Annotated in this window: 53 protein-coding genes, 2 tRNA genes and 2 pseudogenes (2 of these 57 running past the window's edge); 34 read left to right on the forward strand and 23 right to left on the reverse strand. The window is 70.0% G+C overall.

The window, feature by feature from the left end:
* The 3 genes from ACZ4NT_RS04655 to ACZ4NT_RS04665 all read right to left on the reverse strand — a co-directional run.
* On the reverse strand, nt 1-501 hold the 5' portion of the coding sequence (locus ACZ4NT_RS04655; RefSeq protein WP_121408808.1) for an ATP-binding cassette domain-containing protein. It extends 336 nt beyond the left edge of the window; the window shows 501 of its 837 coding nt (coding positions 1-501); the start codon lies at nt 499-501; its stop codon lies off the left edge, out of view.
* Nucleotides 498-1,511, reverse strand: coding sequence for an ABC transporter permease (locus tag ACZ4NT_RS04660; RefSeq protein WP_467723382.1), 1,014 nt, complete (start codon nt 1,509-1,511; stop codon nt 498-500). Before ACZ4NT_RS04660 ends, ACZ4NT_RS04655 begins: the two co-directional genes overlap by 4 nt.
* A gap of 143 nt (nt 1,512-1,654) precedes the next feature.
* The gene (locus tag ACZ4NT_RS04665; RefSeq protein WP_467723383.1) at nt 1,655-2,677 is read right to left on the reverse strand and encodes a substrate-binding domain-containing protein; all 1,023 of its coding nucleotides are present in this window, start codon (nt 2,675-2,677) and stop codon (nt 1,655-1,657) included.
* Between the two features lie 223 nt (nt 2,678-2,900).
* Here ACZ4NT_RS04665 and ACZ4NT_RS04670 point away from each other — a divergent pair, with 223 nt between their 5' ends.
* The 6 genes and pseudogenes from ACZ4NT_RS04670 (at nt 2,901) to ACZ4NT_RS04695 (ending at nt 8,705) form a co-directional block, all read left to right on the forward strand.
* Nucleotides 2,901-3,860: a carbohydrate kinase family protein gene (locus ACZ4NT_RS04670; protein ID WP_467723385.1), complete on the forward strand. Its 960-nt coding sequence runs from the start codon at nt 2,901-2,903 to the stop codon at nt 3,858-3,860.
* Between the two features lie 217 nt (nt 3,861-4,077).
* Nucleotides 4,078-6,639: a GH32 C-terminal domain-containing protein gene (locus ACZ4NT_RS04675; RefSeq protein ID WP_467723387.1), complete on the forward strand. Its 2,562-nt coding sequence runs from the start codon at nt 4,078-4,080 to the stop codon at nt 6,637-6,639.
* A gap of 38 nt (nt 6,640-6,677) precedes the next feature.
* The gene (locus tag ACZ4NT_RS04680) at nt 6,678-6,971 is read left to right on the forward strand and encodes a putative quinol monooxygenase (RefSeq protein WP_467723389.1); all 294 of its coding nucleotides are present in this window, start codon (nt 6,678-6,680) and stop codon (nt 6,969-6,971) included.
* A gap of 368 nt (nt 6,972-7,339) precedes the next feature.
* Complete coding sequence (locus ACZ4NT_RS04685; protein ID WP_467723391.1) at nt 7,340-7,789, forward strand: SRPBCC family protein; 450 nt, start codon at nt 7,340-7,342, stop codon at nt 7,787-7,789.
* Nucleotides 7,790-7,876: 87 nt separating this feature from the next.
* Nucleotides 7,877-8,018 (forward strand): annotated as a pseudogene (locus tag ACZ4NT_RS04690) (IS5/IS1182 family transposase); the annotation flags it as partial.
* A 354-nt stretch (nt 8,019-8,372) separates the two neighbouring features.
* Nucleotides 8,373-8,705, forward strand: coding sequence for a hypothetical protein (locus tag ACZ4NT_RS04695; protein WP_467723393.1), 333 nt, complete (start codon nt 8,373-8,375; stop codon nt 8,703-8,705).
* 156 nt (nt 8,706-8,861) lie between these two features.
* Here ACZ4NT_RS04695 and ACZ4NT_RS04700 read toward each other — a convergent pair whose 3' ends face one another.
* Nucleotides 8,862-10,544 (reverse strand): SulP family inorganic anion transporter, encoded by a 1,683-nt coding sequence (locus ACZ4NT_RS04700; protein ID WP_467723395.1) that lies wholly within the window; start codon nt 10,542-10,544, stop codon nt 8,862-8,864.
* Nucleotides 10,545-10,694: 150 nt separating this feature from the next.
* Between ACZ4NT_RS04700 and ACZ4NT_RS04705 the strand changes: the two genes are divergently transcribed.
* Genes ACZ4NT_RS04705 through ACZ4NT_RS04715 form a run of 3 tightly spaced genes read left to right on the forward strand, consistent with a single transcriptional unit; the run spans nt 10,695 to nt 14,085 of the window.
* The gene (locus ACZ4NT_RS04705; RefSeq protein WP_467723397.1) at nt 10,695-12,008 is read left to right on the forward strand and encodes a DUF1254 domain-containing protein; all 1,314 of its coding nucleotides are present in this window, start codon (nt 10,695-10,697) and stop codon (nt 12,006-12,008) included.
* Between the two features lie 12 nt (nt 12,009-12,020).
* Complete coding sequence (locus ACZ4NT_RS04710; RefSeq protein ID WP_467723399.1) at nt 12,021-13,397, forward strand: DUF1254 domain-containing protein; 1,377 nt, start codon at nt 12,021-12,023, stop codon at nt 13,395-13,397.
* A 7-nt stretch (nt 13,398-13,404) separates the two neighbouring features.
* Complete coding sequence (locus ACZ4NT_RS04715) at nt 13,405-14,085, forward strand: GAP family protein (RefSeq protein WP_121408798.1); 681 nt, start codon at nt 13,405-13,407, stop codon at nt 14,083-14,085.
* A gap of 154 nt (nt 14,086-14,239) precedes the next feature.
* Here the strand turns inward: ACZ4NT_RS04715 and ACZ4NT_RS04720 are convergent, their stop codons facing one another.
* Nucleotides 14,240-15,160, reverse strand: coding sequence for a LysR family transcriptional regulator (locus ACZ4NT_RS04720; protein WP_121408797.1), 921 nt, complete (start codon nt 15,158-15,160; stop codon nt 14,240-14,242).
* Nucleotides 15,161-15,249: 89 nt separating this feature from the next.
* Here ACZ4NT_RS04720 and ACZ4NT_RS04725 point away from each other — a divergent pair, with 89 nt between their 5' ends.
* Nucleotides 15,250-16,209 (forward strand): EamA family transporter, encoded by a 960-nt coding sequence (locus ACZ4NT_RS04725; RefSeq protein WP_467723402.1) that lies wholly within the window; start codon nt 15,250-15,252, stop codon nt 16,207-16,209.
* A 192-nt stretch (nt 16,210-16,401) separates the two neighbouring features.
* A pseudogene (locus ACZ4NT_RS04730) lies at nt 16,402-16,921 on the forward strand (GntR family transcriptional regulator); the annotation flags it as partial.
* 170 nt (nt 16,922-17,091) lie between these two features.
* Here the strand turns inward: ACZ4NT_RS04730 and ACZ4NT_RS04735 are convergent.
* Nucleotides 17,092-17,742, reverse strand: a complete 651-nt coding sequence (locus ACZ4NT_RS04735) for a hypothetical protein (protein ID WP_147464435.1) — start codon at nt 17,740-17,742, stop codon at nt 17,092-17,094.
* A 143-nt stretch (nt 17,743-17,885) separates the two neighbouring features.
* On the opposite strand from ACZ4NT_RS04735, the gene ACZ4NT_RS04740 reads away from it, so the two are divergent.
* On the forward strand, nt 17,886-18,710 hold the full coding sequence (locus ACZ4NT_RS04740) for a hypothetical protein (RefSeq protein ID WP_467723404.1): 825 nt from the start codon (nt 17,886-17,888) through the stop codon (nt 18,708-18,710).
* A gap of 304 nt (nt 18,711-19,014) precedes the next feature.
* On the opposite strand, the gene ACZ4NT_RS04745 is transcribed toward ACZ4NT_RS04740, so the two are convergent.
* Both ACZ4NT_RS04745 and ACZ4NT_RS04750 read right to left on the reverse strand, forming a co-directional pair.
* Complete coding sequence (locus tag ACZ4NT_RS04745) at nt 19,015-20,367, reverse strand: MFS transporter (RefSeq protein ID WP_467723406.1); 1,353 nt, start codon at nt 20,365-20,367, stop codon at nt 19,015-19,017.
* Nucleotides 20,368-20,369: 2 nt separating this feature from the next.
* On the reverse strand, nt 20,370-21,782 hold the full coding sequence (locus ACZ4NT_RS04750) for an alkyl sulfatase dimerization domain-containing protein (protein ID WP_467723408.1): 1,413 nt from the start codon (nt 21,780-21,782) through the stop codon (nt 20,370-20,372).
* A 165-nt stretch (nt 21,783-21,947) separates the two neighbouring features.
* Between ACZ4NT_RS04750 and ACZ4NT_RS04755 the strand changes: the two genes are divergently transcribed.
* Entirely contained in the window at nt 21,948-23,186 is a 1,239-nt protein-coding gene (locus tag ACZ4NT_RS04755) for a PucR family transcriptional regulator (RefSeq protein ID WP_467723410.1), read from the forward strand.
* Between the two features lie 294 nt (nt 23,187-23,480).
* On the opposite strand, the gene ACZ4NT_RS04760 is transcribed toward ACZ4NT_RS04755, so the two are convergent.
* On the reverse strand, nt 23,481-23,786 hold the full coding sequence (locus ACZ4NT_RS04760) for a cupin domain-containing protein (protein WP_121408791.1): 306 nt from the start codon (nt 23,784-23,786) through the stop codon (nt 23,481-23,483).
* Between the two features lie 359 nt (nt 23,787-24,145).
* Here ACZ4NT_RS04760 and ACZ4NT_RS04765 point away from each other — a divergent pair, with 359 nt between their 5' ends.
* Nucleotides 24,146-24,778, forward strand: coding sequence for a DUF2461 family protein (locus ACZ4NT_RS04765; protein ID WP_467723413.1), 633 nt, complete (start codon nt 24,146-24,148; stop codon nt 24,776-24,778).
* Nucleotides 24,779-24,922: 144 nt separating this feature from the next.
* Here ACZ4NT_RS04765 and ACZ4NT_RS04770 read toward each other — a convergent pair whose 3' ends face one another.
* Nucleotides 24,923-26,002, reverse strand: coding sequence for a hypothetical protein (locus tag ACZ4NT_RS04770; protein ID WP_467723415.1), 1,080 nt, complete (start codon nt 26,000-26,002; stop codon nt 24,923-24,925).
* A 172-nt stretch (nt 26,003-26,174) separates the two neighbouring features.
* Between ACZ4NT_RS04770 and ACZ4NT_RS04775 the strand changes: the two genes are divergently transcribed.
* Nucleotides 26,175-26,777 carry an SMI1/KNR4 family protein gene (locus ACZ4NT_RS04775; protein WP_467723417.1) on the forward strand — a complete coding sequence of 201 codons (603 nt, stop codon included), beginning with the start codon at nt 26,175-26,177 and terminating at the stop codon, nt 26,775-26,777.
* Nucleotides 26,778-26,900: 123 nt separating this feature from the next.
* Here the strand turns inward: ACZ4NT_RS04775 and sigJ are convergent, their stop codons facing one another.
* Nucleotides 26,901-27,860: an RNA polymerase sigma factor SigJ gene (gene sigJ / locus ACZ4NT_RS04780; RefSeq protein ID WP_467723419.1), complete on the reverse strand. Its 960-nt coding sequence runs from the start codon at nt 27,858-27,860 to the stop codon at nt 26,901-26,903.
* 96 nt (nt 27,861-27,956) lie between these two features.
* On the opposite strand from sigJ, the gene ACZ4NT_RS04785 reads away from it, so the two are divergent.
* Together ACZ4NT_RS04785 and ACZ4NT_RS04790 are read left to right on the forward strand one after the other, a co-directional pair.
* Entirely contained in the window at nt 27,957-28,337 is a 381-nt protein-coding gene (locus ACZ4NT_RS04785) for a hypothetical protein (protein ID WP_467723421.1), read from the forward strand.
* Nucleotides 28,338-28,971: 634 nt separating this feature from the next.
* Nucleotides 28,972-29,625, forward strand: coding sequence for a hypothetical protein (locus ACZ4NT_RS04790; RefSeq protein WP_467723423.1), 654 nt, complete (start codon nt 28,972-28,974; stop codon nt 29,623-29,625).
* A gap of 543 nt (nt 29,626-30,168) precedes the next feature.
* On the opposite strand, the gene ACZ4NT_RS04795 is transcribed toward ACZ4NT_RS04790, so the two are convergent.
* Nucleotides 30,169-30,762 (reverse strand): CGNR zinc finger domain-containing protein, encoded by a 594-nt coding sequence (locus ACZ4NT_RS04795; protein ID WP_467723425.1) that lies wholly within the window; start codon nt 30,760-30,762, stop codon nt 30,169-30,171.
* Between the two features lie 91 nt (nt 30,763-30,853).
* On the opposite strand from ACZ4NT_RS04795, the gene ACZ4NT_RS04800 reads away from it, so the two are divergent.
* The 3 genes from ACZ4NT_RS04800 to ACZ4NT_RS04810 all read left to right on the forward strand — a co-directional run bounded on the left by ACZ4NT_RS04800 (nt 30,854) and on the right by ACZ4NT_RS04810 (nt 32,818).
* The gene (locus ACZ4NT_RS04800) at nt 30,854-31,648 is read left to right on the forward strand and encodes an MBL fold metallo-hydrolase (RefSeq protein ID WP_467723427.1); all 795 of its coding nucleotides are present in this window, start codon (nt 30,854-30,856) and stop codon (nt 31,646-31,648) included.
* A gap of 136 nt (nt 31,649-31,784) precedes the next feature.
* A complete protein-coding gene (locus tag ACZ4NT_RS04805; RefSeq protein WP_467723429.1) occupies nt 31,785-32,315 on the forward strand; it encodes a DUF6584 family protein in 531 nt (176 codons plus the stop codon).
* Between the two features lie 182 nt (nt 32,316-32,497).
* Nucleotides 32,498-32,818, forward strand: a complete 321-nt coding sequence (locus tag ACZ4NT_RS04810; RefSeq protein ID WP_467723431.1) for a hypothetical protein — start codon at nt 32,498-32,500, stop codon at nt 32,816-32,818.
* 73 nt (nt 32,819-32,891) lie between these two features.
* Here the strand turns inward: ACZ4NT_RS04810 and ACZ4NT_RS04815 are convergent, their stop codons facing one another.
* Nucleotides 32,892-33,875, reverse strand: coding sequence for a tetratricopeptide repeat protein (locus tag ACZ4NT_RS04815; protein WP_467723433.1), 984 nt, complete (start codon nt 33,873-33,875; stop codon nt 32,892-32,894).
* 270 nt (nt 33,876-34,145) lie between these two features.
* The gene (locus tag ACZ4NT_RS04820) at nt 34,146-34,391 is read right to left on the reverse strand and encodes a hypothetical protein (protein WP_467723435.1); all 246 of its coding nucleotides are present in this window, start codon (nt 34,389-34,391) and stop codon (nt 34,146-34,148) included.
* Nucleotides 34,392-34,805: 414 nt separating this feature from the next.
* On the opposite strand from ACZ4NT_RS04820, the gene ACZ4NT_RS04825 reads away from it, so the two are divergent.
* The 5 genes from ACZ4NT_RS04825 (at nt 34,806) to ACZ4NT_RS04845 (ending at nt 39,237) form a co-directional block, all read left to right on the forward strand.
* The gene (locus ACZ4NT_RS04825) at nt 34,806-35,366 is read left to right on the forward strand and encodes a CchlQ (protein ID WP_467723437.1); all 561 of its coding nucleotides are present in this window, start codon (nt 34,806-34,808) and stop codon (nt 35,364-35,366) included.
* Nucleotides 35,367-35,493: 127 nt separating this feature from the next.
* The gene (locus ACZ4NT_RS04830) at nt 35,494-36,711 is read left to right on the forward strand and encodes a DUF6236 family protein (RefSeq protein ID WP_467723439.1); all 1,218 of its coding nucleotides are present in this window, start codon (nt 35,494-35,496) and stop codon (nt 36,709-36,711) included.
* Between the two features lie 192 nt (nt 36,712-36,903).
* Complete coding sequence (locus tag ACZ4NT_RS04835) at nt 36,904-37,257, forward strand: DUF7878 domain-containing protein (RefSeq protein ID WP_467723441.1); 354 nt, start codon at nt 36,904-36,906, stop codon at nt 37,255-37,257.
* 42 nt (nt 37,258-37,299) lie between these two features.
* Nucleotides 37,300-38,067 carry a transposase gene (locus ACZ4NT_RS04840; protein ID WP_467723443.1) on the forward strand — a complete coding sequence of 256 codons (768 nt, stop codon included), beginning with the start codon at nt 37,300-37,302 and terminating at the stop codon, nt 38,065-38,067.
* Between the two features lie 636 nt (nt 38,068-38,703).
* Nucleotides 38,704-39,237, forward strand: a complete 534-nt coding sequence (locus tag ACZ4NT_RS04845; protein WP_467723445.1) for a 2'-5' RNA ligase family protein — start codon at nt 38,704-38,706, stop codon at nt 39,235-39,237.
* Nucleotides 39,238-39,496: 259 nt separating this feature from the next.
* Here ACZ4NT_RS04845 and ACZ4NT_RS04850 read toward each other — a convergent pair whose 3' ends face one another.
* The 4 genes from ACZ4NT_RS04850 to ACZ4NT_RS04865 form a co-directional block, all read right to left on the reverse strand.
* Nucleotides 39,497-41,818: a hypothetical protein gene (locus ACZ4NT_RS04850; RefSeq protein WP_467723447.1), complete on the reverse strand. Its 2,322-nt coding sequence runs from the start codon at nt 41,816-41,818 to the stop codon at nt 39,497-39,499.
* Nucleotides 41,819-41,821: 3 nt separating this feature from the next.
* Nucleotides 41,822-41,893 (reverse strand) — tRNA-Pro (locus ACZ4NT_RS04855).
* 5 nt (nt 41,894-41,898) lie between these two features.
* Nucleotides 41,899-41,971: transfer RNA gene (locus ACZ4NT_RS04860), tRNA-Arg, on the reverse strand.
* A 216-nt stretch (nt 41,972-42,187) separates the two neighbouring features.
* Nucleotides 42,188-42,799 carry a hypothetical protein gene (locus ACZ4NT_RS04865; RefSeq protein ID WP_467723449.1) on the reverse strand — a complete coding sequence of 204 codons (612 nt, stop codon included), beginning with the start codon at nt 42,797-42,799 and terminating at the stop codon, nt 42,188-42,190.
* A 372-nt stretch (nt 42,800-43,171) separates the two neighbouring features.
* On the opposite strand from ACZ4NT_RS04865, the gene ACZ4NT_RS04870 reads away from it, so the two are divergent.
* The 9 genes from ACZ4NT_RS04870 to ACZ4NT_RS04910 all read left to right on the forward strand — a co-directional run bounded on the left by ACZ4NT_RS04870 (nt 43,172) and on the right by ACZ4NT_RS04910 (nt 50,750).
* Complete coding sequence (locus tag ACZ4NT_RS04870; RefSeq protein ID WP_467723451.1) at nt 43,172-43,897, forward strand: cupin domain-containing protein; 726 nt, start codon at nt 43,172-43,174, stop codon at nt 43,895-43,897.
* Complete coding sequence (locus tag ACZ4NT_RS04875) at nt 43,894-44,979, forward strand: hypothetical protein (RefSeq protein ID WP_467723453.1); 1,086 nt, start codon at nt 43,894-43,896, stop codon at nt 44,977-44,979. The genes ACZ4NT_RS04870 and ACZ4NT_RS04875 overlap by 4 nt, the downstream gene beginning before the upstream one ends.
* Nucleotides 44,976-46,064 carry a hypothetical protein gene (locus ACZ4NT_RS04880; protein ID WP_467723455.1) on the forward strand — a complete coding sequence of 363 codons (1,089 nt, stop codon included), beginning with the start codon at nt 44,976-44,978 and terminating at the stop codon, nt 46,062-46,064. Before ACZ4NT_RS04875 ends, ACZ4NT_RS04880 begins: the two co-directional genes overlap by 4 nt.
* A gap of 1 nt (nt 46,065) precedes the next feature.
* Nucleotides 46,066-46,218 carry a hypothetical protein gene (locus tag ACZ4NT_RS04885; protein ID WP_183117210.1) on the forward strand — a complete coding sequence of 51 codons (153 nt, stop codon included), beginning with the start codon at nt 46,066-46,068 and terminating at the stop codon, nt 46,216-46,218.
* Between the two features lies 1 nt (nt 46,219).
* Nucleotides 46,220-47,083: a hypothetical protein gene (locus ACZ4NT_RS04890; protein ID WP_467723456.1), complete on the forward strand. Its 864-nt coding sequence runs from the start codon at nt 46,220-46,222 to the stop codon at nt 47,081-47,083.
* A gap of 52 nt (nt 47,084-47,135) precedes the next feature.
* The gene (locus ACZ4NT_RS04895; RefSeq protein WP_467723458.1) at nt 47,136-47,645 is read left to right on the forward strand and encodes a hypothetical protein; all 510 of its coding nucleotides are present in this window, start codon (nt 47,136-47,138) and stop codon (nt 47,643-47,645) included.
* Nucleotides 47,646-47,774: 129 nt separating this feature from the next.
* Nucleotides 47,775-49,550: an asparagine synthetase B family protein gene (locus ACZ4NT_RS04900; protein ID WP_467723460.1), complete on the forward strand. Its 1,776-nt coding sequence runs from the start codon at nt 47,775-47,777 to the stop codon at nt 49,548-49,550.
* A 53-nt stretch (nt 49,551-49,603) separates the two neighbouring features.
* Complete coding sequence (locus tag ACZ4NT_RS04905; protein ID WP_467723462.1) at nt 49,604-50,074, forward strand: acyl-CoA dehydrogenase family protein; 471 nt, start codon at nt 49,604-49,606, stop codon at nt 50,072-50,074.
* A 22-nt stretch (nt 50,075-50,096) separates the two neighbouring features.
* Nucleotides 50,097-50,750 (forward strand): histidine phosphatase family protein, encoded by a 654-nt coding sequence (locus ACZ4NT_RS04910; protein ID WP_467723464.1) that lies wholly within the window; start codon nt 50,097-50,099, stop codon nt 50,748-50,750.
* A gap of 31 nt (nt 50,751-50,781) precedes the next feature.
* Here the strand turns inward: ACZ4NT_RS04910 and ACZ4NT_RS04915 are convergent, their stop codons facing one another.
* The 5 genes from ACZ4NT_RS04915 to ACZ4NT_RS04935 form a co-directional block, all read right to left on the reverse strand.
* On the reverse strand, nt 50,782-51,390 hold the full coding sequence (locus ACZ4NT_RS04915) for a TetR/AcrR family transcriptional regulator (RefSeq protein ID WP_121408770.1): 609 nt from the start codon (nt 51,388-51,390) through the stop codon (nt 50,782-50,784).
* 486 nt (nt 51,391-51,876) lie between these two features.
* Nucleotides 51,877-53,472, reverse strand: a complete 1,596-nt coding sequence (locus ACZ4NT_RS04920) for a succinic semialdehyde dehydrogenase (RefSeq protein WP_467723466.1) — start codon at nt 53,470-53,472, stop codon at nt 51,877-51,879.
* Between the two features lie 15 nt (nt 53,473-53,487).
* Nucleotides 53,488-54,408 (reverse strand): acetoacetate decarboxylase family protein, encoded by a 921-nt coding sequence (locus ACZ4NT_RS04925; protein WP_467723468.1) that lies wholly within the window; start codon nt 54,406-54,408, stop codon nt 53,488-53,490.
* Nucleotides 54,409-54,535: 127 nt separating this feature from the next.
* Nucleotides 54,536-54,754 carry a hypothetical protein gene (locus ACZ4NT_RS04930; RefSeq protein WP_467723470.1) on the reverse strand — a complete coding sequence of 73 codons (219 nt, stop codon included), beginning with the start codon at nt 54,752-54,754 and terminating at the stop codon, nt 54,536-54,538.
* A 44-nt stretch (nt 54,755-54,798) separates the two neighbouring features.
* Nucleotides 54,799-55,731: the 3' portion of an NADH:flavin oxidoreductase/NADH oxidase family protein gene (locus ACZ4NT_RS04935; protein WP_467723472.1), read on the reverse strand. It continues 312 nt past the right edge of the window; 933 of the gene's 1,245 nt are visible here — the last part of the coding sequence; its start codon lies off the right edge, out of view; the stop codon is at nt 54,799-54,801.

Genomic DNA, 55,731 nt, shown 5'->3' on the forward strand with positions numbered 1-55,731 from the left:
CCGGGCCACCGCGACGGCCTGCCGCTGCCCGCCGGAGAGGGTCTCGACGGACTGGGTCAGCGAGCGCAGGCCGATCTTCAGGTCGGCCATGTGCTCGGCGGCCTCCTGGCGCATGCGCTTCTTGTCGAGCATGCGGAAGGCGCTGCCGAGGATGCCGGGCCGGAGCAGTTCACGGCCGAGGAACATGTTCGAGGCGATGTCCATGGACGCGGCCACGGCGAGGTCCTGGTAGACGGTCTCGATGCCGTGGGCTCGCGCACTTTGGGGCCCGGAGAACTGGATCGGCGTGCCGTTGAGCCGTATCTCGCCCGCGTCGGGGACCACGGCACCGGTAAGTGCCTTGATCAGGCTGGTCTTTCCGGCGCCGTTGTCGCCGATGACGGCGAGGACCTCACCGGGCAGCAGGTCGAAGTCGGCTCCGTCGATGGCGGTGACGTGGCCGTATCGCTTGACCAGACCGCGGGCCTGCAGGACGGGGGTGGGGGAGGAGGTGGCGGTCATCGGGCCTTCTTCCGGGAGATCTGGTCGACGGTCACCGCGAGGATCACCAGGACTCCGGTGATCAGGGTCTGGTAGATGGAGGCGACGCCCATCAGCTGCAGGCCGTTACGGAAGACGCCGACGATGAGGACCCCGATGAAGGTGCCCAGCACCGAGCCGCGTCCGCCGAAGAGGCTGGTGCCGCCGAGGACCACGGCGGTGATGCTGTCGAGGTTGTCGGTCTGGCCGGCCTGCGGGTCGCCGACTCCGGTGCGGGAGATGAGCAGCACGGCCGCGAGGCCGTAGAGCAGGCCGGCCACGGTGTAGATGCCGATGGTCAGGCGGGAGGTGCGGATGCCGTTCAGCCGTGCGGCTTCCTGGCTGTTGCCCAGGGCGTAGACGTGCCGGCCCCAGCCGGTGCTGCTCAGTGCGTAGGCGAGCAGGAGGAACAGGGCGATGGTGACCAGGGAGCCGTAGGTGATGTCGGTGTGGCCGAGCGGGAAGGTCCGCCCGAGAGCCGTGAGCGGGCCGGGCAGGTTGGTGACCGTCTGCTCCTCGGAGTAGATGTGGGTGAGCGCGAACGCCACGTTGAGCATGCCGAGGGTGACGATGAACGGGGGCAGCGGGATCTTCTGCACGAGTAGCCCGTTGAGCAGCCCGAAGCCGCCGCAGACCGTGATGCCCAGGGTGATGGCCAGGAGCGGCGGAAGGGAGCCCTCGGCGGCCATCTTGGCGATCATGATGCTGCCGAACGCCATCACCGCACCGCAGGACAGGTCGATGCCCGCTGTGAGGATGATCAGGGTCTGGCCGATGGCGAGGATGCCCACGACCATGACCTGCTGCACGATCAGTGAGAAGTTCCCGCCGGTCAGGAACTGTTCGGTCGAGAAGGAGAAGAAGACGCACGCCAGGAGGAGGGCGGCGAGCGGGCCGGTGGTCGGCGCTGTGAGCAGCCTGCGGGCCGTGGTCGGCGCTGTGAGCCCGGCGTACGGCGAGGACGTGCTCGGAGGCGTGGACGTGGCGGTCATGCGAAGTCCTTGTCGGAAGACAGAAGTCCGTGTCAGTCCTTGTCGCGGGACAAGGGAGAAGGCGGGGGTCGATCCTGGTCGGGAAGGTGGGGCGGCGGGCCGGCCGCGGGCGTGTCGGACGCCGGGCCGGTGGCCGCCGGCGCTCAGCCCCAGCAGTGGTCCAGGCCGTAGGCGGTGTCCTTGGAGGCGGCCTTGTCCTGCGCCTTGTCGGTGATCAGGGTGACGCCGGTGTCGGTGTAGCCGGACGCCTTCTTGCCGTCCTTGGCGTAGGACACGACGGCCTTGACGCCCTCGGCGGCCATCTTCAGCGGGTACTGCTGCGAAGTCGCCGCGATCTTCCCGTCCTTGACCGCCCGGGTGCCGGTGCAGCCGCCGTCGACGGAGACGATCAGCACGTCCTTCTCGCGGCCCTTGGCCTTGAGTGCCGTGTAAGCGCCCAGGGCGGCGGGTTCGTTGATGGTGTAGACGACGTTGATGCCGGGTTCCTTCTGGAGGCAGTTCTCCATGGCGGTCTGGCCCTTGGCCTGGTCGCCGCCGGTGTCCTGGGAGCACACGAGCGCCGGGTCCTTGGCGCCGATGCCGAAGCCCTTGAGGAAGCCGTCGTGCCGCTGGACGCCGACGGAGACGCCCGGCGCGAGGTCGAGGGTGGCTATCTTCGCGGTCTTGCCCTTCATGACGGCCTTGGCATACTCGCCGATCAGCTCGCCGGCCTTCAGGTTGTCGGTGGCGAAAAGGGCGTCGGCCGCGCTCTGGGGGTCGGTCGGGGTGTCCAGGGCGATGACCAGGACTCCCTTGGCCTTGGCCTTCTCGATCGCGGGCACGATCGCCTTGGAGTCGCTCGGGGTGATCAGGATGCCCTTCACACCGGCTGCCACCATGTTCTCGATGGCGGTGACCTGGCCGGCGTTGTCTCCGTCGAACTTTCCCGCGGCGGTCATCAGCTGTACGCCGTCGGCCTTCGCGGCCTTCTCCGCGCCTTCCTTCATCTTCACGAAGAACGGGTTGGTGTCGGTCTTGGTGATCAGACCGACCTTGACGCTGCCCGAACCGGAGTTGGCGGTGTCTGTTCCGGAGCCGGATCCGCAGGCCGTCAGGGTGAGAGCCGCCAGTCCGGTGCAGGCGGCGGCTCTGATGAGGCCCGAGGGCAGACGAGGAGTGCGGGACATGGAGTGCTCCTGTGGGATCGGGGACGGTGGGGCGGCATCGGAGGATGCCGCCACCGAGGTGTCATCGTTGACTTATGTCATCGTTGACACTGCTTGCCGAGGATGATGGACTCCGCCTCGCGGCAACGTCAATGCCTTGGACCGGACACAAGTCCGTAACGGCCGGGGCGGATGCCCGCTCCGTGCCCGCTTCCGCCCGAGCGTCCGCAGAGAAGAGAAATTCATGAGCCCGCGTCAGATCACCGTCCTGGGGGAGTGCGTCGCCGACGCGTTCACCGCACCCGCAAGCAACTCCGACGAGCTCGCCCTGCGGGTCCTGCCCGGCGGCGGACCTGCGAACACCGCTGTCGCCCTGGCCCACCTCGGCACGCCCGCCCGCCTCCTCGCGCGCCTGTCCGGCGACGTGTTCGGCCGCCTCTTCCGTGCCCGACTGGAGGCCTCAGGGGTGGACCTCTCGAACGCCGTCGCGGCCGCGGAGCCCAGCACCCTGGCCGTGGCGGAACTCGACGGCCAGGGCCAGGCCACCTTCTCCTTCCACGCGCAGAACACGGCCGACTGGCAGTGGACAGCCGAGGAACTGGCGGGAGTGGACCTGTCCGACACGGCCTGCGTGCACACCGGGTCCCTCGCCCTGGTCCGCGAACCCGGCGCGGCCGCGGTGGAGGACTTCCTGGCGGCGGCAGCACCTCAGGCAACCATCAGCATCGACCCCAACGTCCGGCCCCTGCTGGTGGATCCCGCGGTCTACCGCGCCCGACTGTCGCACTGGTGCGCCCTCGCCGACGTGCTCCGGCTGAGCAAGGACGACCTGGACCTCCTGCTCCCGGGCACGCCGCCCGAGCAGGCATGCGACCTCTGGCACGCGGCCGGGGTGCGACTGGTGGTGATCACGCGCGGTGCCGACGGCGCCCTGGCCTCGCTCGACGGCGAGCGGCTGCACGTGCCCGCGGTGGCGATACGGGTCACCGACACGGTGGGGGCAGGGGACTCCTTCACGGCGGGGCTGCTGCACCACCTCGGCACGCGCGGCATCCTCGGCGGCCGGCTGGCCGAAGTCCGCCTCGACGACGTCGCCGAAGCCTGCCGGTTCGCCGCTCGGGTCGCGGCCCTGACCTGCTCGGTTGCCGGCCCCAACCCGCCGCGGCACAGCGAGTTGGCGCAGCCGGCCACCGCCGGGCGCTGATGAAAGGGCAGCCGAGTCGCGCCGAGGCGATCAGAGTCGCACCGTTGACGCACCGGGCGGACTGCCTCCATCATCGGGCCACTCGATGTCATCGATGACACCACTCGTCATCTCGCCGGGCGCCGTGGACGACGGCGTCGGCGAGGCGTCATTCTTCGGTGCGTCCGCGCCGGGCAGCAGGCCCTGCGGCGTGGGCGGCCGCCACACAGGAGACACCATGAGCCCTGGACGTGTACCCCCTCCTGCCCGCACGCGGCTGATCGCAGCGGTGGCAACCGTCTGTGCCCTGTCCGCAGCCACGCTCGCGCCCCAGGCAGCCGCTGCCGACAGCCTGCCGTACTCCGAGATCCATCGCCCCCAGTTCCACTTCACCCCGGAGAAGAACTGGATGAACGACCCCAACGGCCTGGTGTACTACCAGGGCGAGTACCACCTCTTCTACCAGTACAACCCGAGCGGCAACTCCTGGGGCGACATGTCCTGGGGGCACGCCGTGAGCAAGGACCTCGTGCACTGGAACGAGTTGCCGCTCGCCCTCTCCCACGACGACGAGGAAATGGTGTTCTCCGGCAGCGCGGTCGTCGACTGGAACAACACCACAGGGTTCGGCACGAAGAAGAACCCGGCCATGGTGGCGATCTACACCAGCGCCTACAAGGACGGCGGGAAGCAGGCCCAGTCGCTCGCCTACAGCACCGACCGCGGCCGTACCTGGACCAAGTACCAGGGCAATCCCGTACTCGACATCGGCTCACGAGAGTTCCGCGACCCGAAGGTCCAGTGGTACGCGCCCACCAAGAGCTGGCTGATGACGGTCTCGCTGTCCACCGAGCACAAGGTGCGGTTCTACTCGTCCAAGAACCTCAAGGACTGGAATCAGCTCAGCAAGTTCGGTCCCGCCGGCGCGACCGGCGGAGTGTGGGAATGCCCCGACCTGTTCCCTCTTGCGGTCGACGGGGACGAGAACAACATCAAGTGGGTCCTGGTCGTCAATATCAACCCCGGTGGCATCGCGGGCGGTTCAGCCGCCCAGTACTTCATCGGCGAATTCGACGGCCGGACGTTCACACCCGATGACAAGGGCACCTACACTCCGCCCGCCGGGACGGTGGTGCAGGACTTCGAGGGCACCGACTTCGGTAGGTGGACACCGGCCGGCACCGCGTTCGGCGGCGGACCGTCGGCCGGGGCGCTGGCCGGGCAGGGGACGGTCGACGGCTTCGACGGCGAGAGACTGGCCAACAGCTTCCACTCGGGCGACGGCACCACTGGGACGCTCACCTCGCCGGAATTCGCTGTCGACAGCCGCTACTTGAACTTCAAGGTCGGCGGCGGACGACACCCGCACGAACCCGGAAGCGTCATGGAACAGGAGGCTCCACCCGCGGGCAGGATCCTCGCCGACTTCGAGAGCGGCAGCTACGGCGACTGGACGAAGACCGGAGACGCCTTCGGCCCGGCACCGGCCACCGGCACCCTCCCCGGCCAACAGGGGGTCTCGGGCTTCCTGGGAACCGGCCTCGTCAACACCTTCCAGGGAGGCGACGCCGGGACCGGAACCCTTACCTCGCCCGCGTTCACCATCGACAAGAAGCACATCAACTTCCTCATCGGCGGCGGGCACCATCCCGAAGGCTCGGCCAACCCCGCCGCCATCGAACTCCTCGTCGACGAGCGGGTCGTGCGCAGCACCACCGGAAACGACGCCGAGGCACTCAACTGGGCCTCCTGGGACGTCGACGACCTGGCCGGCAAGAAGGCGCAGATCAGGATCGTCGACGACAACACCGGGGGCTGGGGCCACCTCAACGTCGACCACATCATGCTGTCGGACACCAAGGCCCGGCCCGTCTCCCAGGAGACGTCCGTCAACCTCCTCGTCGACGGCGAGGTCGTCCGCAGCGCCACCGGCTCCAACAGCGAGACGCTGGACTGGGCCTCCTTCGACCTGCGCCCCTACGCCGGCAAGAAGGCGCGGATCCAGATCGTCGACAGGAACACAGCCGGCTGGGGCCACATCATGGCCGACGAGTTCACCGCCGCCGACACGGCCGCCAGGTCCGCCGTCCAGCGCGCCGACTGGGCCGACTACGGCAAGGACTACTACGCGGCGGTGTCCTGGGAGAACGCTCCGGGCGGCAAGCGATACATGATCGGCTGGATGAACAACTGGGACTACGGCGGCGCCATTCCCACCGCCCCCTGGCGCGGCGCGCAAAGCGTCCCCCGGGAAATGGCCGTGCGCAACATCGACGGCCGACTCCGGCTGACCAGCAAGCCGGTGCGCAGCCTGGAGTCCCTCCGGAACGGGCCCCCGGCGACCGCGGCCGGCGTCACCGTCAAGAGCACCGCAAAGCCGCTGACCGGCGCCCCGGCCACCGGCAAGGCACTCGACATCGACGCCACCTTCTCCCTCAAGGACGCCAATCGATTCGGCCTCAAGGTGCGCACCGGCGCCGCGGGCGAGGAGACCGTCATCGGCTACGACACCACGACACAGGAGCTGTATGTCGACCGCACCCACTCCGGCGCCGTCGACTTCAGCAGCACTTTCCCCGGAGTCCAGCGAGCACCCCTGCAGGCCAAGAACGGCACGGTGAAACTGCGGATCCTCATCGACTGGTCTTCCGTCGAGGTCTTCGGCGGCAACGGCGAAGCCGTCATCACCGACCAGATCTTCCCCGACCCCGACAGCCAGGGGGTGCAGGTCTTCGCCGAGAACGGCTCCGTGAAGCTGGACCAGGCCCACGTCTGGCGCCTCGGCTCCATCCACGACTGAGCCCTCTCCCCACGACCGACCACGAAGGACACCACATCGTGAACAGAACCCTGCTCGCCGAGTTCACCGCCCGCGAAGGCTCGGAGGGCGAGGTCACCCGCCTGATTCTGGACTACGCCCGCAAGGTGCGCGAGGAGGACGGCAACCTCGCCTTCGACGTCTACACCAAGACCTCGAGCCCGCGCGCCTACTGGATCTTCGAGGTGTACCGCGACGAGGACGCCTTCCAGGCCCACCTGAAGGCGCCGTACGGCGCCCCGTTCAACGCCGCACTCGCGCCGTTGATCGAGGAGGACGCCTCGGTGCTGACGTTTCTCGACCCGGTGGCGTGACCGTGGCCGGCCCGTCTCGCGGGCCGGCCCTCGCGCGCTGAGTCGTGTGGGCAGGTGTGCCGTGCTGTGACTGAGGATGCGCGCGGATGTCGGGCCGTGCCGATGGATCTGCCTGACAGTCAATCCCTGAGCACTGCGGCTTCCTCCTGCCGCCTCGGAGCATTGGCGCTACTCTGGCGGGAGGCGTGGGAATCTCCTGTTTCGTCGTGCTTCCCTTCGGCGCAGGAGCGAGGCCGGACAGCCCAGCCTCTCTTCGTATGACCGCAGCCGGGTCGAATTCGGTACATCCCCAGCCTTGGCGGCCAGCAACCGTCCTCGTGAGAAGTCAGGCGACGGCAGCCGCCTTCGCTCCGTTGAGAAGGGACAGTATGAGCACTCGGTTCGAAGCCACCGTCGACATCGACCGCCCGATTGCGGACGTATTTGCCTACCTCGTAGACGGCCGTAACGATCCCGACTTCAGTCCGCGTGTGCAGAAGATCGACAAGGTCCCTGATGGCGAGACGAACGTCGGAACCGTCTTCCGCAGCACCGTCAAAGACTCCGGAATGAAGTCGCAGCGCGAATTCGAGATCACCCACCTGACCGCACCGACCCGGATCCGGTGGCGGGAGACCTCGAAGAACTCGCTCACCGCGCGAGAAGGCGGATACGACCTCGAACCGACCGCCACCGGCGGTACCCAGGTTCGTCTCTACAACGTCCTCGACGGGCACAGGCTGGGCAAGTTGCTGCTTCCGCTTGCCGGTGTCGCCCTGCGCAAGGATGCTCCTGCCTTCGGCAGGCGTATCAAGGCAGCCGCCGAAGCCGCGCTCTGAAATAAAGTCTTCTACTAGCTGATCGTTTCAGAATGAAAACCGGTGTGGGGCCTGGCAGTTGGGTGTCCTGTCGGCAGGATCTGTTGGGTGCCCGCTGATCTTGTATCTGACGACCTGTGGGAACGTGTGGCCCCGCTGTTGCCTCCACGGCTGCCCATACGGCGTCGGTATCCGGGGCGGTTGCCCGTGGATGACCGTGCGGTTCTCAGAGGCATCGTCTGCGTACTGTGCAAGAGCGTGAGCTGGCGGGACGTTCCGATCAGCTCACGCTCTTGCACGCCATGCGCAGGAGGAAGACGTCGGTGAAGCCATGAGCGGCCTCGTGACCTGACTCCGCTCATGAGGCTCATCGAAGGATTCGCCGGACCGAACGAGGCCCGAGAGCAGTGGGTGCTCAGGTCGGACACGACTCGGTTGCGACCTGGTGAACCGTGGTGCGGTGCACGGCGTGACCCACAAGCGTGTGACCATGCCCTGCGAGCCGAGGCCGCGAGTACCGCGCCTGCCGACGACCAACTGTCCACCTGGCGGGTCTTCTTCATTACGAGGTGACGGGTTCGCAGGTGGCTGCATCAGTCTGATCGTGCTGCTCATCGAGATCCCGATCGCCATTCTGCTGGGGTTGACGTTGGGCATCCGCGGATGGGGTCGCGCAGAGGAACAGAGCGGGGCACCCACGACGGACTGGGTCCCGGTCCTCTGGCTCGGCGGGTTCACTCTGGGCGTGCTCGTGGTCGCCGCGGCCTTCCTGCTCTCGGCGCACCCCTACGCGGGAGCGGTCCAACTGCTCATAGCGACGGTAGCGATGATCTGCATGATGCATGCCTGGCACGGGGAGTATGTACGTGCCTATGTGTCTTCGCTCCCAGCGTGCCCGACAAGGGCCGACACGTTCTGCGCCTCATCGGAGCCGTAGGGTCGACAGCTTCGCTGCCCGGGGCGAAGACCGGACCGGGACGACTGCGTGCTCCGGGCTGCGGCCGTTGGCGCGACAAAGCACGGGATCGTGTCATCTCTGGTCCTCGGCTGGATCGCGGACAGCGCGGCGAGCGCCACGATGCCGGCTCTCTGTTCAGTTCGTCCCGCCGACCGCCTCCGAGACGGCGTCGTCCACGGTGCGGTGGAGGCCGTGCGCTCCGATGCGGTCCGCCAGGACGTGCCGGGCCAGGTCCCGTTCGGCGCGTGCCCGCACGTGAGCCAGGTGCAGGGTGATGTCCTTCCTGGCCAGTTCCCCTCTCAGTTCGTCGAGCGTGTCGAGGACCGGGATGCCGAGCCGGTAGCTGGCGGTCAGGTCCAGGACAACGGCGCGCGATGGTGGGGAAGTGCCCGCGACCAGATCATGGACGGCGAGGCGCACGCGGTTGACGTTGCCGAAGAACAGGCTGCCGTCGGGCCGTACGGCGAGCACGCCGGGGGTGGTGGCCGCGTCCGGGTGCTGCGCGGTGTCGGCGTACAGATGAGTGGCGGGCAGACGTCCGAGGACGGCGACGTTGCGGAGGCTGGCGGCGGCGATGAAGAGAACGAGGGAGAGCGCCACGGCCAGCAGCAGTCCGGGAAGCAGGTCGAACAGGAGGACACCGACCAAGGCGGTGAGCGCCACCCACAGGCTCTGCCGATCCAGCGCAGCGTAGCGGCGCAGTTCGCCCACCCGCATGAAGCCGCGAACGGCCACGATCACGATGGCCCCCAGGACGGGTTCGGGCAGGTCGGTGAAGAGCGGGGTGAGGAAGGCTCCGGTCAGGAGGATCAGACCCGCGGCGATCAGGGACACCATCGGGGTGCGGCCGCCCGCTCCGGTCGCCGCGGCGCTGCGTGAGGCGCTGCCGGAGACGACGAATCCCCGGACCATTCCGACAGCGATGTTGCTGAGACCGACCGCGGCCATCTCCCGGTCGGCGTCGACCTCTTGGCCGTGTTCGCGCGCGAAGCGGTTGGCGATGCTGAACGCTTCGGCGAAGACCACCAAGGCGACGCCGAGCGCACCCGCCGACAGGGCGATCCAGTCCTCGGCCGCAATGCCCGGCAGGTGCGGTACGGGGACGGCTGCGGGGATCTCGCCCACGACGTCCACACCGTGGCCCGCCAGGCCCAGTGGTGCGGAGAGAGCCAGTGCGAGTGCGAGCACGACCAGCGCGGCGGGCAGGCGGGGCGCGAACCGTTCCAGCAGGAACAGCAGCGTCAGCGCGCAGGCTCCGACGGTGAGGGTGGCGAGCGACCAGTCGGGTGCCTTGCTCAGGATGGTCCACAGCCGCTCGAAGAAGTCGCCGTCCCCGCTGGAGACGCCGACGAGCTTGGCACCCTGACGGACGACGATGGTCAGGGCCATCCCGAACAGGAAGCCCACCAGAGCGGGCTCGGCGAGGAAGTTGGTGATGAACCCCAGGCGGGCAACGCCGGCGATCAGCAGCACTGCTCCGACGATGACCGCGAGAGCGGCCGAAAGGCCGACGGCGGCCTGCGGATCCCCACTGACGCCGGATACCGTCGCCGCCGAGAGGACCGCCGCCGCCGACGTCGCGCCGACGATCAGGAAGTTGGACCGGCCGAACAACGCATACACCAGCAGAGCCACGGGGGCCGCGTAGAACGCGTTCTGCGGGGGCAGCCCGGCGATCTGCGCGTAGGCGACACTCTCGGGGACGATCAGCGCCCACGCCGTCAGCGCCCCCAGTACGTCCCCCCGCAGCAGGCCCCTGCGGTATTGCCGCAGCCAGCCGGCCACCTGCCCGTTGCGGTGTTCCCGTCGGGCCTTCACCCGGACGGCCTCGGAGAGTGCCTGATGAGCTCCATGGCCGGCTCCTTCACTGCGTCCGGTTCGGTGCCCGAGGGACAGGGCTGCGGATGCGACCCACGAAGTAGCGTGACATTTTGGAGGGATATGTGCGCCCTGTGTGAGGAGGCCGGTGTGTCGGAGTTGACGGTCGAGGAGGTGCGGAGGACCGCGGCCGAGGGGTGGATCTGGGGGTTCGCGCTCCTGGAGAACTACCGGACGATGTATCCGCAGGCGGTCGACTCCGACGACCGCCGGTACGCGGGGGGCTTCGGGTGTTTCCGGCACTACTCGCAGCCCTTCACCCCGGCCAACACCGATGTGGTGACACCGAACAACGACACCCCCTATTCGTGGGCCTGGCTGGACCTGCGCACCGAGCCCTACGTGATCTCGGTGCCGGCCGTGGACCGGTACTACGTCCTGCCGCTGCACGACCTCGACACCTCCTACATCGGCCACATCGGCTCCCGGACCACCGGCTCGCAGGCGGGTGACTACCTGGTCGCCGGGCCTGGCTGGGACGGCGTCGTTCCCGAGGGGATCACGGGCGTGCTGCGCGCCGACACGTTCCTGGTCGGCATCCTGGGCCGCACATATCTGGCCGGCCCCGACGACGTACCTGCCCTGCGGGAGATCCAGGAGCAGTACGTGTTGCGCCCGCTGTCGGAGTTCACCGACACCACCGCACCCCATCCGGCCGACGAACCCGTGTGGCCGGTCTGGCGGGAGGAGGACCTCGCAACCGTCGAGTTCTTCACCCTTCTCGACTTCCTGCTCCGGTTCTTCCCCGTCCTCCGCAGTGAGCGGGAACTGCGGGACCGGCTCGCCGCGTTCGGTGTCACCGGCAGCGGCGAGTTCGAGCCCGCCGCCCTGAAGCCCGACATCCGCGCCGCGGTCGAGCAGGGCATCGCGGACGCCCGCACACGCCTGGAAGAGGCGAAGAAGGACGCCACCGACTCCACCAACTGGTTCGGCACCCGCGCCGAGCACGGCGACGACTACCTGACCCGTGCGGTCGGCGTCGACAAGGGCCTGTACGGCCTGCCGGCGGTGGAGGCGTGGTACGCCGGCTGGTCCCAGGACGACCAGGGCAACCGGCCGCCGAACGCCTCCACGCACGACCACGTCATCCACTTCGCCCCCGGCGCATTGCCGCCGGCCCGTTACTTCTGGTCGGCCACCATCTACCGGCTGCCCGAACGGCTCCTTGTCGCCAACGAGATCGACCGCTACTCGATCGGTGACCGTACCCCTGGACTGGTCCACGACGACGACGGCGGCCTCACCCTCTACGTACGCAGACACCGCCCGGCCGACCCGAAGCAGGTGGCGAACTGGCTGCCCGCTCCCGACGGGCCCTTCACCATCGCCATCCGCGTGTACGGCCCCGAGTCCTCGGTCCTGGACGGCTCCTGGTCGCTGCCCGCCCTGAGCGTCGACGCCTGAAAGGAGCCAGCCGTGACCAGCAAGACCAGCCCGAGCGGTGCGAGCGGCGCCGACAGCCTCGCCGACTTGGCCGCCGATGCGTACGTCTACGGCTACCCCCTCGTCTTCGACGTCTCGATGATCTCCGCGTTCATGAACGAGGGTTTCGGCTCGCTGCCGCCCACCCCCTTCAACCGATTCGGGCACTCCACCAAACTGGCCACCCCCGACGCCCACTTCGTGTCCGTGAACAACGACACCGTCTACTCCATCGCCCAGATAGACCTCTCCGCCGGTCCGGTCCTCCTCCACGTCCCCGACACCGCCGGCGCGTACTACGTCCTGCAGTTCGTGGATGTGTGGAGCAACAACTTCGCGTACCTGGGCAAACGCGCCACGGGCACGGAAGAAGGCGACTGGCTCATTGTCCCGCCCGGCTGGTCCGGCACCGCACCCGACGAGGTGCGCGGGGTGATCGAGGCACCGACTGCGGTGCTCTCCATCGTGGGCCGCAGCGCCTGCGACGGCCCCGAAGACATGCCTCGTGTCCGCGCCCTGCAGCAGCGGCTCACGCTCACCCCGCTCGACGCAGCCACCCACCGCACGGGACTGCCCGCACCGGATCCCGCCGTGCCCGAGGAGCTGCGCTTCTACGAGCGGCTGCGGGTCTGGATGGCCAACTTCCCGCCCGCCGGGCCCGACCAGGACTATCAGGAACGTTTCCAGCCCCTGGGGTTGCTCGAAGAGGGCCCCTCGCCGTACGTGGACGCCGACGCCGTGCTCGTCAAAGCCCTCACTGAGGGGTTGGCGGCCGGCAAGGCGAGGGTCGAGGCCGCGTCGAATCCGCCCGCCGCCGGGGGACGTCCGCCGGGCGCCTGGGAGACGAACCCGCACCTGTTCGATTACAACCTCGACCACTTCGGCACCGGGACGATCGACGCGCCCCAGTGGAAGATCGCCGACCGGGAGGCGTCCTACCTCGTACGGGCCGCCGCGGCACGGGCCGCGCTGTGGGGCAACCACGGTTACGAGGCGGTGTATGCGCACACCTTCACCGACGCCGATGGCGAACAGCTGAACGGTGCCCGGTCCTACACCCTGCGTTTCGAGCAGCCGCCGCCCGTCGAGTCGTTCTGGTCGGTGACCATGTACGACACCCCCGACTACTACCTCGTCGCCAACCCCGCGGGCCGCTACTCACTCGGCGACCGCACCCCCGGTCTGGTGTACGACGAGGACGGCTCGCTGACCGTCGTCATCCAACGGGAACGGCCCGACGACCCGGCCGAGGCGGCGAACTGGCTGCCCGCCCCGGAAGGCGACTTCCGACCCATGATCCGCCTCTACACGCCCAGGCAGTCCATCCTCGACAGCACGTACCAGCTGCCGCCTGTCGTGGCCAAGGGCTGAGGCCAGGATGGGCGACGCCGTCGGGCAGATGCTTGCCTCCGCGATCGGTATCGCCATCAGCCCCCTGCCGCTGATCGCCGTGATCCTCATGCTTGCCACCCCCAAGGGCCGGGGCAACGGCATCGCCTTCACCGTCGGATGGGTGGTCTCGCTCGCGGCGCTCGTCACGGTCGTCGTCCTCGCCGGCTCGGGCGGCGACGCCTCCGGCGACGATGACGGTCCTGCCTCCTGGACGCTGTGGCTGAAGCTGGGCCTGGGCCTGCTGTTCCTGCTCATGGGCGTCAAGCAGTGGAGGGACCGGCCGAGAGAAGGCCACGCGGCCGAGCAGCCGGGCTGGATGAAAGCGATCGACACCTTCACCCCCGGCAGGTCGGCCGGGCTCGCCGCCGCGCTCGCCGTCGTCAACCCGAAAAACCTTGTCCTGGCGGTCGGTGGCGCCGTCTCCATCGCCGCCAGTACGGCCTCGACGGGCGGGAAGACAGCCGCCGCCGTCCTCATGGTGCTGGTCGCGTCCCTGTGCACCCTTCTGCCCCTCGGCCTCTACTTCCTCGGCGGCCGGAAGTCGGCGAAAGTGCTCGGCGAGTGGAAGGCGTGGATGGCCGACCACAACACGGCCATCATGACCACCGTCCTGATCATCCTCGGCGCCAAGTACATCGGCGACGCAATCAGCGGGCTGGCGGGCTGAACCGCCTGACAGCAGTGTGCGACGGACGATCGTGGGGGGAATGCCAGCGACACGCGCACGTTCCGGCGGTCCATCTCCCCTCGGGTGTGCTGAGGTTCGGCCCGAGCGTGCTGGCGCCGGCCCGGCGCTGAGGCCTGGAAGGGGGGCAAAGGTTCTACCCCTCCCGGTGGACCGTCGCCACCCTCGGCCAGTGCTCCCGTAGGACCCGTACCGTTTCCGCGATCGCCGGTCGGCGGGCGGCGCCCGTGCGCCATAGGGCGTACAGCCGGCGTACCGGCATGGGGTCGAGGGGGACCTCGATGACACCCGGGGGGAGGGGGCCCCGGCCGAGGCGGGGGATGAGGGCGACGCCGAGGCCGGCGGCGACCAGGGCGATGAGGGTCGGATTCTCCTCGGCCTGGTGGACGATATTCGGCTCGTGCCCGGCCCCGCGCAGGGTGCGAACCAGCCAGTCGTGGCAGACCCGGCCCGGCGGCTGGCAGATCCACCGTTCGCCGCCCAGCTCCTCGCGCCGTACGCCGGTCCGCCCCGCGAGCGGGTGCCCGACGGGGACCAGCAGATCGCACAGGTCGTCGCCGATCAACGCCTGCTCGACGCCCGCGGGGGCGGGCAGCGGGGCGATGTCCCAGTCGTGGGCGACGGCGAGGTCCACGGCCCCCTTGGCGACGAGGTCCACCGACAGATGCGGGTCGACCTCGGTAAGACGGGCGTCGAGGGCGGGGTGCCGGTGGGCGAGGTCGGCGAGGACGGAGGGCAGCAGACCGCGGGCCGCCGAGGCGAACGCAGCCACGCTCAGCCTTCCCGCCGGCACACCCCGGCGCTCCTCCAGCTCGGTTTCCGCCCGCTCCACGATTGCCAGGAGTTCACGTGCGGTGCAGACGAGTTGATGGGCGTCGTCGGTCAGCCGGACCCCGCGGCCCTCGCGTTCGAGGAGGACGGTCCTGGTCTCCCGTTCCAGCTTGGCGATCTGCTGAGAGACGGCCGACGGGGTGTAGCCGAGCGCGGTGGCGGCCGCCCCGACGGTGCCGTGGACGGCGACGGCGTGCAGGGCACGCAGCCGCTGGAGATCGAGCACGGACCTCTCCCTCCCATCAGTTCTGCTACATCCAATAGTGCAGCAATCATCGCTGGTGCTTCATGGTCGCGGCAGGTGATCCTCGACGCATGAGACCCACCCACCTCCTCCTCGCCGTGCTCGTCGCCGCCGTCTGGGGGGTGAACTTCACCGTCATCGAGATCGGCCTCGGCCACTTCCCGCCGCTCCTCTTCTCGGCTCTGCGCTTCCTGGTGGCGGCCGTGCCGGCAGTGTTCCTGGTCGGCCGTCCGAAGGTGGCGTGGAAGTGGATCGTGGCGGTGGGACTGGTACTGGGGGTGGCCAAGTTCGGGCTGCTCTTCGTCGGTATGGACGCCGGGATGCCGGCCGGACTGTCCTCCCTGGTCCTGCAGATCCAGTCGGTGTTCACGGCGGGCATCGCCTTCGCGATCCTCGGCGAACGCCCCACCCGGATCCGTCTGCTGGGCATGGCGGTGGCCCTCGCGGGCATCGGCGTGGCAGCGGCGGACGAGGGTGCTTCGGGCCCGCTCGGCGCGTTCGCGCTGGTCGTCGCGGCGGCGGCCTGCTGGGGCGCCTCCAATGTCCTCACCCGCAAGGCGTCCCCGCCGGACGCGCTGAACTTCATGGTCTGGGTCAGCACTGTCCCCGTCTTGCCCCTCCTCGCCCTTTCCTTGCTGACCGAGGGCCCCTCCACGGATCTGGCCGCACTGCGCGCTCTCGACTGGCAGGGCGCCGGCACGGTCGTCTACGTCGCCTGGGTCACGACGGTCTTCGGCTTCGGCGCCTGGGGCTGGTTGCTGCACCGCCATCCGGCGTCCACGGTGGCTCCCTTCTCACTCCTCGTCCCCGTGTTCGGCATGACGTCGGCGGCCGTTTTCCTGAACGAGGAGGTCAGCGGCCTGCGGTGGTGCGCGGCGGTCCTCCTGGTGGGTGGGGTGGCCCTTACCTCACTGTCATCGACGCGAGGACGCGGGAGCGCGGAGAGCCACACCCCGGAAGGCGCGGAGCCGGCTCCCGGACAGCCCGCACCTGCTGCCCTCGACCCCGCGCCTATCCGCGGGGCCGGGTGACGGTCGCCCGTGCACGGGACCGGGTGAACTCCCACCCACCGGACCGGGCGATCCGACGGAAACCGGACCGCGGCCCGCCAGATGGACGGCGGTTCCATTTCCCCACCGGGCTACCCGCCGCGGTCCTCGCCCGCGCCCTCCACTCCACCGCCGCCGTCAGGTGGCAGCGAGCCGCCGGGAACTGGGCAGCCCATGCCGCGGAGGCAGGCCGTGAAAGCGCACATCGCCCGGCTCATCGACGAGTTGGGCGAAGGGGGCTACTGCCCACCGAGCGGGACCTCTCGGAGAAGTACGAGGTCGCCCGGGAGACGGTCCGGCAGGCGCTGCGCGAGCTACTGCTCGAAGGGAAGCTGCGGCGGCAGGGGCGCGGCACGGTCGTCGCCGGCCCCAAGCTGGAACAGCCGCTGTGGCTGGTGAGCTACACCGAGGGCGTCCGCAGAAGGGACGTACCCCCGGTCGTTCGCTCGTCTCCCTCGACCGGTTCCCTTGTCCGGAAACGCTTGCCGCCGAGGCGGGCCTCGAACGCGGCGAACCGGTGTGGCACATGGAGCGCGTACTCCTCGCGGACGACGAGCGGGGTGGGCTGGAGAGCACGTACGTGGCCGTCGGCCGGGTGCCCGGGCTCGACAGCGACTTCGATCCCGATTCTTCGTTCTACGCCTACTTCCACGATCGGCTGGGCATCGCGTTCGGTGACGCCGACGAGCGGATCGGTGATGGGCCGGCCGGCGCCGCACGCTCAAGGCCATTCGCCAGCAAGTAGCACCGCATCAACTGGCTTGGGAACGCATCGGCGAGCGCTGCAGCGCGTGCGGCCTGCACCCCCAGAACGATCATCTGAGGATCCCTCGACCTCGCGAAGCCTGCCCGCGCAGTGGGATGTCAGGCAGTGGACGGGTTGCTGTGGCTGGGCGACTGCTGCCCCGGGCGCAGGAACCGCTGGTTGCCGTGTTCGTCGCGCACCGCGAGGAACCCGGCGTCCGTCAGCCGCCGCGCGATCTTCTTGCGGCGGATGGCGCCCACCTGGAACGCCGCTGTGATGAGCAGGGCGACCGTCCCGCCCGAGGCGACTGCTTCGACCGGCGAGCTGTCGATGAGCAGGAGGCCGGTGAGGGCCGCGCAGGCGAGGTAGCCCAGCACCTTCTGGGTCCGGTCGGCGACGTACAAGGCCATGACGTCGAAGGTGACGAGGTCCTTCAGCACAGCCACGGCACCAACCGCTTCGGGGAGCGGCTTCAGCGAGCCCTGCTCCAGCCCGGGCACTGTCCCGCCGTTGCCCGCCTGCGGATGGCTGGTGATGGTGGCCGCCTCGCGGACGCGCGCGTCCGGCTGCGGGTCCCGGTACATCCGGACCTGGACGAGCGAGTTCTTGAACCCGGTCCTGTACGCCGTGCCGTACCTGTAGCCGTACTGCTCCGCCACGTGCGCCAGGGCTGCCGCCTTCAGCGTGGAGCCCTGAGGGGCGATCTCCACGATGTCCTGCTGACGGGCGATCTGCCGCAGCATCCCCGCTATGTGACGTTCTACGGACATCCTGTTTCCCCGCCCCCTGGGACCCCGCCTCTGGGCCCGACCAGCGCATAGCCTAGTGATCAAGCGGCGTTTCGCCATCTGTTCGACGCCTGCCTCGCCGCCGGCGAACTCATACCGGAACGGTTGAGCGGTACCTTGCCGTCATGTGCATCTCGACGGGTGAGGCCGCGTTCTCGGGCACGATCGTGTATTGCGGAAGGCAGCACCACCCGGTGTACGGCCTGATCCATGTCCTGGGGTACCAGAACACCGCCGTCAATCTGGCGGACGGCCCGAACGCCATGCTGCTGCACCTGCCCACCACGCAGCTCACCCCCAGGCACTTCCTCTCCGCTGGGCGCACCGGCGACGTCCTGCGCCGCATGGTCACCGCTGTCGAACCCGTCGCCGCCGGAACTCACGACATTGCGTGGATGAGCGCGGAACCGCAGCTCGTCCAGGTCTTCGACCATGACGTCTACACGGTGCTCCTGGCCACCGACCCCACCGCAGTCCCCGCGGCACTGCGGCACGTGCCGCTGCACCGACGTCCTGACCTCGACCCGGACCTTCTGCGCTTCTACGCCGAGCACTTTCCAGACCACACCATCGCCGTGTGCTGCTTCGACAACGCCGACGCGCAACGCGCCAGGCCCCTGCTGCTGTGGTATTCGCCGCTCGATCCCGACCAGTTGAACGTGCCGGCCTTGGACAGCCACACCGGAGCGGCACCGGACCTCGACGCCGCCGTGACCGTGGACCATTGGGTCCTGTTCTCCACCGACCAGGCCCCTGCCGACTGGGGCGCATGCGTCGACTACCCCAGCAACATGCGCCACAGCCTGCGCGCCTTCCTCCCCACCGCCGTTGTGGGGCGGTACTACGGTGAAGGGCAGACCCTGCTCAACGGAGACTTCACCATCAGCCACCGAAGCCTTCTCGCCGGCGACCTTGACCGAATCGAGCGCCTGCAACCAACGCCCCGCTGATATGGCCGACCGGCTGTCGCACGTCAGCCGAACCCAACATCACTTCGCGGCGCCACGGGGGTACCACGCGGCCGAAGCGGTGCTCGCTGCTCATGCCTGAACAGGCGCCGTCCGCGTGCAGCGAGCGCGCATGCCATCGCCGTCGGCATCCGGCCGGGAGCCGCCCCCGCAGCACTGCGGACACCAAGTGGGCGAGGATCCGCAGCAAAACGGCGCCCGCACGAGCGGCACGGAGGCGGGCGCCCAGCTGATCGCCGGGATCACTGCGCGGCCACCACCGCGGCCAGGCAGGATCGACGCCCGTTCAGTGACTGACGTCATCAGCGACTTGGGCGGCCGGGGATATCGGGACACCGAGGCTCTGGGCGTCCCGTTCCGGGCGCATGAAGGCAGCCGCCATGAGTCCGGTCACCACAAGCAGCACGGCCGTCACGAGCCAGCCGTTCTGATAACCGGCCGTGGGGTTCGCCGCGCTGTCCACGATCCAGCCCAACACGAATGGGGACACGATCCCGCCCAGTGCGAAGACAGCCACCAGTACGCCAAGGACGACACCTCGCTGGGAGGGGGGCGTGATCCTGGCAATCGCCGTCTGCGCGGCAGTGATCATCACCAGGGCCAGAGCCATCGGGCCGAACATCATCGGCACCTTGATCCAGAGCGAGTCAGCGGTCGCGAACACCGTCACCGCTCCCGCCGAGGCCACCAGCAGCAGACCGGCACCCATACCGGCAGGCAGTCTTCCACCGCCACCGCGCAGCGCGGCTCGGCGAGCCAGCAGCCCGTGCACCAGCAGGACCATGCCGTTGGCGACAGCACCCCCGCCGACTGCGGCACTCGCCTGCTTGAGGTTCCAGCCCTCAACCGTCTGGAGATAGTCCGGCAGCCACGTGAGCTTGGCGCTCATCACCCAGTAGGCCGCGAACGCACCCAAGGCCGCTGTGATGAACGTGCCGGAGAAGAAGACCGACCGCAGGGGTACCTCCGCGTAGCCGAGGTTGGCGTCCGCGCGGCGTGCGCGACGGCCCACAGGAGGGGCCAGCCGCCCCTCGCTGCCCTTCACCGCCCACACCGCTGCCCACAGCAGTCCGGCGATGCCCACTGCTCCGAAGGCCCATCGCCACCCCAAGTGAGAGATCACCGCGCCCAGGGTGGGCGCCGCCACCGCGACTCCGGCCGCCGCACCCACCATCAGGATGGCCGTCGGCAGTGTGCGCTCCCGCTGCTCGAACCAGCCGTGCACGTGATGGACCGCCACCGGTGCGGCGGGCCCCTCCGCCAAGCCGAGGAGCACGCGCGTCCCGATCAGCGTGGCGAAGCCCGCTCCGGCCCAGAGCATCGGCAGTTGGGCGAGGGACCACATCAGCCCCATCACCAGGAGCAGCACCGAGGTCCGCACCCTGCGAGTCAAGAACGACACAGCCAGCGCGGAGATTGAGAAGAGGCTGAAGAACGCGGCTTGGGCGGCGCCGAACTCCTGGCGGCTGAGACCGAACTCCTTCATGATCTCCGGGCCGGCCAGTCCCAGGACGGCTTTGTCGGCGAAGTTCACCAGCATGAAGACCAACAACAGCCAGGTGGTCGTCCACGCCTGCCGGCCTGCCTGCGCCTTGACCGCCTGTCCGGTGGGCCCCGCCGGAGCATGCAGTGCCGCCACGGTCACACCCCATGCCGCGTGCTGTCGTCGACGGATGTGCCGCATTCGCAGCTGTCGTCGTCGATGACGCCCACGCTGATGGCGCCAGCTGCCCGTCGCCGGCCCTCGTCGCTGCGCGTCAGCTCGGTGACGACATCGGTGCCCTCAGCGATGGCGGCGGATTCGGCAGACGCCCAGTTGAAGACGCCGCGCGCCATCGTCGACGTCTCCCGCTCGGCCCGGCGGGCGAAGACCTCGGCCCGGACCCGGGCGACCTCCCGGTCCCCCGGCGCGGCCAGCGCGGCGGTCTCGGCGAGGTGCGCCGCCAGGCGCAGCTCCCCGCGTCGAAGCAGCTGCTCGGCCCGTCCCGCCAGTACTCCGGCGCCGCCCGCCGCGTCGGCGAGCTCACCTGCCAGTGCTGCCTCGGGGGCGGGCTTGAGATGCGCCGGGTTCTGGTCGTACCAGCCGCCCCACAGCCGCCAGAGGTTCCGTACGACGAACTCCGGTTCGTCGTACGCCGGGTGAAGGTAGGGCTTCTCCATGAGACCCGGCGGGACCTTCACACCGTGCAGCACCTCGTCGAGGCGTGCGCCGGCGTTCATCAGGTCCCGTGTCTGCGTGACCAGAGATTCCAGCAGTTGTGCCGTGTCACCGAGCGCCTGCCGGATGCGGTCGGAGCCGACGATCGGAACACCGTGCCCCGGCAGCAGCACCTCGGCATCAAGCTCCTGCATGTCGCGCAGCGCCCGCGCCCACTCCACCGGATAGCGCTGCACCTTCTGCGGGTTGCCGGCGTTCGGCGAATTCCAGATGAACAGGTCACCGGTGCACAGGGTCCGCAGTTCCGGGATCCACACGTAGGTGTGGTCGTCCGTCTCTCCGCGAGCGTGCACCAGCTCGAAGGTTAGCTCTCCCCGGCGCACGGTGAGCCGGTCCCGGTAGGACGTGTCGGGGTAGCGGTACTCCGTCGGCCATTGCAGGGACGGAACGCCGAACTGACGCCGGTTGATCCACGTGTTGTAACCGGCGGTCTCCCGGTAACGGTCGAAGCGCGCCGCCACCGCCTCATGTGCGAAAACCTCGGGGCGCTCCGACCCGACGTCGGCCGCCTCCGCGTCGAAAGGCGCCATGCCGAAGACGTGATCCACATGGCCGTGCGTGTACACGACCGCCCTCACCGGATCCGCCGAATACTGGCGCACGGACACGTGCAGCTGCGACGCCGTACGGAAGTCGCCCGAGTCGACCAGGACCAGACCATCACCCGTGTCGAACACCGCCACGTTGGCGAAAGCCGGGAAGAACCGGGTCCGTTCGGCGATCGCCACGAGATCACCGCTCGCGAATTCACCCCGGAAGTGGGCCAGCAGCGTCTCCTCGCCGGACCAGACCCGGTCCGCGTACGTCATGTAGCCGCTGGAATTGTGTTCTGTCATAGCTCCCGGCTCCTAGCCATCTTCCCTTGACCGCCGCACTGTCCCCCCGTGACAGCCCGCTGATGTGCGTAGAGTCTGCGCCGGAGGCGTGCGGGGGAACATCCGTCGTCTTCACAGTCGACAGCGACGGACCCTGTGATCTGTCACAGGGCGGAAGGAGAACCGGTGCCGAGCGACCCGCTGCCCGAGCGCCGCACGGCGTATCCCACGATGTCTCCAGCCGCGCAGGCTCTGGCCGCGCGCTGCGAGAGCCGGGTCAACGAACTCGCCCGCAGCATGGCACGCGACGCGTTCGAACGACTGCCGGGCTACGCCGAACTTCCCAGCGATGTGAAGGATGTAGAGGTCGCCGCGACGGTCCGCAACGGCCTGCGCCTCTTTCTGCGCCGCGTACGCGACCCTCAGGGGCGTGCCGGTGACTACAGCCTCTTCCGTGAGCGTGCTGCCCAGCGTGCCGAGGAAGGCATGCCCCTGCACACGCTCCTGCGCAGCCACTCCACAGCCGTCTACGTCCTTTGGCAGGCACTGCGAGACGAGGCCACCAGCGGAGAGGAAGGCGCGCTCATCGAACTCGTCGACTTCCTTCTGCGCGGCCACGAAGCCGTCATCGGCGCCGTGGCAGAGACCTACCTCCTCGAGCAGGCCACGCTGTCGGCTGAACGCCGCGAGCACCACCGCGCCTTGGTGCGCGGCCTGCTGGACGGCTCGCTGTCTCGGCAACGCGCCGTCGACGAGCTGGGCCTCAACGGCCCCTGTCTCGTCATTCACCTGCAACTGCCGCAGGATGAGGGGCATCCCGCCACCACTGTCGCCGGCCGACGGCTGGTCCGCCGCATCCAGTCCGCGGTCGACCGCAGCCTGGACAGCGGCGCTGTGTCACTGCTCGACGTCGACGGAGGCCATGTGATCACGCCGCAGCGGGCCGACGACCCGGACGGCCTCCGTGCCTGCGAGGAACTCTGTACCTCGCTGAGGAAGGTATGCGGGAACGCCGTCAGACTGGCCGTGGTCAACGCTGCCACAGTTCAGGACGTGCCGGCTGCCGCCCGCACCGCCGGCAACATCGTCCGCATCGCGCGCGCCTGCGGCCGACCGCCGGGACTCCATGCGATGGACGACATCATGCTGGAGTACCACCTCTCCCAGCGCGACGAGAGCAGCGACCGCATCGCCGCTCTCCTCAGTCCCATCGAGGACCGTCCCGACCTCCTCGACACCTTGCGCGTCCACATCGAACGCCGACACGACCGCCGCAACACCGCTCGCCACCTCGGCCTCCACCCCAACACCGTGGACAACCGACTCGCCAGAATCACTGAGCTCACCGGCCTCGACATCGCCTCCCCCCGCGGAAATGCCCTGGCACTCGCCGCCCTCCTGCTGCGAGACCAGAAGACCGGGTGAGACCGAGGTAGGGGGCAGAACCACGAAGACACCGACGCTCGCCCGACGGTCAAAGACACGCCATCTGGCGGGCATCGATGTTTATGAGACACATGTCAGCCCGGAAAACCTTGGCTACGGGGGCCGGGCCGGCGCAGCTCTGCGGAGAGGGTGTCGGCGGGCTGGAGGCCGGCGTGGGGGTGGAGTTTCGCTCCGGCCGTGCTGTCCGTGAAGGATCCGCTGCGGCACCGCGGTGTGGGCGGGGCGGGTGTCAGTGCGGGGGAGGGGCGGCAGCCAAGGCAGCCTGAAGAGCCCTTACTCCTCCGGTAGTTCCACGATCACCAACGTGCCCCGGCTCCCGGGTCGGACCGAGTGTGCGGCTCCCGCCGCCACCATGAACAGCTCACCCGCTCGCACCGACACCGGCATGCCATCCACCTCTAGCTCCAGTTGGCCATCGAGGACCAGGAGCGCCTCGGCGGCCCTGTGGCTCTCTTCCTTGACCGGCAGCCCATCCATGCGCAGCACCTTCACGCAGGCCGCCCCCACCAGGCCCAGGCTGTGAGAACTCCAGGCTGCCGGGAGACCGGCTGCCGTCTCCGCAAGGTTGACCGCACTCATGGCACACCCCTCTTTACGAGCCCGTAGGTCATGCCGAACGGGCCCGTACATGAAGATCAATGAATGCCTTGAACGCTACCTGACCAGGGAAAACAACTGGTCGACCGTTTGGTAAAGCCTGCCGGAGGACAGGGACCGAAGAGGCCCATCCCTCTCTGCGTTGGAGGCCAGGAGCAGGGCACGACCTCAGCTTGTATATTCCGTGGCTGCGGCGCGGCCGCCACCTTCGACCTGGACGACGGCAGCGTCTTCCGTATCTGCGTGGTCTGAAGCGCACACCGAGATCCCCCGCGTGGCCGTCCGGGAGATGCGCATGCGGGCGCTCCGTTCCGCGTAGCTCACTGGGCTAACCTGTCCGCATGCGTGGACAGTTCACCGGCTGGCCGGAGCAGGCCATGGACGTGTTGTGGCAGCTCCAGGGGGAACCGACTCACGCGACCCGCGAGCGCTGTCGCGCGGACCGCGAACGTCTGGTCCGGCAGCCGATGATCGACCTGCTCAACGAGGTCGCGGACAACGACCCCCGATACGAGGACTTCTCCGTCTGGCACTACCGCACCGGCTCCTGGTGGTGGCAGAACCAGAGCGCGGTGATCCGGCTCGGCCGCAAGGTCGAGATCGGCCTCCGGTTCTCCCTGGACGGACTGCGGATCCAAGGCGCCTGGTGGTACCCCGACCCCGGCCAGGTGGACATGTTCCGCAAAGCCGTGGCCGCCGAGGGGAGCGGCCTCGAATTGTCCGCCATCGTCGAGGACGTGCAAAAGAAGGGCTACGACATCTCCGGGGACGTGATGAAACGCCCCCCGCGCGGCTACCCGACCAACCACTCCCGTACGGACCTGCTGCGCCACCGTTCGCTGATCGCCGCCCGTCCCCTCGGCTGCGGGGAGTGGCTGCACACCCCCGAGGCAGTCGACCGGGTCCTCTCGGCCGCCGCCGACCTGGACGCCCTGCTGATGTGGCTGGTCCGCCACGTCAAGCCCGCCGGCTGACATCACGAGGGTTGGCGCGGCACGGGAGAAATCACATCCGTGCCGCCAAACCTGGTGGGGACCCAGTTCACTGGACGAGGACGCCGACCTCCGGACACCGGGACGGAACCGGCCCAGCGGTGGTGGCGGCCGGGCCGCAGGGCGTCAGCGGTGCATCCAGATCTTGCCGGTGGTGTCCTCGTCGTAAGCGTCGCAGCACACGCCTGTGGCCAGGACTTGGGATGTTGTGGGGATGGCAGCGAGGCCGGTGATCGTATGGTCGGAGGCGACTTGTTCGCTCGTCCAGTTCCGGCCGTCGTAGTGGAAGACCCGCGCTTCGGATGTGGAGGTGAAGATCCCGCCGTGCCCGTCGGTGGCGGCATGGGCGAACTCATCGCCGACGCTCGAGTCGACCACGCTCACCCACCTGTGCCCGTCCCAGCGCACGGCGATGGGCCCGGTCACCGCCTCCACTCGGCCCGTGCGGCCGACCGCCCAGAGCTGCGTCGGCGACTGAGCAGTGAGCCCATTCAGCTCTCCACTCGGCGCTGCGACCGCGGGCGGCAGTGGCACCGTGCGCCAACTCCCGCCGTCCCAATGCAGGGTTACCGGTTTGCCCCGATCCCCACCGACGGCCCAGACGTCCTGAGGCGACAGCGCATGGAGGGCGCGCACGCACACCGTCGCCGGCAGGGCGACGGCCGACCAGCCCGCGGCGGTACGGTGCCGGAGGAACGAACGGCATGTGCCGTTGCCGCCCTGCCGCCGGCCCGCCACCCACACGTCGCCCGGTCCCGCGACGGTTGCCGCATCCACTTCAAAGTTGGGCTCGTGCCAGGCGGACGTCCACTGACTGCCGTTCCAGTGCGCCCCACTGGCCTCCTGGGCTCCGCCGTCGCCGGAAGGCTGCGCGCGTCCGAAGACCCACACGTCGTCCGGCCCCGATGCCGCCACGACGCGCAGGCCTCCCAGGCCGAGCTGCTCGGGTACCTTGGCCTTGGCCCACGTCCCGCGATTCCATCGCATGACGACCGGTCCGGTCCCCTCGTCTCCCACCGCCCACGCGTCGTGCGCCCCGGTGGCCACCACACCGTTCAGGGTCCCGGGGTTGTCGGTGTGGCCTGCCGGCCGCCACGGCTCGGAGCCGGCCGTCCCGCTCGGACGCGGGCTCCTGGCCGCCGCACGCGTCCCGCCGTCGGCCGCCCCACAACCGCCGACGGTCAGCGTCAGGACGGTGCTGAGCACAGCAACCGCATAACGACGCACTGGCCACCCCCTCTTCACCCACCGCCAGACGCTGGATCGTACGAGAAGGGAACCCGGGCCCGCCAGGGCCGACATCCCATCGGCCCCGCACCGGTGCCATCGGAGCAATACCCGGGTGCCCTCGGGTGCTGGTCCGCGCCAGCGTGCGGTGGTGATCACCAGTGAGGGCGCACGTATGGGTGCGGACGCCGCACGTCGTCTGGCGGAGACGGGTCTTCATGAGTTCGAGGCGGGGCTGACGGACGACGAGTTCCTGCGTATCGAGAGCGACTACGGCTTCGAGTTCGCGGATGATCACCGAGCCTTCCTTGCCGCCGGCCTGCCGGTCAACGTTCCTCCCGAGGAGGGGCAGACCTGGTCCAGGCCCTGGCCGGAGTGGCGGGGTGGCGACTTGGACTGCTTGCACAGGCAGCTGCGCTGGCCGGTCGAGGGGGTTCTCCTTGCCGTTGAGCACAACGGGTTCTGGTACGAGGGCTGGGGCGAGACTCCGCGTGAGGGGGCGGCGGCACTGGACGCGGCGCGGCGTCACCTGGCGCAGGTGCCGGTGCTGGTGCCTGTGTACGCCCACCGGTACCTGCCTGCCGGGCGGGGCGGCTTCGGGCATCCGGTGCTCTCGATGTGGCAGACAGACATCATCTATTACGGGCTGGATCTCATCGACTACGTGCACCTGGAGTTCGACGAGGCGCGGGGTGAGGTCGACGAAAGCTGGAATCCGCGAGCGACGGTGCCCTTCTGGCGGGACTTTCTCTGACTTCCCCACGTACACCGGCGCTGGCGGCGAGGGCTCCGCCAGCGCTCGGACCCGCTTGGACGCCTCGGGCGTCTCAGACCCACCCCAGGTGCACGTCGGCGGTCCAGGCGGAACAGAACAGTCCTACGACCGGCCGGACCTGTCCTGGTCCTCCGGCGCCCAGGGCCGCAGTTTCTCCGGGTTGCGGATCGCCCAGATACGGGTGACGCGCCCGTCGGAGACGTCGAACGCGGCCACGGTCATGACGACACCGGACCGCTGGGCCACCAGGCCCGGTACACCGTTGACCGACCGTTGCAGGAGTTCGAGTCCGGGAGCCCTGTCGGCGATGGCGACCATGTACTCGGCGATGCGCGCGCCACCCTCGACCGGGCGCAGGACGGTGCCGACCATGCCGCCGCCGTCGGCGGTCATGACGGCGGCGGGGTCGAGAAGACCGACCAGCGTTGCGATGTCCTTGCTCTCCCAGGCCTCCTTGACGTGCCTCACTACGTCGGCCCGACCGGTCCCCGGCCCCGGAGCGCTTGCGGGGTTCACCCGCCGCCGGGCCGAGGCCGCGAGCTGCTTGCAGGCCGCGGGGGTCCGGCCGAGCACGTCGGCGATCTCCGCGAACGGGTACCGGAAGACGTCGTGCAGGACGAACGCCACCCGTTCGACGGGTGTCATCGACTCCAGGACGACGAGGAAGGCCATGGTCACCGACTCGTCCAGGACGATCTGGTCGGCGGGGTCCGTGGGGCCCGTGGGGCCCGTTGGCCCGGGCCCGGCGGGACCGCTGCCCGCGTCGGCCCACTCGGTGCGGTCGGGCAGCGGCTCGGGCAGCCACGCGCCGACATAGCGTTCACGGCGGGCCCGTGCCGAGCCGAGCAGATCCAGACAGATGCGGCCGGTCACCGTCGTCAGCCAGGCGCCGGGGGACAGGATCTCCTCCTGCCGGCTCCGGGGTAGCGCGTACCAGCGTGCGTAGGCGTCCTGCACGGCGTCCTCGGCCTCGGTCACGGAACCGAGCAACCGGTACGCCACGTTGATCAGTTGACGTCGCTCGCCGGCTATCGCGTCCGTGCCGCCCCCGACAGTCCCCATGCTTCTGGCCCCCGCCTTACCTTTCGCAGCCCTGTGTCGTCGGGCTGGTGAGACCTTATCGATCTGCTGCCCCAGGGCGGAAAAGGGGACTGTGACATGGCCACTCAGGTGACGGCGACGACGACGGCAAACGCGCGGCGCGGCCTCTCGTTCCTGCGGATCGCGATCGCCCTGCAAACCCTGACCATCTTCCTCCAGGCGGTTTCCGCCGGACTGCTGCTGACCTCGTCCTACGGAGCGACGCTGCACGATGTCGGTGCCCGAGTGATGTACGGGGCGTCGATGCTGTACCTGCTCGCCGCCGTGCTGGCGTGGAAGCCGGGCGGTGGCCCGGCCCGGCCCGTCGGGCACGCGTCGGGGTTCCTCGTGCTGGCCTCGGTCCAGGTCGTGCTCGGCATCGCGCACGTCCCGTCGGTCCATCTCCCCTTGGGGGTGCTGATGTTCGGCCTGAGCGTGCTGGCGCTGGCCCGGCGCTGAGGCCCGGAACGGGGCTTTGCGGGTTCTGCCCCTCCCGGTGGCCGTCGCCAGCCTCGGCCCGTGCTCCTGGAGGACCCGTACCGTTTCCGCGATTGCCGGCGGGCCGGCGGCGCCTCTGCGCCAGTGGGCGTGAGCCGGCATACCGGCATCGGGTGGAGGGGAACCTCGATGACACCTCGGGGCCCCGGCCGAGGCGGGGGACGAGGGCGACGCGGAGGCGGGCGGCGACCAAGTCGACGAGGGTGTGGACAGGTTGGGCCAGTAGACTGCGCCGTGGCGCGACACGACACCCACAGTAAGTGGCCGAAGAACGGGGAGCGGTGTGGCTACGGGGGGATGGGGGCCGGGCAACGGCCCGGGGCAACCCGGCGGCAACGGACCAGGAGGCCAGGGCGGCTGGGGTGACCCCTACGGACCACCGCAGACCGGTCCGTACGGTCCGCCACCACCGAATCCGGGCCCGTACCCGAACCAGCCTTCGTACCCCTACGGCCGCCAGCCAACGAGGCCCGCCGTCCGGCGCTCCCGCGGCTGCCTGTCATACGTCTCCCTTTTCGGGCTGGTCTCCGCGATCCTGCGCTCCGCGCATCGCGTCGCGATAAGGCTCTTCGCGCAGGAGGGTGAAGGCCGGATCGTGGACCGTGTCGTGGACCGCGTCCAGCTGGCCCGCACTGTGCTCGGTGCTGCCGCCACCATCGCTCTGGTCCTTGCCTACAACGTGGATCGGAACCGTTGGGAGGACGCGGCCTGGGGCGGCGTCGCCAACCTCATCATCGCTCCGTTCGTGCTGCTGATCGCCGGGCCTTTGGTCATCCTCGGATTCATCTACTACGCGCCCCCGCACCTGCGATCGAGTCTGCGTTCCCGGCTGCGCGCTCCGCTCAAGGCGGTCGGCTGGTATGTGCTGACGTTGGTCGTCATCGGCGGAATCCTCGTTCTCACGGCCCAGATCGACGACCGTGACGGAAAGAGCTGGTGGGAGTACCTACTGGCCGTCGCTGCGCTCGTGGTCATCGTGTGGGGTTTCCCGTTCTTCTTCATGGCGTCGCTGTACTCGGCCCGCAGCGCCTTCAACAGCGCTCAGGTCCACCCGATGCTGCCGCCCGTCCTCACCCTGGCGCTGGTGTGGGTGTTCGCGGTCTTCAACCTGATCGGCGACGGCATGCCGGGGGGCCCACCCGTCGTCCAGTTCTGCTCCATGCTGGGCGGGCCGCTGTCCGTAACGGCCGTCTCGCTGTGGGAGTTGCGGCGGATGAGGACCCGTTACGGCGTCACCCTGCGCGCCTGATCCGGCTTCGGTGGCCCCGTTCGTGGGTGCCGCATCGGCCTTCGGTAGCGGGTGAGGGTTCGCCGTCCGCGCCCCTGGGTCATTGAGGGGCCCACGTGACAAACGTGGGGCCAGGAGCCGAGTGGGGCAGGCGGCTCGCATCCATCCTGTGTGTTCGCCCGTTGTCGGCCCTCAGTTGGACTGAGTTGCGGGTGGCGCGGGAGGCGTCGATGAGGCCTGCGTTGCCGGGGCCGCCGGTTTCACGCCGAGCGAGGCTCAGCTGAAGGGCTGACGGGACGGCAGCATCACCCGTGCCGCGCCACGCTGGTGAGGAGTGAGCCAGGCCCTCGCATCGTGCGGCGTGAGAACACTGCCAGCAGCGTGACCACCAGCCTCGACCGCAGCGGCTGCGGCGCCCGGCTCAAGGGCCCCCGATCAACCGGTCGCAGGTCGCCCGGCCTTGCCGGCAGGCAGTGGTGCGGACCTTCGGGAAGGTCGTCCGATCCGGGCTCACGATCGAGGAGACGCGGCTGGAGCCGGCGCGGGGTCGGCGATGCGGCGTTGTCAGTCCGTCGCGGTGCGGCGGGCGTAGGCGCGGGCGGCGCGGGCGCGGTCGCCGCAGCGGGTGGAGCACCAGTGGCGGCGGCCGTGCTTGAGCAGGAAGCGGTTGCAGGGCGGGGAGGCGCAGGCGGTCAGGCGCGCGGAATCCAGTGAGGTCAGCAGGTCGGCGGCGTCGGCGGCCATGACCGCCAGAGCGTGCTCGACGATGGCGGTGGTGGGGTGGGGTGTGGCGCGGTAGGGCCCGCTCTTGTCGTCCCACAGCAGCAGAGGTGCCGTAGGGACCCGGGTCATGGCGTCGTTGACGGCTGTGACGGCGGCTGGCAGGGCGGGCTCCCCGGCGGCTCGTGAGGCCAGTAGCGACCTCACGTGTTCGCGCAGCGAGCGCAGTTGTGTCGCGCATACCTCTGCCAGGCCGGCATGGGGCGGGGCGAGGTCGTGCTGGGCCAGCCACCGCTCGGCCCGTGCCGGGGTGCCCAGGAAGTCGGCCGTGTGCCCGCCGGGCAGCGCGACAGCGCTGTTGGCCAGGGCCAGGGAGGGGTGCTCCGCCTCGCCCGGCGCCGACGGCAGGGCGGCTTCGTCCATCACGAGCTCTTCCATGCTTCTCATGGTACGGCTTGCTTTCATCCGTGAGGCACGCGTACAGTCGCCTCACGGTTAAAATTCAATCTATCCGTGAGGAAGTCTCTTCGTGTCTTCTCCGATTCCGCAGGTCTCCGCGTTCCCCGTCCGCGTGTTCGGCGGCCCGACCGCCCTCTTCGAATACGGCGGCCTGCGCTTTCTCACCGACCCGACCTTCGACGGCCCCGGCGACCACCAGGCGCCGGCCGTGGTGTTGACGAAGACGGCGGCGGCTCACGGCAGCCCGGCCGATCTCGGCCGCGTCGATGTAGTCCTGCTCTCGCACGACGAGCACGCCGACAACCTCGACACCTCCGGCCGGGCCCTGCTCGCCCACATCCCGCTGACGCTCACCACCCCCGGCGCAGAGAAGCGTCTCGGGAAGGGGGCCACCGGCCTCGCCGACTGGCAGTCGGTCGAGCTCGAGCGCCGGGACGGCGGACCCGGCACGGTCGCCGTGACCGGCGTGCCCGCCATCCACGGCCCCGGCCCACGTGAGGAGGTCGAGCCGATTACCGGACAGGTCGTCGGGTTCGTCCTGACCGGCGAGGGTCTGCCGACCGTCTATGTCAGCGGCGACAACGCCTCCCTCGACGCGGTCACGGACATCGCCGAACGTTTCTCCCCGGTCGACACGGCGCTTCTCTTCGCCGGAGCTCCCCGCTTCCCCGATGTTTTCGACGGTGAGGTGCTCGTCCTGGACAGCGCCCAGGCCGCCCAGGCTGCGAAGATCCTCGACGCGGGCCGCGTGGTCCCTGTCCATTACGACAGCTGGGCCCACTTCACGGAGGGCCGCGACGAGCTCCTTGCCGCATTCGCGGCCGCCGGTCTCACCCACCGCATCGACTTCGGTGTCCGCGGCTGACGCCGTCCAGGCCTTGGGTTGTCCGGTGAGAGCAGGTGTTCCACCTCGGTGAGGTTCAGCCGATGCCGTTGAGAGCGGCAAGAGCTGAGCAACAACCAGGTCGACGTAGATCACTGCGGTACCCGATCATGTGTTCATGCCTCTGAGAGAGACCCTTGTCCGAGTCGATGCAGATCTGGCCGCCGGCCGTGTTCCCGTCGCGCGTCAGCGCTTGCGCGGTCTCGTCTCATCGTTCCCGCACGACCTGACGCTCCGTCGGCGCCTGGCCGAGGTGTACCGGCTCTACGGCGATGCCGCCGAGGCCGGACGCTGGATGTACCTCGAAGAGGACCGCACCGCCGACGAGAGCGCCGCCTTCGAGGCGCGGTACGGGTCTCCCGGGTGGCGGATGAAGGCCCTCGCCTGGCGCGGCCCTGAGGCGATGGCTGCCACCTCCTTCGCGGAGAAGCAGCTGGTCGCAGTCCGGACGGCCTGTGCCGAGGAGTTGGGACATCCCGTCGACTGGGACGACCCCGCCTCCTACCGGGACAGCCTCGAGGACAAGTATGAGGAGGTGCCCTCCGGACCGTGGACGCTCGGTGGTGTGCTGGCGGGTGTCGGTTGCCTGGTGGGGACCCTTGCGTTCCTCGCGATCTGGGTAAATGGAGTCGTTGCCCTCTTCGACTGACCTACAGGTCGGCGGGGCCCGGTGGGGCACCTACCCGTCCTCGGTGAAGGTGAAGGTGAAGGTGAAGGTGAAGGTGAAGGTGTAGGTCATCATCGACGCCGTCACCAATTTGCTGCACGTATGCCTTCACCTGCGGCAAACCCGCCTTGCTCAGGTCGCCCACAGCAGTCGATCATTCACGGGTGAGACCCGAAGTTCAGTTCTTCGTCGCCGACGGACCTCTGCCCGACTGGGATGCCGACGAGGAGGAGATCGACCGGCGAAGCGCACAACTCGCCATCATTGCCGCGCCTGTCACGCCCGACGAGGCGCATGCTTTGGCTGCCTGCTCCGGTCCCGACGACTGCTACGGCGTCGCGTGGACACTGGTGCACCTGATCGAGACCAGCCCCGGGCCGGTACCGCCGGTGACGCCTCCCGGCACCGGTTCCGACGAATGGCATCACGTGCTCTGGAACCGGTGGGGAAACCACGCACTCATCGATGAGGACTTGACGCGTTAGGCACTCTCCGGCGGATCACGTGACCAGGTGCCCGAAGGCCCTCCCGACGGGCACCGGTTGGCACGGCAGCCCTTCAGCTCTCTCGGAGGCGGTGGGCCTCGGCAACGAGGTTCCGCGGCAGCTTCGGCCCTGCACATGCGTAGTCGATCAGCAGGTTCCGGTAGGTGGTGTTCGCGAGCTCTGGCGCCAGGGCGATCAGGGCACTCAGGTCTTCGGGCGATCCGGAAAGGCGTGTGCGGTAGGCGGCGCCCGCCGCGCGCAGGGAGACTTCGTGAGGCTCGTATTCCAGGCCCTGTTCGACGAGGCCCGCGGCTGCGGCGAAGTCGCCCTGCTCGGCACGCACGTCCGCCAAGTCCAGGTGGAGGGACCAGTTGGCGGGGTCCAGGAGCAAGGCGCGTTCGAAGGCCGCAGCAGCTTGATCCAAGTCGCCCATCACGCGCCAGGTGCTCGCTCGCGCGACTGCGGTCCACATGACCGGGTCGACAGCATCGGCACGGTCGCACAGAGCGAAGGACAGCTCGTACCGGCCGCAGGCCCGAGGCAGCCGGGCCATGGCGGCCAGCGACTCCGGTACGGGATTCCGTTCGGATACCACGTCGAGTGCATGGAACCAGGGCGCGAACCGCTCCCGCATCTCGTCGCTGTCCAGGTCGTGACCGTAGTCCAACGTCCGCAGACACCCCTCGGCCAGCGCTTCGGCACTCACCGCGCCGAGGAAGCGCGCATCGCCGAACCAGGGTGCGGCGCCCCATGCCACGTCGGGCCGCACACCCGTGACCGAACCAAGGGCCATGACCGCGTCGTCCATGTCCCCATCAAGGAAGAACAAGTACGCCTGCGCCAGCACAGCGCTCAAGGAGCCGTCCTCTTCGAGGCTCTCCTTCAGTTCCGAGCGTCGGTCCCTCCACAGATCGGCGAGTGCCGCATAGGGCTCCGGAGCCGCCGGTGCCGAGGCTATTGCTCCCACCAGAAGCTCCACGGCGCCCACCAGGCTTCCGCCGCAGTGCGCCATCACACCAGCGAGACTGACTCCCGCCGCCACCGACTGATTCGACATCGCCAGAGGATACCTGTGTCCAGCCGCTGCGCCGCAGCTGGTGGTGCTCGCGGGCCACCTCGAAGGCTTAGATCATCTCCAGCTCACTTTTCCCGGCCCGATCGTTGTCCGATGTGAGCGAGCCGCGGAGTTCCGACGCGGGTGCCCCATGCATCAACCGCCAGGTCTGCTCGGTCACGGCTCGACCACCCCGGCCCGCTGCGTCGGGACGGCATCAGAAGACGCTCCTTGACATCGAAGGCCTACGGCGCCGCCGCCGGATCGGCCTGCCTAGGCGGCGCCGGTCTCCGCGTCCTGCTCCGGGAGACGGGGCTTCCGTGCCAGGCTCATGAAGCCGACGCCCAGCATCGTGAGGGCACCCCCGTACTGAGCATCCGCCCACAGGATGGTCAGGAAGCCGGCGCACACCGCGAGCGCGGCCGCCCCCCACCACCGCGGCCGGGCCAGCTTCCCGAGGTTCAGGACGGACACCGGGACGCGCCCGGCGACCAACGCCCAGACCCCCAACGCAATCAACCCGCCAACACAGACGGTCAGAACGACCTTCATCACGAACACTGACTTTCCCCCACACTCGGCGACCGCACAACGATAGCGGCGCCCGAGCGGAGGCGAGCACCCTTACTGCGGCCCGGCACGAACACTCCGTCCGGCCCTCGAGTTCGACGAAATGTTGGACGTGTGGACGGTGACGGCGCTGATCGATGCGGACATCCAGAGGGAGGAGCTGTCCGCGGCCACCGCCACGGACCGGGAAACGCTGGACGCGGGGAGGACATCGCGGTAGGTCGGATGTCGTTCGTCCGGATGTTCCGGGAGGCTGATCACAGCATTCGCCACGATCACGGTCGGCGCGAGTCGTGGGGCATGATCTGCGGGGTGGGGCGGTATGGGGGCGGGCTGTGTGGAATACCGGCGGGGGGATGCGGTATGGAGTGGGGAACGCTGGTCGCGACCTTGGGTGGTGGTCTGATCGCGATTACGGGCACGGTGTTGGCGGACCGTCTGCGTACTCGTCAGGAGCACCGTCGCAGTCTGCAGGCGCGCCGTCGGGACGTCTATACGGAGTTCATCGCGGCGGCGGGCGCCGCACACACGGAACTGCGTCGCCTTGCGCAGTACGGTGCCGGGGCGGCCGATTTGGAGGAGGCGAGCCGCTTGGCGCTGACGGACGCCCGTATTTATGAGGTGCGTGAGCGTCTCTTCCTCGACGCCACTGCCCGGATTGCGAGCGCGGGCCAGACCATGTTCGAACGCCTTCGCGCTCTTCGGGGGGTGGTCGCTGCGGGCGCCGGGATCTCGACTCCTGCGTTCCACGACATCTACCACCCCTATCTGGATGCTGTTTGGGCCTACCGCGAGGCCGTCCGAAGCGAGTTGGAGGGCCATGTCCTCACTCCGGCCGACTTCGGCTGGTCGGTGTGGGACGGCCGCGAGCGCTGCGCGCACTGCGGGCAGCGCGAGGCGGACACAGCACCCGAGCGGCATTGATCGCGCCCCTCATCAAGGACGGGAACCGGACCGGCTGACCGTGAGATGCGGGTTCGCTGTGTCCGGGAAGGGGATCTTGAGTACGGTCGGTGCTGGAGGTCTTGCAGTAGACGCCCGAGGGGGAGCGGTGGCACCGCGTATCGGTCTGTACTTTCCGTACGTTCATATCCGGGACGCCGCGTGGGTCAAGGCCACCGCGCTGTACTGGCCGGCGCTGGCGCGCGTCGCCGCGGCCGGGTATCCAGTCCACGACTCCGACACCGTCCGCGCTCTGGCGGACGGACTCGACTTCATCCAGCAATTGCCTCCGGGCCCGGCAGCCGAAGCGGTCGCCCCGCACTTCATCAACGTCATCCGCGAACATCACACCGAACTGCACCGCTACTTCGGCGTGTCCCCTGAGGACATCGACGAGAGCGACCCGAGCGATCCGCAGTGGCGGGCGGTGAACCGTTACGGTGCGCCGGGGGAGATCTGGCGGCCGCGTGCTGAGCGGACGTCCCTGGTCGAGGTGCACTGGGAGGAGATCGCTCCTGGTTTGCGCCAGGTGCTGCTCGATGCTCGGCTGGGTCTGAACACCCGCCGCCCCACCCTCTTGTCCGGTGACGAGGACTACGACTGGATGTCGGTGGACCCGAAGCTCGCCTGGGTCTACAAGATGGCGCTGACGGAAGAGCTGGCCCGGCGGCACGGACTGACGCCGATCACCGACAATTCGGCTTCCCAGCAGCAGGTGCACGACTGGGACGAGGCGCGAATTGTCGCGGAGCTGCTCGATCACCACCCGCACGACGCCAGGCCGGTGTCCGTGATCGGCATGCTGACCGCACAGCTGCCGCTGCCCGCGGGTATCGCCGACGTACCCGTCGACGACATCATCAAGCTGCGCACCGACTACCGGCCCGAGTTCGACCGCTTCGTCGATGCTCTCGACGCGGCCGCCGCTGAACTGACCGGCTCCCTCCTGGAAGAACAGGATCCGCAGATCGTCGCCCTCCACGTGGCGCATGTCCGCCGGACGCACTTCGAGCAGCCGCTCAACGACCTCAAGGCCGCGATCAAAGGGCTCAAGCTCGGCACGGGACTGGGGTTGGTGAACCTGCAGACGCAACTGCCCGCCCTGGGAGCCATCGGCGGCGCGGCAGCGCAGTGGCCGGCCGTCACAGCCACATCGATCGCCTTCGGCCTCGTCGGCCTCCACCACGTCACGGCGAAAGAACGCGACCGGATCCGCTCGGACTCGCCCGTCACCTACCTGCTGCAGGCCGAGAAGGTGGCCGCCCCGCCCGCCTTCATCAAACGATGGACGACCGCAGGTGCCCGCGGTCTCGGCATCAACATCTAAGGGCTGTCCCGCAAATGGTGCGCCCAGTGGGGCGGCTGGCATGACTTGGTACGGTTGTCCGTATTTGGATGGCCTGGACGTGTAGTGGGCCTCGGATTTCATGGAGGCCGAGCGGTGCGGTTCGTCTGCCGGAACTTTGGACTGTCGGATCTGCCGCGGCGCGGTCTCACCCCGTGCGAGGCTCCCCTGGAGGTGCTTCTCCTCGACATCGAGGCAGAGCTGTCCATTTGGGAAGAGGGGAAGCTGGTGTGGTCCGAGGAGGCGTTCCCCGTGGCCGAGCTGGCGTACCACCTGGCGCTCTGGCTCCAGAGCCCGGCCGCCGGTCAGGAGGGTTTCGAGCTCGACTCGATGCAGGCGGACGCGGGACTGATTCGCATCGTGGGGTCCAACGAGGGCTGGCGGATTGGCTCCGGCTTCACGCCCGACTCCTGGACCTCGCCCGTCGCCTGGGATGTTCTCGTGGCGGAGATCAAGCAGTTCGACCGTGCCGTACGTGAGGGTGTCGCTGCGATGGGTATCGAGCCGCCCTTCATCCCCGAGGTCTGACAGCTCGTCCGCCCGGTCGGGGCGGGGTGGAATGATCATGATGTGGCTGGTGTGATCACGGCCTCAGAGCCGGCTTGGATAGGCCCGTTCACCGGGCTGAGCCCGCGCCGGTTCGCCAGGTTGGTGACCGCGCTGCGGCGCGACGGAGCAGACGCGATCCGTAAGGGGCGACCGTGGGGTCTTCCGCTGGAGGACCGAGCGTTGTTGATCGCGGTGTACTGGCGCACGAACTTGACGATGCGCCAGCTTGCCCCGCTGTTCGGGGTCTCGAAGTCGGCGGCAGACCGCATCATCGACCACCTCGGCCCGATGCTCGCGCTCCCGCCCCGCAAGCGGCTCCGCAAGGACACCGTACTCATCGTGGACGGCACCCTGGTGCCCACCCGGGACCACACAGTGGCCGAGCAGTCCAAGAATTACCGGTACTCCACCAATCACCAGGTCGTCATCGACGCCGACACCCGGCTCGTCGTCCTGGTCGGCCGGCCCCTGCCCGGCAACCGTAATGACTGCAAGGCATGGGAGGAATCCGGTGCCAAGGCCGCCATCGGCACCACCATGACGATCACCGACGGGGGCTACCCGGGCACCGGACTCGTAATGCCCCACCGGCGCCGCAAAGGCGAGGACCTGCCCGACTGGAAGCAGGCTCACAACAAGTCCCACAAGCAAGTCCGGGCCCGCGTCGAGCACGTCTTCGCCCGCATGAAGACCTGGAAGATCCTGCGTGACTGCCGTCTCAGGGGAGACGGCGTCCATCACGCCATGAGTGGCATTGCCCCCCTGCACAACCTTGCCCTCGCCGGATAGACGAATGGGCCGAACCCGGACGGCCTCGCCCCGAACCCACCCCAAGATCAGTTACGGGACAAGCCTTAGCAACCTCTCTTACGGTTTTGTTGGTTCAGTCCTCGGACCTGCCGCGTTTCGACAACCGGTCCGTCTGCGCTTCACTCCGACGTGCGCAGATGCCGGACGGCGTCGGCACGGATCAACCGCGGGCCTGGCAGGTTGCCGTAGCGCGCGCGAGCGATCTGAGTGGGGGAGAGGCCGACTGCGTCCACGGCGGCGTGATGGGTACGGGCGAAGTGGGCTGCGTGCGCCCGTACCGCATCCCGGGTCGAGCACGCGCAGGCCCGTCAGGTCGCCCAGGGCGGCGTCCCCCGGCCCTGTCCCCGCAGGGCCCCAGGCGATCTCGTCCACCTCGGGCAGGGGCGTGGACCGATCGAGGTGGTGCGCCCCGTAGTTGTGCCACATCGGGGCGTTGACCTGCTCGGCATCGGCGGTACCGGGCGCGTCGGGTGCAGTCATCGTGTCCCCTTCTCGAGTTCGTCACCGAGCCGGATCAACCCCGGGTCGCGCACCTCGGCGGGCGCAGTCGTCTCCTTGCACGGCGCCGGGCGCTGGGCGATGGGCGGAGGTGGGGATGGCCGGTAGGCTGCGGTGGTGCGAACGGTCGAGCTTCTGTTGGACGAGGCGGCGGACCTGGCGGTCCGGGAGGCTTGGCGGCGTCTGGCGGACGCGGGGCTGCCCAGCCAGGCGCGCCATCGCTCACCGTCGAACAGCCCGCACCTCACACTGGCCACCTGCCCGGAGTTGACCGCGCCGATCCGGTGGGAGCTCGCCGAGGTGGCCGCCGAACTGCCGCTGCCGGTGCGCTTCGCCGGCGTGGAGCGTTTCGAGCGGCCCACCTCAGTGCTGGCTTGGGCGTTGGACTGCGACCTCCCGCTGACCGCTCTGCAGCGCCGGGTGTGGGAGGCGGTCGCCTCGGACAGCCCGCCCGAGAGCCTGAATCCCTTTCACGCCCCGGGGCGGTGGAGCCCGCACGTCACTCTCGGCCGGACGCGGCGCGCCGGTGCCTTCGCCGGTCGGCGGGTGCCCGAACTGCTGCCGCTACCGCCGCTGTCGGCCCAGCTCACCACTCTGCGCAGCTATGACACCGAGACGGGCGTCGTGGAGGTGCTGGAGCCCCGCCCCTGAAAGGTGCTGTCCCAGTCCCGGCGTGGGTGGCGGATCTCGCCGTGCCGGGCGTGCACCTGCCTGTTGACAATGACTGGGGGCGTCCGCCGGCACACGTCGTCGTCGCCGTCCTCGACGGAGGAACTGGAGGACACCTTGCCCACCGCCACACCGCTCCTCGGCCGGTTCGCCGGGTCCGGTCGCCCATGCACCGCTTCCTCGGCTCAGGGAGACGGCCGTCGCGGCTGCGTGTGAAAGAGCGGCCCCTGCCCCCGCGGGATCAGCCCGTCGATGCCGGGTCCGGACGCAGCCAGTGTCCGTCCGTGGTCCAGCCGAGGAGCAGGCGCCCGGCGCCCTCGTCCGCCGTACCGCCCTCGGAGACCTGGCGCAGGCCGGTCAGGGCGGGGGCGAGCCGTCCCGCCACGTGGCGAGGGTGCCGGGCCAGCTCCTCCGGCAGCGAGGCCAGGAAGCGATCCCGCTCGTCGGTGCTGCACAGGGACAGGTGGAACACCATCTGGCGCCAGGCATAGGCCACGTCCTTGATGGTGCTGAGCGGACGCGGGTTGCCGTGCACGCGGCCGGTCAGACGGCACACGGTGACGAAGCAGCGGCGGGCCAGGTCCATCCACCCGACGTCCGGCTCGATGCCGACCCGGTGGACGAGGGTGGCCAGGTTGTGCGTGGTGAGGATCTGCGCCTGCTCGATCACCTTGCCGTTCGCGGCCACGGATCCGGTTGCCCGCCGCGCCCCGGACGAGCAGGCCTCCGCCCGCTCGACGCACAGTTTCGCGAACCCGGGCGAGGTCCTGGCCCCGTACGACGTCGTCAGTGTCTCGCCGGCCTCGACGATCGCCACGTTCCGGATGGCCCGGTAGTCGATGGCGTAGTAACGCTCGTAGAGCGAGCCGCCGCCCAGCAGTTCCGCCGCGACCCGGGCGGCGGCGAGGAACTTCGGGCTGAACGTGCCCATGAAGATGTCCGCGGCCAGCTCCTCGACCAGGGGAGCGCCCAGCTCGGTCTGGCGGGCCAGCAGGGACAGCTCACGGATCAGCGGATTGGGCAGGATCGTGCCAGGGAAGGCCTGGACGGCCAGCTCACCGAGCTGCCGCAGCGCGACGGCCGACACGGCACCCGCTGCCCCCTCCACGCGCTGCCCGGCCACGGCCCGTACCCACGGCAATTCCTCCGCGCGCACCTGGTGCTGCAGGTTGAGCAGCAGCAGCGAACGGCGGCCCGCGAACGCCCGGTGATGGGCGGCCGCAAGCGTACGCAGGGCCGGGTCGGGATAGGCCTGCGCGGTGGCGGCGGCGACGAGTTGCGGTACGAGCTCGGCCAGCACCTCCGCGGAGGGTACGACTCCGCGTTCCACAAGGGTGCTCAACGGCGCGCTCAGCGCGGACTCGACTGGTCGCCGGACGCCGGCCGGAATCACCGCACCCGCGGGCAGACCCGTTTCCCGTGCCTCGTCCTCGCTCACCTGGGCGACGAGCGGCGCGACCTCGGCGACGCCCGCCTGTTGGTCGAGTCCGGAGATCCGCCGCAGCACCAGCTGGGCCAGCGCATGGTGTGAGGGCAGTGCCGCCTGCGCGGCCTGCTCCCGGCGCAGTGCGGTGAGCCGTGCGGAGCCGGGCAACCCGCGCCGCCGCACCATGGACGTGACCGCGTGCCGCAGCAGGCCGAGCCGGCGCGCGTCCAGTTCCCGTCGAGCGACGACCTCTTCCAACGCGCCACGGAGGATGCCCAGGTTTCCCTTCCGATCCCGGTGTTTGGTGCAGTAGGTATGGCGTTCGCTCAAGTCGCGGTAACGGCGCAGCAGTTCGGCACCGTGCTCATGCCAGGCGGCGTCGGGGGTACGGGTCAGGACCCGGAGCGGCTGTCCGGCGTCGGCGGTCTCCAGCCAGTGGGCGAGAAGGTCGTCGCCGAACGGCTGCCAGACGGCCAGCGCCTCTCGCTGTGTCTCCACCGCATCCTTGGTCCGCCGTCGTGCCAGGCTTTCACCGGCCTCGGCGACGGTCCGCCGGTGCACCGCACCGGCGTCGGGCGCCTCACGGGTGGAAGGGCGGGGCGTGAACCGCAGCCGTCCGGCGAACGGGGCGAGTTCCTCGACGAGTCCGATCGCCGCGTCCGTCTCTCCGGCCCGGACCAGCCAGGCCACCGTGAGCAGGGCGGCCTCCTCGGGGACGGTCACCTCGTACCGTCCGCTGTCCAGGAGTTCGTGGAGCCGTGCCAGCCCGTCCTCGGACAGCCAGTACGCGAAGAGCGCCTGGCGGTCCTGCGGCACCCCGGCGCGGCGCGCGGCGTCGGTCTCGTACTGCGTCATGGGGCCGCCGGCGCCGGGCGCGCCGGTGGCGAAGCCGCCCCGGAGCACCTCGGGTGTCACCCACGCGGGCATGTCGCGGACCGGTGTGCGGGAGCCGATGGTGAGCAGGCCGTTCGCCATGCCCGCCAGCACGGACCGCCACGCACGCTGCCGTTCCCCGGCGCGTCGGCGGGTGTCGGGGTCGTCGTGGGTGAGCGCGGTGGTGAGCGCCCTGGCCAATTGGCCGGAGACGTAAGCCGGGTTGGCCTCTGCGTTGTGCTGCTGGTCAGCGTCGTCGTTCATAAGCCGACGTGGCGGGTGCCGCCCCCGCCCCCTCCGGGTCCCGAGCCCGGTGCTCCGCTGCTGAGCTACACGTCGATGAGCCGACGTGGCAGGTTCCGCCCCTGCGCCCTCCGGGTGAGAAGCCCGGTGCTCTGGCTACTGAGCTACACGTCGATGAGATCCGACAGTAGGCGCTGAACGTTCCTGTGGACAACCGGATTTCACCCCGGGCAGGCCCGTGTGCCCTCGCCACGAGAGTGTGGCCGCAGTCCTGTGCGCTCGTGTCCGTGATGTGCAAGCACCGCCGCAGCTCCGGTGATGAGCAGTCCTGCGATCTCCGGCCCGGAGTCCGGCGCCGCCAGGCCCGGCGACACGGGCGCCGGCACCCCGTCACCTCTCCTCTGAACGCAGTTCGTCGAAGGGGGTGCCCGACGCCCAGCGCACCAGGGCGGTGCCGTCGAGGAGGCAGGTGTCTCCCTGGCGTCGCGCCCACTGAATGTCACGGGCACGGAAGGTGCCCCGGTGCACCACCAGGTGGACCAGGCGGTCCGGTTCCGTCCGCCGGGTGCGAGGAGGCGGCGGGTCCTCGTCCGGCAGCGGTTCGGCCACCGGGCGGAAAGCCACGTGCAGTTCGCGGCCGTCGGCCCGGCTCGCGTACAGGCGCGGTCGTTCCGGCTCGGCCAGCAGCCGCACGCGCCAGCCGTCCCGGCGCAGCATCCGGGCGACCGCCAGCGCGAGTTCCTGGGTGTCGAGTGCGAACAGCTCTCGCGCGGTGTAGTGGCCCTTGCGGCGGCGGGCGCCCGGACGCAGGCGCCGGCCCACGATGGATACGGCCAGCAACAGGACCGCGACCGCGGCGAGCGGCACGACGACTCCCGCGGCCCGGTACCCCACAGCGAGGGCGGCGACCACGGAGCTGAGGGTCAACACCGTCCCTGTGAGGGCGGGAAGCACGTCGCGGAAGGCGGGTCCGGCCAGGCCCTGAGCGCGCAGTCGGCGCACGACGTGACGGGTGCGTGGCCGGCGCGAGGGAGGGGCGTCGGACGTCCACGAAAGGCGTGCCACAGTGCCGGCCTCCCCGCTCCCGCGCCCACAGACGCACAAGGCATACCCCCGTGCGGTGCCGAACTCCCTTACAGGGGTGAGGAATCGGCCATCCGCGTCCGGCGCACAGGGGTGTGCGGAGGCGCGCAACGGGGGTGAAGGGCGTGATGCCGTTTCCCTCGCCCGTGTGCCGTGTCAACCCGTGGTTCACCACGGTGTCACCGCGGGTTTCGTTCGGACCCTCCCCGTGTTCTCGATCAACGCCTTACCATTCGCGTACTTGCCGGGGTGGGCATGGGGGGACTCTTGTTCGGTGATGTTCAGGGAAGCGTGCCGGGTACGGCTACCGTCGGGAAGGGCCGGAGCGGGGTGGGGGACCTGCCGGGCGGTGTGCGGCTGTACCGGCTGCTGCCCGACGGCTCGATCGTCCTCGCTGACCGGGACGGCGCCCGCGACCTCGGTCCGGAGCACGATCTCCTGCGGTTCATCGACGACGGGCAGTTCGCCCACTACCTGGTGGGCGACGCAGCCACCTCGCCCGAGCGTCCCTCCAACGCCACCGTCAAGCTCGGTGTGGTCGGCCCGCGCAGCGCCTTCACCCCGCACGCGCACGGCGGTGAGCACTTCGTTCTCAGCCTGGGCTACGCGTCCTGCGGCCTCTACGACGCCGACCGCGACCGGGTCACGGAAGTCCCGCTCACACCGGGCGAGTTGATACGGATCCCCGAGATGATGCCGCATTCCTTCGCCAATCGGGACACTTCTCCGCTGACCATTCTGGCCGCCAACACCGGCTACGGCATCGACCACGAGGACTACGCGATCACCGCCCCCGAGGCGGACCGCAGGGCGGCGGGCCCGGCGGACGGAACGGTCGCGCCTCCCGGCTCCACCGGCACCAGCACCCTTGCCCGCACCGACTACCTGGCGCTGGCCGCCGCCCTGCGTGACATCGAGCGGGTCCAGCGGTTGCGGGGAGCGGGTGTCACCACCGTCAAGGAACGCCTGGCCGCCCGGCTGCGGCGGCTGGCCCACCGACTGGAGGGCCCCGCGTGATCTGTCCGCACTGCGAACAGTCCCTGCTGCGCAAGGAACGCCCCGGCAACGTCTGCGGCAAATGCGGCCGCAGGTACGCACTGGACCCCAAGACCAACCCCCTGGACCTGAACGACCTCCGTGTCCGCCGCGTCGCCGCCAAGCTCACCGAGGACGGCCGACTGCGCTGCACCACCGGCCAGTTGTGGTACGCCCTGTCCCGCAAGTCGCTTCAGAACACCGATGTGGACATGGGCTGCGGCGGAGTGGCCGCCCTGTTCGGCCTCTTCATCGGCGTCGCCGGGCTGGCCAGCGATGCGGTGCTCTTCGCGCTGATGGGGGGTCTGCTCCTGGTCATCGCCCTCGGCTACCTCATTGCGGGGGCGTCGGGATGGAGACGAGGCCGGCCCCGCGTCTCCCGGGAGTCCTTCCGTACCGAGTTGATGCGGGAGTGGAACGACGTCTACGGCTCGCTCCCGCCGGGGGTGATCAGCGACAAGGAGTATCCCTCACCTCGACCGTCCCCTCGTGCCTCCCGTACCGCCGGGGACCGTTCGGCGGTGCCGGCAGCCGAGCCCGCGTCCGACGGGCCCGTGCTGCTCTGCCCGGACCCGTCCGTTGCCGTCTTCCTGGATGCCGCCGGCCTGCCCGCCCGCCACGGGCTGCGCCTGGTCGCCACGCCCGACGGACTGCCCGCCGCCCTCGACCCGTCGGGCCCGGGAACGGTCCTGGTGCTCCACGACGCCGACGCCGCGGGCCTCGCACTCGTCCACCGCGTGCGCGCGACGTACCCCGGACACCGGGTCGTGGACCTCGGACTGCCTCCCGACGCCGCGCGGGACCGTCCGAACGCCGTGCCCGTACGGGGCGAGCCGCCCGGCGACGCTGTCATGGAGGTACTTCGACGCAGCGAGGAATACCCCCCCGACCAGCTGAAGCGCCTGTCCAAGGGCTGGGGGCTGCCCCTGGTCGCCGTCCCGCCCGCCAAGCTTCTCGCGGTCGTCACCCGAGCCGTCGAGCGCGCCGGCACGGCCACCGACCCGGAACATCGGCGCGCCGCCTCCCTGGGCTTCATGACCTGGCCCGGCGGAGGCGGCACATGATCTGCCCGCACTGCCAGACCTCCCTGCCGCGCAAGGAACGCACCAACAGCGTGTGCTCCCACTGCGAGCGGGCCTTCGCCCTCGATCCCAAGGTGCACGGCCGCGGCATGCACGACACGCGGATCGAGCGCATCGCCCGCACCCACACCGACGAGGGCCGCCGCACGGTCACCCTCACCCAGCTGTGGTACCTGGCCCGCGCCGAGAACCGCACCTGGGACGCGGCTCCGCGCAGCGGTCGCTCACCATGGGTGGGACGCACGGCTGCGGTGGTGCTCGTCGCGGGACTGGCGGTGCTCGCCGTGCGGATGCCGCACATCGCCCACGCCGGTCTGCTGTGGTGGGGCAGCGTGGGCGCGGCCGTCGTCGTGTACCTGCTGGCGAAGGGGCGGCCGCGCCGGCCGGCCCTCAGTGCCGGCGCATGTGTGGAGCCGTACGCGCACGCATTCCGGACCATGATGCTCGGCCGTTGGGTGGAGGTCTACGGCGGCTTGCCACCCGGCGTCGTGGACGACGAGGCGGCCGGCGACGCCGCGTTCCTGCCCAGGGACCGGACCCGGCAGGAGCGGGCGGTGGCGCTGCTGTGCCCGGACCGGGCGGTACGCGTCTTCCTGTCCGTCAACGACTTCCCGCACCGGCTGGGACTGACCCTCGCCGCCCGGCTCGCCGATCTGCCGCCCACCGGGCCCGTGGTCGTCCTGCACGACGCGAGCGCCCGCGGCTTCCAGCTGCTGGCCGACGTGCGCGCGAACCGCCCCGACGCGGTGGTCGTGGACGCGGGCCTGCCGGTGAAGGCGGTCCGGGGCAACCGCGGGGCCGTCGTCCTGCACGAGATTCCCCCCGAGAGGGTCAGGTCCGGCGAGGCCGGCTGGCTCCGGCGGATGGAACGGTTCGCCCCCGAGGACGCCGCATGGCTGAGCCGGGGCTGGCTCGGCCCGGTCGCCGCGGTCCCCCCGGCCCTGGTGGAAGCGTCCGTCGCCCGAGCCGTCGAGCGGGCCCGCAGTGCCCCGGAGCCGGCACACCGGCGGGCCGCCGAGCTCGGATTCCTGAGCTGGCCGCAGTCACCCGAGCTGGAGGGCATCTGACATGCGAGTCCTCGTCGAGCCGCACGCCGCCGCGATCTCCAAGGGCGTTGCTGCGCCGGTCGCCGCTCTGCGCGCGGCACCGGCGCGCGGGCACACCGCCGGGCTCGGGCTCGGGAACCAGCCGCAGCCGTCGCCCGGGAAGGACGCGAACTGACATGCCTACCTTTATCGACCCGCCGGTGTCATCGCGACCGGTCCCGCGACTGGTTCTGCAGCGGGCGATCGGCGTCGCCGCCCGGCGCGCGGCCCTGCCTGGCGGGATCCGCTACATCGAACGGCAGCTGTACTACGAGACCTGCCGCGTCCTGAGGCCGACTCCCGCGCCGCTGCGACGCATCCCGCACAGCCAGCGCCCGCCCCTCAGGCTGTCCCGCTTCACCGAAGCGCTGCGGGGACTGGAGCCGGCCGGTCTCCTCCCGCCCCCGCACCGTGCCGCCCCGACGGTCGGCGGGCCCGCGCGCGAGCCCGACCTCTACGCCTACGGGCTGCCGCGCCTGCTGATCTGCCAGGACCGTTCCATCGCCTGGATGCTGCTGGCCAACCACGTCCACCTGGAGGCCGCCTGCCCCGTCCTGAGCGCGGCCGACGACCTGCCACTCGATCCCCGGCTGGTGGCGGCGCTGGAGCGGGCCGAAGGCGCCACCGTGCACGTCCTGAACGACGCGAGCCCCGCCGGCGTCACCCTGCCGGCCCGGGTGCGCGAGCAGCTGGGGCCGGTGCCCGGAGTACGGGTGGCCTCGCTCGGCCTGGTGCCCCGGCACGCCCGGACCCTGCGCCTGGTGACCGGGCGCGCACCCGGACCCGTCCCCCCACTCGGCCCGCTGCCTCCGGGGCTGCGGCCCGAGGAGGTCGCCTGGCTCGCGGGCGGCCGCTTCGCGGAGGTCGCCTCGGTGGCGCCGGCCCGGCTCCTGCGCGCCGTACTGCGCCTGACCCGCGGTCCCCGCCCGGCCCGGCACTCGGTCTGGGGCGAACTGCGCGAACTGCGCACCGCGGGGTTCATGACCTGGCCCGACGCATGATCGGACGCCGACCCGAGGACCGTATGCCCGACCACCGCAGACCCGAGGACCGATGAGCATGATCCGCCCCCGCGAAATCGGCTACACCGACGAATTGCTCGCCGACGGCAGCGTCCACCGCACCTACGAGGACGGCCGTCAGGAATGGCGCCGCCGCGGCCCGGATGGCGTGGTGGACTGGCACGACGACCGGGGCGGCGCGGGCACCGACGAACTGCTCGGGGACCGGATCGTCAAGCGGCTGCTCGCCGACGGCACCGTGACCTACGGGCGGGACATCGGCTACGGCCGGACGCTGTGGGGCAGCGGCGACACCGTGATGATCAACCGGACGTCGTTCGGCGGCCGGATGGGAGCGATCCTCGCCGGCCTCGGCGTCACCGGACTCGCGGTCACCGCCGCTCAGTTGCCGCCCGCGCACCTGACGCCGGAGGAGGAGGAAGAACTGCGCCAGCAGGCCCAGAGCTCGTCAGCCTCGGGCGGCGACGGCGGCGGGGACGACTGGGACGGAGGCGACTGGAGCGAGGGCGAAGACGGCTGGAGCGACGACGACTTCGGCTGACCGGGTGCGTCGCGGCGCTCCGGACCGGGGCGCCGCGTGCGCACCATGACGCACGTACGCGCACGGTCCACCTCCCCGAAGAGCGCGCGGGCGCAGCCGGACACAACGACGAAAGGACTCCCTCGCTCCATGGCACGTTTCTGCGTCTGTCTCGGCCCGGATCCCGGCCACCCCGACGTTCGGCCCGGGGCCGCCGACGCTCACCTCACCGCCATGGGGGCTCCGCCTCTCGCGCCGGGACTGGCACTGCTGCCCGACGAACCCGGGTACGCCGAGGGGCCGTTCGAGGCGTCCGGAATGCGCGCCGTCGGTGAGGTCACCCTGCACAACCGCGCCGACCTGCTCGCCGCGCTCGTGACAGCCGGCGCCCCCGCCCCGCCCGGCTGCAGCGACGGCGAGGTGCTGCTGCGGCTGTGGGCCCGGCTCGGCGCACCGGGCGTCGCACTCGCCGAGGGTATGTTCGCGCTCGCCGTCCTCGACGGCCGCGACCTGGTGCTGATCCGCGACCACGTCGGCGCCCGCACCCTCTTCTACGCCCGCGCCGGCGACACCTGGGCCGCCGCCACCTCCCTGCGCGCCCTGCGCCGCTGGCCCGCACTGGGCACCCGGATGAACCTCTCCGCCGTGCGCTCCTTCCTCACCTTCGCCTACCTGCCGGGCGAGGAGACGCTGCTGGAGGGCGTGCGCGAAGTGCTGCCCGGACGGGTGGTGCGGCTGGCGGTCGACGGGACCCTCAGCCAACGGGTGTACTGGGAACCGCAGGAGAGCCACGGCGAGCCGGGCGGGCCACGACCCGATGACACGTACGCCCTGACGCTGCGCGCCCTGCTCGAAGAGGCGACCGCGCGCCGGCTGCCCGAGGCCGAAGCCGTCGCGGTCCTGCTGTCCGGGGGCGTCGACAGCTCCCTCGTCACCGCGCTCGCCGCGAAGCTGCACAGTCACCCCGTGCACACCTACTCCATCAGTTTCGGCGGCGAACTCCCCAACGAACTGGGCTACTCCGGGCTCGTCGCCGCCCACTGCCACACCCGGCACCGGGTGCTGACCGTGTCCGGTTCGGCGGTCGCGGCGCGGCTCGCCGAGGCCGCCGCCCTGCTCGACAGCCCGGTCGGCGACCCGCTGACCGTGCCCAACCTGATGCTCGCGGAGGCAGTCGCGGGGGACGGGCTCGGCATCGTCCTCAACGGGGAGGGCGGAGACCCCGTGTTCGGTGGTCCGAAGAACCTGCCGATGCTGGTCCAGGAGATGCACACCGGGGCGCCGGGGGCGGCAGACGCGCCCTGGTACGAGGACCGGGCCACCGCCTATTTGCGCTCCTACCGCAAGTGCTGGACCGACCTGCCCGACCTGCTGACCCCCGACGCGCTGGCCGCGTTGGACTCCGCCCCGGCCCCGCAGCGCTTCGTCGAGCCCTACCTCACCGGCCCGGACCGGATGACCCACCTGCTCGACCAACTCCTGCACTGCAATCTGCGGACCAAGGGCGCCCACCACATCCTCACCAAGGTCGAACGGCTCACCGCCTCCCAGGGGCTCCAGGGCCGCGCCCCCCTCTTCGACCGGCGCGTCATCGACCACGCCTTCGCCACCCCTCCCGCCCTCAAACTGCGGGGCACGGCCGAGAAGTCGGTGCTGAAGGAGGCCGTACGCGACCTGCTGCCCGCCACCGTGGTGGACCGGCCCAAGAGCGGGATGCGGGTCCCGGTGCAGCAGTGGCTGAGCGGACCGCTCCGCGAACTGGGCGGTGACCTGCTGCTGGGGCGCGCGGCCCGGCAGCGGGGGCTGTTCCGGCCCGCCACCGTCCGCACCTGGATGCGCGGCGAGGGCACACTGCTGCCGCGCCAGGGCGGCAAGCTGTGGCTGGTCCTCACCCTGGAGCTCTGGTTGCGGGCGTACGACCTGTGACCGCCGGAACCCTCACTGCTGTACGGTCCGCAACCGCGACGGACGTACGGCCCATGACCCCGCAGCCAGGCCGACGCTCGGCGTGCGGCGAGAACCAGCCGTGGAGGCAATCGCACCGTGACGCAGGCACAGCCGCCGCCCTCAGTGAACCGTCCCAGGTCGAAGCCGCCGTTCCCGTCATGGCCTGTGAGGTGATCGACATGGCGATCCAACTCCACGGCGGCGCCGGCCTGTCCGACGACTTCCCGCTCACCGCCCCGATGGCCGCCGCCCGCGGGCTGCGCCCAGCCGACGGCCCCGACGAAGTCCACCTCGGCGTCGTGGCCCCAGCGAACTCAACCTCCCCGCGTAGCCGACGCAGGGACCGCCAGGAAATGGCGGCGCACCACCGGACAGCTCCGGACTCAGGGCGAGCTGTACCACCACAAACAGACCCGCAACCGGCCTTCCGCAACTTCCGGCCGGCCGTCAACCACCTCGACCACCGCTGCCGTGCGGTCATCCGCGGCGGCACTGGATACTGACAGAACGGACGAAAGAGCCACCATGCCGCTCATCTGCCTTGTCCGCCACGGCCAGGCCTCCGCCACCGCCGAGGACTACGACGTCCTGTCCCACCTCGGACGGGCTCAGTCGACCGCTGTCGGCCACGAACTGGCCCGCCGGGGTCTGCGCGATCCGTACCTCGTCTCGGGCACTCTGAACCGTCAGAGGGACACGGCCCGCCTCGCCGCGGAGGCGGCCGGATACAGGCAACCCCTTCAGCAGGACGCAAGCTGGAACGAGTACGACCACCTCGCCTTGATCGCCCGCTACGCCCCAGCGTCGCAGCAACCCCAGCCGATGCCGATACAGGACCTGCTCGACCACGCCCTGCTGGGATGGATGACTGACCCCGACGCGGCCGACGGTGCAACGTGGGCTGCGTTCTCCCAGCGGGCCGCAGCCGCGTTGTCCGACCTGACCGCCGTGCTCGGTCAGGGGAGAGACGCAGTCGTCGTCACCTCGGGCGGCCTTCTCGCTGCCCTGTGCGGCACCCTGCTCTCTCTGCCCCACGAGAGCGTCGTCGCACTCAACCGCGTCAGCGTCAACGCCTCCGTCACCACCCTGGCAGTGGGTGAGTCAGGAACCACGCTGCTGACCTTCAACGAGCACGCCCACTTCGCCGGCGACAGAAGCCATATGCGCACCTACCGCTGAGCCGGTTTGGGCAGGCAAGGCCGCGGACAGCCTAGATCGCCGTCGGCCCGGTCGTTGCCTGAGCCATCGCCGGGGACGCGTTGAACAGTGCATGGACGGCGGCCTGGACCTGTGCGGCGACGATGTCGGGAGTGGAGGAGTCGAGTTTGCCGTCGAGGTGCAGGAACGCCAGGCCGTGAACCAGGGCCCACACGGTGGTGGACAGCGCGTCCGCGTCCACGCCGGGGAAGGTGGCCCGGACGATACTGCGGACGTACTCCGAAATGGCGGCGGTCGCGGCGACCCGTTCGGCGCTGGTCGGATCGCAGGGCTCGGCAAACATGGCCCGGAACAAGGCCGGGTGTTCCAAGGCGAACTGAACATAGGCGACGGCGACCGCGGCAAGTTCGTCGGGGGTCGAGGGCGCGGGATGAGCCTCGGCCAAGTGCTGGGCCAGCTCCCGGTAACCCTCGGCAGCCACCGCGGAGACGAGCGCGTCTCGGTCGGCGTAGTGGCGGTAGGGGGCCGTGGCCGACACCCCGGCGCGCCGGGCCACCGCGCGCAGCGACAGAGCCGCGCTGCCGTCCTCCTCGAGGAGCTCACGCGCGGCGCGCAGGCAGGCGGCACGCAGGTCGCCGTGATGATACGTGTCATGAGCCATAGGTCACATTCCCCACTATTTACGCCGCTTACATTCTCTTTCTGATGTGAACGTCGCATACATCGTATGTGATCGAAAAGGGAAGGGGGAAGCAGGGTGGTCAGCGAGCTGTTCTCGTCACCCCATGCATCGCCCCTGTCGTCACCTGTGTCCGCCTCGCCCCCCGGAAGCAACCCCGGTCTGGAATCACCCGGCCATCGCGCTGACACCGCAACGGCTCAACAGCGCAAGGTCTTGCGTCGCCATCGCGGCCGGCTGTGCGAGGCGCATGGCGTGGGCGGGTGGATCACCGTTGCATGGTGCTGTCGGCGCCGGTGTCCTTCCAAAGCCTCTGCGGTCGTATTCCCGAAGAAATCCCGGTCTGCACGGGCTTGGCGGTTGCGATGCCATCGGGTACGCGTCTCCCGACGGACCGGTTGGAGAGGGTGGGTCTGCTGTCCCCCTGGAGCTGCCCAGCCGGGGCAGCTCCAGGATGGCGGTCGCGGTTCAGCGGACGCCGGCCGCCTTGAGTGCCTTCAGTGCTCCGGTCAGGAGAGCGGCCCAGGACTCGGGGCTGATGCCCGGCGGTGGGTAGAAGCCCTGGATGCGCTGGTGGGCGATGGTCTGCGGTTCGGTGTACTTGAGGATGCCGTCGGCGCCGTGCCGGCGGCCGAGTCCGGAGTCGCCCATGCCGCCCATCGGGGCGTCGACGCTGCCCCACGCGGCCGCGAAGGCCTCGTTGACATTGACGGTGCCGGCGTGGACGCGGGCGGCGACGGCCCGGCCGCGGGCTCCGCTGCGGCTCCAGACGCTGGCGTTGAGGCCGTACGCGGTGGCGTTGGCCAGGGAGACGGCCTCGTCGACGTCACGGTAGGTGTAGACGGAGACGACCGGGCCGAAGGTCTCGTGGCCGTACAGCGTCATCTCGGGCGTGACGTCGGTGAGGATCGTCGGCTCGTAGAACAGGGGACCGAGGTCGGGCCGCGCCTTTCCGCCGGCGAGGACGGTGGCGCCCTTGGCGACGGCGTCGTCGACGTGCTCGGTGACGGTCTTGAGCTGGGCCGGGGTGGTGAGGCTGCCGACGTCCATGCTGTAGTCGTAGGCGGCGCCGATCTTGAGCTTCCTGGCGCGCCGAGTGAACGCGGCGACGAACTGGTCACGGATGGACTCGGCCACGTACAGGCGCTCCACGGAGACGCACAGCTGGCCGGCGGAGGGGAAGCAAGCGGCGACGGCGCCGTCGGCGGCCTTCTCGATGTCGGCGTCGTCGAGGACGATCATGGGGTTCTTGCCGCCGAGTTCCAGGGACGCGCCGATGAGGCGCCGGCCGGCGTCGGCCGCGATCTGGCGCCCTGTGGCGGTGGAGCCGGTGAACATCATGTAGTCGGCGTTGTTCATCAGCGCGTCGCCGATGGAGCTGCCCCGGCCGATCACCATCTGCCACACGCCCTCGGGCAGCCCGGCCTCGTACATGAGGTCCATCGACCACAGGGCGGTCAGGGCGGTCTGGGTGTCGGGCTTCTGCACGACCGCGTTGCCGGCCATGAGGGCGGCGATGGTGTCGCTGGCCGCCATGCTCAGCGGGTAGTTCCACGGCGAGATGACGGTGACCACGCCCTTGGGGTGGCGCAGTTCGGTGGTGTGGGTGAGCAGCGGTATCGCGCCGCGGCGGCGCTTGGGGCCGAGGTACTTGGCGGCGTTGCGCGCGTAGTAGCGGGAGACGATGCCGATGTCGACGACCTCGAGGAAGGCGTCGCGGCGGGTCTTGCCGTTCTCGGCCTGCATCAGGTCGAGCGCCTCGTCCTGACGGGCCAGGATCAGGTCGTGGTAGCGCAGCAGGATCTTCTTGCGCTCCGAGACCGGCGTGGCGGCCCAGGCCTTCTGCGCGGTACGGGCGCGGACGAACGCGGCCTCGACGTCGTCGGGGGTGGAGACCGGGAGGTCGGCCAGGGGGACGCCGGTGTAGGGGGCGGTGGTGGTGACGCGTGCGGCGTTCGGCGCGGCCGAGACGCGGTCGGTCAGCCGCTGGAGGAAGGACGGGGTGACGGTTGCGGGAAGACCCAGACCGCGGGCGGTCGTCGGGCCGGCGGACGACGTGGGCATGGCGGGGCTCCTTCGTTACTTGTCGCGGCTCTGGACCGAGGTGGGGACCGGCATATGCAGTGCGGCCTGACCCTCTGTCATGACGTCGAACTGGATGGTCCGCTTCGGCTTGAGCGAGCGAAGGTCGTCGGACATGCGGCCCTCGCCGAGCTGGAGGGCGATGCCGCTGGTGTTGCGCGTCGTGCCGGCGTTCAGCACGTTGGTCTGGTTCAGCGTGGAGTGCCACGCGCCGTCGATCCGCGTGTACGAGGTCAGCGAGCCGACGCGCTCCCCGCTCACGTAGGCCTTCTGGGTGGGGGTGTTGGCCAGCAGCGACAGGTCGACCCCGCCGGAGTCGTTGGCCACGCGGGCGGTTGTGCGGTGGTGGTTGATGTCGACGTCGAGGTCGGTGACCCACTTGGGGAATCCGTAGCCGTCGTGGCCGCGGACCTGGGCGATCTCGGTGCTGACCGGCAGCGACAGGACATATGAGTCGAGGTGCTCGTTCTTCAGGCCCGTGACGAGGTCGAAGAAGCCGAGCCTGCCGTGGCGCGCGGGCTTGACCGCGATACCGACGGCCGCCTCGGTGTAGAAGTCGATGTCACACACGTCGTAGCGGAAGAACATGACCGAGACCAGGCCGAGGCCGGGCACGATCTCCAGCGGTGAGAGCTCCTCGGGCAGCCGGGAGCGGATCGCGCGGGAGGGCGCGAGCATCGTGAGCCGGGCGGTCGAGATGGTGTAGTAGAAGTTCGGGGTGAGCGTGGGGCCGATCGGGGAGTCGACCTTGATCTTCGGGAGCTTCCGGAAGAAGTCCACGTTGCTGACGCGCGGGTCGCGGGCGATCGTGTCCAGGTCCGGGGCCATGCGGTAGCGGTCGTACATCCCGCCCTTGGGGACGGTGACCTCGCGGCCTCCCAGGTCGACCTTGACGATGTCCTTCTGGTTCGACGGCATGACGTTCTTTCCTCACTCTGATGTAAGCGGCGTATACATTGAACTGTAGGACGCCATGTTTGCAGCGTCAACACTGAGGATGGGGGAATGCCCAGGGGGATGCCCCCACATATCGGGGAGTCCCCGCTCATCGCCCCTTGCCGAGCCGCCGGTAGGCGTTCGAGAGGATGCTGGACCACACAGTGGCCACCCCTCCGGGCAGGGTCGCGGGCTCGTGCGTGTCCTCCGCCTCGTGGGGCTCGGCCGATGAGACCTCTGCCCGGGGCGGCGCGGGGCGTGGCAGGGAGCCGCCGCCGGCCGAGGGCCCCTCGCTCAGGTCCGCGTCGTGCTGGGCCGGCTGCGCCATCCCCGTACTCCCTGTCGTGCCTCGGCGGTGCGGAGCGGTGCCGTTCAGGTCGCGCTCTGGCGCTTCGACAGCCAGGCGCGGTAGCCGCGCAGTGCCTTGCGCTGCAGGCGCCGTTCGGAGACCAGGGAGATCGCCGGGTGGCTGCCGGGCCTGGTGCCGCTGCCGCGGGCGAGGCGGCGCATCTGGTGGCGCACCTGGGCCATGCTCGCGGCGGAGGCGAGGGCCTTGTCGGACCAGTTCACCTGCCGCAGCTGCCGGTCGGCCTCGCGATCACGGCCCCAGCGGTCGGGCAGGTCGGGGGTCACGGCCAGCGCCGTACCCATGCCGATGACCGCGACGCCGCTGTCGAGGACCTTCTCGGCGGTCGCTCGCCTGGTGATGCCTCCGGTGAGCATCAGGGGCAGCGGGCTATCCCTGACCAGGTCCTTGGCCAGGTCCAGGAAGTACGCCTCCCGGGACCGGGTACGGGCGTCGGCGGAGCGGCCGGTCATGGCCGGGCTCTCGTAGCTGCCGCCGGAGAGCTCGACCAGGTCGACGCCGAGCGGCTCGAGCATCGCGATCACCTGGCGGGCGTCGTCGGCGTCGAACCCTCCGCGCTGGAAGTCGGCGGAGTTCAGCTTGACCGCGACGGCGAAGGAGGGGGAGACGGCGGCGCGGACGGCGCGGACGATGTCGAGCAGCATCCGGGCGCGGTTTTCCAGGGGCCCGCCCCACTGGTCGGTGCGCTTGTTGACCAGAGGGGAGAGGAACTGGGACAGCAGGTAGCCGTGCGCCGCGTGGACCTCGACGCCGTCGAAGCCGGCCTCCTCGGCGCGTCGAGCGGTCGTCGCGTACCGGGCCACGGTCTCGCGGATCTGCTGCGGGGTCATGGCGGTCGGCTTGCCGAAGCGGCTGCTGTGCTTGCCCAGGCTGACGCCGATGTCGGTCGGGCCCCACACCACGCCGGGCATGTCGGAGGCCACCTGGCGGCCGGGGTG

This window comes from Streptomyces sp. NPDC026417 (assembly GCF_055567695.1).

Excerpts from the sequence above, each read along its gene's own strand:
- ACZ4NT_RS04660 (WP_467723382.1), bottom strand. The coding sequence starts at position 1,511 with ATGACCGCCACGTCCACGCCTCCGAGCACGTCCTCGCCGTACGCCGGG.
- ACZ4NT_RS04665 (WP_467723383.1), bottom strand. The coding sequence starts at position 2,677 with ATGTCCCGCACTCCTCGTCTGCCCTCGGGCCTCATCAGAGCCGCCGCC.
- ACZ4NT_RS04670 (WP_467723385.1), top strand. The coding sequence starts at position 2,901 with ATGAGCCCGCGTCAGATCACCGTCCTGGGGGAGTGCGTCGCCGACGCG.
- ACZ4NT_RS04675 (WP_467723387.1), top strand. The coding sequence starts at position 4,078 with ATGAGCCCTGGACGTGTACCCCCTCCTGCCCGCACGCGGCTGATCGCA.
- ACZ4NT_RS04685 (WP_467723391.1), top strand. The coding sequence starts at position 7,340 with ATGAGCACTCGGTTCGAAGCCACCGTCGACATCGACCGCCCGATTGCG.
- ACZ4NT_RS04715 (WP_121408798.1), top strand. The coding sequence starts at position 13,405 with ATGGGCGACGCCGTCGGGCAGATGCTTGCCTCCGCGATCGGTATCGCC.
- ACZ4NT_RS04725 (WP_467723402.1), top strand. The coding sequence starts at position 15,250 with ATGAGACCCACCCACCTCCTCCTCGCCGTGCTCGTCGCCGCCGTCTGG.
- ACZ4NT_RS04735 (WP_147464435.1), bottom strand. The coding sequence starts at position 17,742 with ATGTCCGTAGAACGTCACATAGCGGGGATGCTGCGGCAGATCGCCCGT.
- ACZ4NT_RS04740 (WP_467723404.1), top strand. The coding sequence starts at position 17,886 with ATGTGCATCTCGACGGGTGAGGCCGCGTTCTCGGGCACGATCGTGTAT.
- ACZ4NT_RS04750 (WP_467723408.1), bottom strand. The coding sequence starts at position 21,782 with ATGACAGAACACAATTCCAGCGGCTACATGACGTACGCGGACCGGGTC.
- ACZ4NT_RS04760 (WP_121408791.1), bottom strand. The coding sequence starts at position 23,786 with ATGAGTGCGGTCAACCTTGCGGAGACGGCAGCCGGTCTCCCGGCAGCC.
- ACZ4NT_RS04765 (WP_467723413.1), top strand. The coding sequence starts at position 24,146 with ATGCGTGGACAGTTCACCGGCTGGCCGGAGCAGGCCATGGACGTGTTG.
- sigJ (WP_467723419.1), bottom strand. The coding sequence starts at position 27,860 with ATGGGGACTGTCGGGGGCGGCACGGACGCGATAGCCGGCGAGCGACGT.
- ACZ4NT_RS04785 (WP_467723421.1), top strand. The coding sequence starts at position 27,957 with ATGGCCACTCAGGTGACGGCGACGACGACGGCAAACGCGCGGCGCGGC.
- ACZ4NT_RS04795 (WP_467723425.1), bottom strand. The coding sequence starts at position 30,762 with ATGGAAGAGCTCGTGATGGACGAAGCCGCCCTGCCGTCGGCGCCGGGC.
- ACZ4NT_RS04805 (WP_467723429.1), top strand. The coding sequence starts at position 31,785 with ATGCCTCTGAGAGAGACCCTTGTCCGAGTCGATGCAGATCTGGCCGCC.
- ACZ4NT_RS04815 (WP_467723433.1), bottom strand. The coding sequence starts at position 33,875 with ATGTCGAATCAGTCGGTGGCGGCGGGAGTCAGTCTCGCTGGTGTGATG.
- ACZ4NT_RS04825 (WP_467723437.1), top strand. The coding sequence starts at position 34,806 with ATGGAGTGGGGAACGCTGGTCGCGACCTTGGGTGGTGGTCTGATCGCG.
- ACZ4NT_RS04850 (WP_467723447.1), bottom strand. The coding sequence starts at position 41,818 with ATGAACGACGACGCTGACCAGCAGCACAACGCAGAGGCCAACCCGGCT.
- ACZ4NT_RS04880 (WP_467723455.1), top strand. The coding sequence starts at position 44,976 with ATGATCTGCCCGCACTGCCAGACCTCCCTGCCGCGCAAGGAACGCACC.
- ACZ4NT_RS04885 (WP_183117210.1), top strand. The coding sequence starts at position 46,066 with ATGCGAGTCCTCGTCGAGCCGCACGCCGCCGCGATCTCCAAGGGCGTT.
- ACZ4NT_RS04890 (WP_467723456.1), top strand. The coding sequence starts at position 46,220 with ATGCCTACCTTTATCGACCCGCCGGTGTCATCGCGACCGGTCCCGCGA.
- ACZ4NT_RS04895 (WP_467723458.1), top strand. The coding sequence starts at position 47,136 with ATGAGCATGATCCGCCCCCGCGAAATCGGCTACACCGACGAATTGCTC.
- ACZ4NT_RS04900 (WP_467723460.1), top strand. The coding sequence starts at position 47,775 with ATGGCACGTTTCTGCGTCTGTCTCGGCCCGGATCCCGGCCACCCCGAC.
- ACZ4NT_RS04905 (WP_467723462.1), top strand. The coding sequence starts at position 49,604 with ATGACCCCGCAGCCAGGCCGACGCTCGGCGTGCGGCGAGAACCAGCCG.
- ACZ4NT_RS04910 (WP_467723464.1), top strand. The coding sequence starts at position 50,097 with ATGCCGCTCATCTGCCTTGTCCGCCACGGCCAGGCCTCCGCCACCGCC.
- ACZ4NT_RS04915 (WP_121408770.1), bottom strand. The coding sequence starts at position 51,390 with ATGGCTCATGACACGTATCATCACGGCGACCTGCGTGCCGCCTGCCTG.
- ACZ4NT_RS04920 (WP_467723466.1), bottom strand. The coding sequence starts at position 53,472 with ATGCCCACGTCGTCCGCCGGCCCGACGACCGCCCGCGGTCTGGGTCTT.
- ACZ4NT_RS04925 (WP_467723468.1), bottom strand. The coding sequence starts at position 54,408 with ATGCCGTCGAACCAGAAGGACATCGTCAAGGTCGACCTGGGAGGCCGC.
- ACZ4NT_RS04930 (WP_467723470.1), bottom strand. The coding sequence starts at position 54,754 with ATGGCGCAGCCGGCCCAGCACGACGCGGACCTGAGCGAGGGGCCCTCG.